Raw genomic sequence first — 40,735 nt, 5'->3', positions numbered from 1 at the left:
GAAGATGACGAGATTGACATTGATGACTTGCTTGATGCAGAGCAACCCGCTGCTGCAGAGAGTGAAGACGCGGATATTGACAGCTTAGTTGAAGTTAATATTGACGATTTACTTGATGCAGAACAATCGGCTACTGAGGCTCAAAGTGAAGAGCCAGACATCGACAGCCTAGTTGATGAAGACGAAGTAGATATTGACGATGTACTGGATGCGGAGCAACCTGAAAGTGATGTTCATGATTCTGAAATAGATCATGCATTAGCGGACTCAATTGAAGATTTAGCTGACGCGCAAGAAGAGTTAAATAGTGAAGATGTAGAATCTATCGCTTCATCTTTTGCTGAGCCAGAAGTAGAGCCAGAGCCAGGCGTTGAAGCTGAGCCAGGCGTTGAAGCTGAGCCGGAGCTTGAAGTAGAACCAGAGCTTGAAGCTGAACCTGAACCTGAACTTGAAGTAGAGCCTGAGCTTGAAGCAGCAGAGCCAGAACTTGAAGCTGAACCTGAACTTGAAGTAGAGCCTGAACTTGAAGTAGAACCTGAACTTGAAGTAGAACCAGAGCTTGAAGCAGAGCCAGAACTTGAAGTAGAGCCTGAGCTTGAAGCAGAGCCTGAACTTGAAGTAGAACCAGAGCTTGAAGCAGAGCCTGAACTTGAAGTAGAACCAGAGCTTGAAGTAAAGCCTGAGCTTGAAGTAGAACCAGAACTTGAAGCTGAGCCAGAAGTTGCAGCTGAGCCAGAAGTTGCAGCTGAGCCGGAGCTTGAAGAAGAACCTGAACTTGAAGTAGAACCAGAGCTTGAAGCTGAGCCGGAGCTTCAAGCAGAACTTGAACCTGAGCCTGAGTTTGACGTTGGATCTGAAGGTGATTTCACCGATACATCTTCTACATTACTCGATCAAGAGGATGCCTTAGATGAATTTAACGATGAAAACCTTGAAAGTATTGATGATCTGTTAAGTGAGTTAGAACAACCTACCGACGACTATGTAGAAACACCAGATTGGTCAGTTGATGGTGTAGATGATGAACTTAAAGCAGAATCTGAACTTGAAGTAGAAGCTGAGCCAGAAATTGAACTTGAAGCAGAGCCTGAACTTGAAGCAGAGCCTGAGCTTGAAGCAGAGCCTGAACTTGAAGCAGAGCCTGAGCTTGAAGCAGAGCCTGAGCTTGAAGCAGAGCCTGAACTTGAAGCAGAGCCTGAGCTTGAAGTAGAACCTGAGCTTAAAGTAGAGCCAGAACTTGAAACTGACCCTGAGCTTGAAGCAGAGCCTGAGCTTGAAGCAGAGCCTGAACTTGAAGCAGAGCCTGAGCTTGAAGTAGAACCTGAGCTTAAAGTAGAGCCAGAACTTGAAACTGACCCTGAGCTTGAAGCAGAGCCTGAGCTTGAAGCAGAGCCTGAACTTGAAGCAGAGCCTGAGCTTGAAGTAGAAACTGTGGTTGAAGTAGAGCCAGAACTTGAAACTGACCCTGAGCTTGAAGTTGAGCCTGAACTTGAAGCAGAACCAGAGCTTGAAGTTGAGCCTGAGCTTGAAGCAGAGCCTGAACTTGAAGTTGAGCCTGAACTTGAAGTAGAACCAGAGCTTGAAGTAGAACCAGAGCTTGAAGCAGAGCCTGAGCTTGAAGTAGAGCCTGAACTTGAAGTAGAACCAGAGCTTGAAGCAGAACCAGAGCCTGAGCTTGAAGCAGAGCCTGAGCTTGAAGTAGAACCAGAGCTTGAACAAGATCCTGAGTTTGACGTTGAATCAGAAGATGACTTTACCGATACGTCTTCAACCTTACTCGACCCAGAAGATGCGCTTGACGAGTACGACGGTGAAAACTTTAAAAGCGTTGATGATCTTTTAAGTGAACTTGAGCAAACAAGCGATGCAGATGAACACGTTCCTGATTGGTCACTCGACGATTTAAACGATGAGCTTGATGAAGATGAAATTGATTTAGGTGATGATCCGCTTGCTGGTGATATCCAAAACAATGATTTATCGACAGATGACGATGAGCTATACGAGCCAGAAATAGTTACACCGAGTGAAGAGCTTGAAGAATATCCTGAGTTAGAGCTTGATGATGAGTTGCCTTTATCTGATGAAGAGCATCAATCACTAACACCAGAAGAGCTACAAGGTGATAATTTAGACGGTGATGCAACGGGTATGTCACCAAGTCAAGCAGAGCAAGATCTCGCTAATGCACTATCCGCAGGTAATGATCTCGATAGCTTAGAAGACGATTTTGATGATGAATTATTACTAGACAATGAGTTTTCAGAGTCAAACACTGCGCAAGGTCTAGATAATGAAGTTTCAGAGCCTGAAAAGCTGACTGAACAAATTATAGATGAGCAAAGCGTTAGCACAGACGATGAGTTTGATGATGAACAACTTGATGCTTTAGGTGAATCATCAGAGTTTACTGACGAGCAAACGAACGCTGACCGTGAAGCTGATTTAACGCAAAGCCCAGTATCGCCAGAATCAGACATGATTTCAGATGATGAGCTTGACGATGAGTTCATGGCTGATTTAACACAAACTGATTTTGATGCCTTGCTTAATGAACTGGCAGAACCTGAAAATGTTGATTTAAGTGACAGCAGTGAGTTTGATGTTGATTTTAATAGCTTACTAAGTGAAGACTTAGCTGACGAAAGCGCATCCTCGTTGCAAGAGCCTATTGAGCAGCCTGAGGTTACTGAGCCATTAGCGCAGGATGACTTTGTTGATATTGATGCATTGTTAGAGCAAAGCGATGAAGCTGATTTAGATCACGAACCTTACACAGACGTCGATATGGATGTTGGTCTAGGTGAGTATGATTCATTACTGGCTGGTGATAACCCTATGGATGTTGATACCCAAAGCGGAGGTTACTCAGCTAAGCTTGATCTTGCACATGCCTATATTGAGATAGATGATGCAGACTCAGCAGTTAAAATCCTGGATGAGATCATTAATAATGGCCCTGATGATGTGCAAGAAGAAGCGCAAAGTTTAAAGGCTAAACTTAAAAATTAATAACCAAGCTCCCGTAAGGTATGGTTGATACGAAAACCCCGTTATTAGTGATGCTAATAGCGGGTTTTTTGTATTGCATAGTTAGGAACCTTAGTTCGCTGCTTTTATTGGGACGCCATATAGCATAAAATGCAGCGTCGATTAGCACAGTAGGTAAAGCAGTAATTATGCGAGTAGCACTTGGAGTAGAATACAATGGCGCACGTTACAGTGGTTGGCAGCGTCAATCACACGTAAATAGTGTACAACAAGAAGTAGAAAAAGCGTTGTCGCGCATTTGTAATCATCCAGTTGAAATTGTATGTGCAGGGCGTACCGATGCCGGTGTACATGGCACTGGACAAGTAGTGCATTTTGATACACATGCTGAGCGTGAAATGGTGGCCTTTACATTAGGCATGAACACCTTATTACCCAAAGATATTGCTATTCGTTTTGCACAACCTGTGGCGGAAGACTTTCATGCCCGCTTTAGTGCAACTGCTCGTCGTTATCGTTATGTTATTTACAATTATGCGTTTCGTGGTGCGGTATTAAATGAAGGTGTTACACATTTTCATCACCCATTAGATGAAGTGAAAATGCAGCAGGCGTGTCAATATTTACTAGGTGAGCATGACTTTACCTCGTTTAGAGCGCTGCACTGCCAAGCTAATACGGCAACGCGAACGATTCATCATTTATCGGTACAGCGCCAAGGTGCTTATGTCATTATTGATATTAAAGCCAATGCGTTTTTACACCATATGGTACGTAATATTACGGGTTGTTTAATGGATATTGGCTTACACAAACATGAACCAATTTGGTTAAAAGAGCTGCTAGATGTTAAAGAGCGAGCTAAAGCGAGCGCTACAGCAAAAGCAGCAGGTTTATATTTAGTGGATGTTGATTATCCAGATCATTTTAATATCCCTAGAACGCCGCTAGGACCATTGTTTTTAGCCGACAGTGATATTTGATAAGTAACGAGATGTGTATATTTTGAGGCTAAATTTATACGCTGTTATTCGTATTGCTAACTACTAAGACCAGTTTTTTATACCGTGACAGCGTAATTCATGTTTTAATTGGAAAAATTTGTTTGCATGGTTAACATGTAGACTCGCGACACAGAACAGCATTAAGAGAGTTGCAAATGAGTTGGCTAGAAAAAATCTTACCAAAAACGACTAAATCTTCAGGTCGTAAAGAAATTCCAGAAGGTGTATGGGCTAAATGTACGTCATGTGATTCAATTTTATATAAAGCAGAATTAGAAAAATCACTGAACGTATGCCCTAAATGCGATCATCATATGCGTGTTAGTGGTCGTAAACGTCTTGAACAGTTTTTAGATGAAGGCGATCGTCACGAGTTAGGTGCCCAACACGAACCTAAAGATGTGCTTAAATTTAGAGACTCAAAAAAATACTCAGATCGTATCAATGCAGCTCAAAAGTCAAGCGGTGAAAAAGATGCGCTTGTCGCAATGAAAGGGAACCTAAAAGGCATTCCGGTTGCTGCTGTTGCATTTGAATTCTCATTTATGGGTGGCTCAATGGCATCGGTAGTGGGTGCTCGTTTTGTTGACGCGGTTGACCAATGTTTAGAGCATAATATGCCGCTGATTTGTTTTTCTGCATCGGGCGGTGCTCGTATGCAAGAAGCCCTTATGTCACTTATGCAAATGGCTAAAACCAGTGCGGCACTGGCTAAAATGACTGAAAAAGGCCTACCGTTTATTTCTGTAATGACAGATCCAACAATGGGTGGTGTATCAGCATCATTGGCAATGCTTGGTGATATTAATGTTGCAGAGCCTAAAGCTTTGATTGGTTTTGCCGGTCCGCGTGTTATTGAACAAACTGTTCGCGAAACGCTACCAGAGGGTTTCCAACGCAGTGAATTCTTGTTAGAACATGGCGCAATCGACATGATTATAGACCGTCGAGAAATGCGCGATACGCTAGCACGTATCTTAGCAAAATTTATGAACTTGCCTTCTACGGAACAAGAGCATAGAGTAGCGTAAATTTCAGCTTTACTGATTACATGCTATGACAAAAACAATTCCTAGCCAATCATCAAGCCTTGATGATTGGCTTTGTTATTTAGAGAGTGTTCACCCTGCTAATATAGAAATGGGTTTAGAACGCGTTGCTTGTGTTGCTAACAACATTGGGCTTTTAACCTCCTCAAGTAAAATCATTCTTATTGCAGGCACCAATGGCAAAGGCACAACAGCACGTTGTTTAGAGTCACTGTTATTAGCCCAAGGTTATCGTGTTGGTACGTATGCTTCTCCGCATTTAATTCGTTACAATGAGCGCGTACGCGTTGATGGCGCAGAGCTTGACGATCAATACCATGTCGATGCGTTTAATTTATTAGAACAAGGTCGTGGTGACACCCCACTGACATATTTTGAATATGGCACCTTAGGCGCGTTAGCAATATTCAAGCGTTTAGAGGTTGATTACGTGCTGTTAGAGGTAGGTTTAGGCGGGCGTTTTGACGCGACCAATATTGTTACCCCCTATGCCAGCATCATCACCACCATCGACTTAGATCATAAAGAATACTTAGGTGACACGCGTGAATTAGTTGCTTATGACAAAGCGGGTATTTTTCGAGAGAGTACTCCTGCAATTATTGGGGACTTAAATATTCCGCATACAATGACCGATTATGGTAAAGAAATTAACGCTAATATGGTGTTATCTGGCAGCGACTTTATTTTTAAAGAGCACGCGCAGAGTTTTAGTTGGCAATTTAAAGAGCATAATCTTGAGTTACCTAAACCAGCAATTCCTTGTCAAAATGTAGCCACGGCATTAACCGCTCTATCGGTATTAAACTTATTACCGAGCGATGAGGTGATTACTCAGTGTTTAGCGAGCTTAGTCGTTGAGGGACGTTTTCAACAACTAAGTGCAGAGCCATTAGTGTATACCGATGTAGCACATAACCCTGAATCAGCTCGCTATTTAGCGACTAAATTAGCAAGCTATAAAGATAAAGGCTTTAAAATTCATGCATTAGCCGCTATGCTTGCTGATAAAGATAAGGTCGGAGTGCTTAAAGAAGTTAGTGATGTAGTAGATGAATGGTCGTTTGCGAGCTTAGAGGGCCCCCGCGGCGATAGCGCTGCTAATTTACATCAGGCACTTCTAAGCATTCCTAATAGTTATTTTAAACAGGGTTATAATAGCGTAGAGGCAGCATTGGATGCTATCTTGCCAAACCAGCCAAGTAACACACTATTAATTGTATTTGGTTCATTTTTTACCGTGGCTGGCGCTATTCATTACTTTAAAAAATAGAGAGGATGTCGGTGAACTCAGGTTTTATTAATCGCTTAGTCGGAACAAGTATTGTGGTGATCGCAGCAATTGTGTTTATTCCCAATATACTCGATGGTGAAAAAGTGCACTATAAAGAAGGCTTTAAAGCGATTCCAGAACGCTCTGAGTTCAAGACCATTGATTTACAAGAATCAATCGATCAAAAAGTGGCAAATACACAGCCTTTAAAAGAGGATGAAGTTGAAGATATTCAGCCTGATGATGCCGCATTTGAACAGCAAAACAGTGCTGCTCAAACAGACATTACCGACCAGCCTGCAATGGTTGAAGCGGTAATACCTGATACAAACCAAAGCAGTACGGCTGCAACTCAAGAACCTACGCGCCCAGCTAACGAAAACTTAACTAGCATGGCGTATGTTATTCAGTTAGGTAGTTTTTCACATGCAGCCAATGTAAAAGCGTTGCAAGCTAAGCTCAAGGCTAAAGGGTTTAAAACTTTTACTAAACCAGTTAAAACGCCAAATGGGACGTTAACGAAAGTTTTTGTCGGACCATCACTGAATAAACAAGAACTGCAATCTCAACTTCCTGCACTTAAAGAGTTAACCAAACTCAACGGTAAAGTCACCCAATTTGAAGTGACCAAATAAATTCAATAAAAGGAAGTGTGTTTATCGCGAGATATTACACACTTACCTCGTCTTATTTTATACGTTTAAATAGACCTTTATCGCATTTTTAGCTCGCTACCTTTACTTATCAATGCCCACACAAAAATAGCAAAATAGATGCGCTATAAACAAAATGTTTGTTGTTTTTATAACGGTGAGTCTACGCTATTTTTAATCTAAAAATGGTGCGTGTTTACTCACCTGTAATCTCACGCTTAAACTTGCATCACAAGGAGGTTTAGGTATAGAATGCGCCCAAAATTAGCGACTAATTGGTTCTTATGATCTGGGTTGATTACGCCATTCTTGGCATTATTGCACTCTCTACCATCATCGGTTTAATACGCGGCTTTGTTAAAGAAGCTATGTCATTAGCGGTATGGGCAGGGGCTTTCATCATCTCCAGCTTATTTTATCAATATTTAGCTTCCTTCCTAACATCCATTTCTGAACCCCTTTTAAGAAATGCGGCGGCCATTGCCATATTATTCTTTGCGACGCTATTGTTAGGCGGTTTACTAAACTATATTTTAGGTGAGCTTGTACAGCGAACCGGATTATCCGGCACAGACCGTGTTTTTGGTTTGGTGTTTGGTGCTCTTCGAGGCGTGTTGGTCGTGAGCGCGTTACTCTTCTTTCTTGATGCTTTTACTGGTGCGCCAAGTACGCATTGGTGGGGCAACTCTATTTTGATTCCAGAATTTGGCTTTGTAGTTGAATGGTTCTTTTCGTACCTAGAAAACAACTCGAGCTTTTTAAATTCAGTAAACCGTTAATCGGCGAGGATAAATTACATGTGTGGTATCGTTGGAATAGTCGGAACATCGCCAGTTAATCAGGCGATTTATGATGGCTTAACCGTTTTGCAACACCGTGGCCAAGATGCTGCGGGTATCATAACTATTGAGAACAATACATTTAGCTTGCGCAAAGCAAATGGCCTAGTGAAAGATGTATTTCACACTCGTCATATGAAACGTTTGCAAGGCAATATTGGCATTGGCCATGTGCGTTACCCAACAGCGGGTTCTTCAAGTTCGTCAGAGGCTCAGCCGTTTTATGTAAACTCTCCATTTGGTATAGCGCTTGCGCATAATGGTAACTTAACCAATGCCGAGTCGTTAAAAGAGCAGTTATTTTCAGAGGCACGTCGCCATGTTAATACGACCTCTGATTCTGAAATTTTACTTAACATCATGGCGCATGAGCTAAGTAAATCAGACAAACTAAAATTAGACCCTGAAGATATTTTCACCGCGGTTACTGAAGTTAACAATAAAGTAAGTGGCGGTTATGCCACTATCGCCATGATTATCGGTCATGGTATTGTGGCGTTTCGCGATCCAAACGGTATTCGTCCATTGGTGTTTGGTAAACGTGAATCAGCAAACGGCACTGAATACATGTTTGCCTCAGAAAGCGTAGCATTAAAGCCTGACGGTTTTGAATTTGTTCGTGACGTTGCCCCAGGCGAAGCTATTTATGTCACTGAAAATGGAGAGTTTCACTCTTTAAGCTGTGCAGATAAAGTGTCTTACTCACCGTGTATTTTTGAATTTGTTTATTTTGCGCGACCGGATTCAACCATTGACCGTATGTCAGTGTATGCAGCGCGTGTAAATATGGGGACTAAGTTAGGTGAAAAAGTAGCGCGTGAATGGGCAGACAAAGACATTGATGTGGTTATTCCTATTCCAGAAACCTCGTGTGATATTGCATTAGAAATGGCACGCGTGCTTGACTTACCGTATCGCCAAGGCTTTGTTAAAAATCGTTATATTGGTCGTACGTTTATTATGCCTGGCCAAGAGCTTCGTAAAAAATCAGTTCGCCAAAAACTCAATGCGATTGACCGTGAGTTTAAAGGTAAAAATGTCCTACTTGTTGATGACTCAATTGTACGTGGTACCACCTCAGCACAAATTGTAGAGATGGCACGCGAGTCAGGCGCTAAAAATGTTTACTTTGCATCAGCAGCACCTGAAATACGCTTTCCAAATGTATACGGTATAGATATGCCATCTGCGGCAGAACTTATTGCACACGGCCGTGAAGTAGAAGATATTAACCAAAGCATTAGCTCTGATGGTTTAATCTTTCAATCGTTAAGCGATTTAATTGCTGCCGTTAGCCAAGAAAACCCAGAGATCACTAAGTTTGAAACATCAGTGTTTGACGGACAATACATTACTGGCGACATTGATCAAGATTACTTAAACCGTATAGATAAGCTGCGCAACGATTCAGCTAAAAGCATCCGTGAAAACGCAATGTCATCTGGTTTAGAAATACATAATCAAGATGAAAACGAATCTGATTAATAATGTAATGTTAGCCTGATAGTATTTTAAGGCTAATAAAAAAAGGAGCTTAACAGCTCCTTTTTTGCGTCTATAGAAAAGGAATATTTAAGTAAACATGGGGCTGATAATACCGTTGGTCCATAGCATAGCGGTAAGTGCTAATATAATAACCAGTAAAATTAATCCACAGGTAACAACAGAGCTTGCATAAATAAAGCCGCGCTCTTGCGGAATGTGCATCAAAATTGGCACGCCGGTGTACAGTAAATAAACTGAGTAGGCGAGTGCAACTAATCCAACACACACCACAAACCACAGCTCAGGCCAAAAAGCTGCCAATGCCGACATAAACACCGGTGTAGCGGTATAAGCTGCCAGCTCAATTGTTTGGGTAAAAGTTGGTTTAGCACCAAAAGTAACCGCCATCCAATGGGCTAAATAGGCCAGTGCAAATACACCGCCAATTAAAGCGACATACATGGCTGCGCCAATCATCAGTGCGCTTTCATGGGTTAAAAATACTGGATTACCTGTACCTATACTCCAGCCTAAGTAAACCGATGAGTAGTACCCCATTGCAGAGGGAAATAAAGCGATAAGCAAAATGTGCGATAAGCTATAGGTTAAGCTTTCGTGACGGTTATCAATTGTTTGCCATTCTTCGAGTGGGTGGGCGTATAAGCCCCATAGGTGATTTAGTATCATTGCGTGCTCTCCATAAAAGGATATATTACTGTTTGGTTATAATTGGTTTGTTTTTTATACAGTCCATTTAGTTATGGTTCAGTAAGTATACAAAGTCAAGTTATCCACATGCTTGCAATAAGGGCGAGTGTTTATTTTATTCAGAGTAATATTTCATGTTAAAATGCCATAATCGCAATTTTTAGCAATGAGTAGTCAGCGTGCCACATAGCCAGCTTTTAGAGCCAATTAACAATTTTTTATTATGCAGTACTCCCGATGAGTGGGTTGAACAAGCAATCAAAAAAGAAAACTTACCCATCATATTAATTGATCACTTAATATGTGAATTAAAAGCGGCGCAAAGTGCCATGTTTTTAATTCGTAAGTATGCGGTAGATAAAGAGAGCAGTGATGCACTGCTTGAATGGCTTAAACCGTTTGAAACGCTTATTTATAAACGTGAGGGAAATTGGCGTGATTTAGCGGCTAAAAATAAACTTACTAAATCCATTATCCCTAAATCTGACTCGCCTTATGGCCAAGATTTAATTGATAAAATGGTAATGCTGATAAAAGAAGAGCTGCATCATTTTTATCAAGTGTTGGAAATTATGGATGAATATGGCGTTGAGTATAAAAGCATTACGCCGTGTCGTTACGCCAAAGGTATGCTGCGTAATGTTAAAACGTTTGAACCCAACGCCTTAGTTGATAAGCTTATTGTAGGTGCGTACATAGAGGCACGCTCGTGTGAGCGTTTTGCCAAGCTTGCACCCCATGTAGATAAACGCTTAGGGGATTTTTATATTTCATTGCTGCGCTCTGAGGCACGTCATTACCAAGATTATTTAACCCTTGCTCAAGACATTGCTGATTTTGATATTACCGAGCGGGTAAAAGAATTTGCTGAAATAGAAGCACAGTTAATTTTATCTGATGACGAAGACTTTAAGTTTCACAGTGGAACACCGTTAAGTAAAAGTGCTTAGTATACTTGAGTGCTACAAATGGGTTATGTTGTTGTAGCACATACTTTAGTATCAAAATTATTTTTAAATTAGACACTTCCAAAACTCTCTCCTAATATTTAAGCAAGTCGAATTTTGAGTTATCAACGGTCTATATTGCTTTGTAATTCATTTTAATAAAAGGGCCATACCTTATTTATTATTGGGTGAGAATGTATGCAAGATAAAGAGGGATTATTTGTATTTGCAGCTGAAGAAGAACCAGCAGATACAGATCTGAAAACTTGGAAAATATTAACCGTTGAGGATGATCTTGATTATCAAAACGCGTTAGTTAACAGCTTAAAAGAGCTAAAAGCCAAAGATGGTTATAAATACGAGTTGTTAACAGCAAATTCGGTACCAGAGGCGGCTTTGGCGTTGAGCATGCACCCTGATATTGCACTTATTTTTATAGATGTGGTGATGGAGGAGGATGACTCAGGTCTGCGTTTAGTGAATACTATTCGAGAGGTCATCGGTAACGCAGAAATGCGTATTGTGCTCTTAACAGGGCAACCTGGTTTTGCACCAGAGAGCGATATCATGAAAATGCTTGATATCGATGAATACTGGAATAAATCAGACCTATCTGCCGAGAAGCTGCAATCCATTGTTAATAGTAACATGCGCACTTGGGAATATATTTCACAAATCAGATCAGCGAAGCAAGGTTTACAGTTGGTGCTTGATGCATCTAGAAGTATTAACGGTAAGCACGATATGGCCTCTTTCTCTTATGCTGTGCTTAAAGAAATTAGCAACATTTTAAAAATAACCGAAGGCGGCGGTATTTTTTGTTCGAGTAATACAGGATCCAAGTCTGAATGCTTAATACTCTCTACTCATGGTTGTTTTAGTGGCACTAAAGGGCAGCCAGTAGAAACTAGCCTGCCCGCAGAAATGCTACAAGACTTTAAACAAGCGATTAGAGAGCGTCGTCATATATTTTCAAAAAACCACAGTGTGTTTTTTTTCGAAACGCCAGAGCAGCAGGGTGCTGATTACATCACCATTGTAAAATCAGATAATCCGATTAGTGAGCAAAACGAATATTTACTTAAAGTATTTAGTGAAAATGTGAGCACAGGGTTTGCTAATATTTCGTTATTAAATCGCTTAACCGAGCTTGCCTATACTGATACGTCACTTAATTTACAAAACCGTAACTGGCTAACCCGTGAAATAAAAAATATGAATGCGCAGGAGCGGCTAAAAACGCGATTGGTCATTTTTGATATTTATCAGTTTGACGAAAAAGCATTTACCTTTGGTCATGAATTTTGTAATAAATTAATGAAGTTAGTTTACCAGAGTATTGTTGATAGCTTTACTGGGTATGACCCCCGCATAGCATTAGTTAGTAGCAAAACATTTGGCATGTTAGTCAGTGTTGACTTTGATATCTCAGGGGCTATTAGTTACTTTCAAAATAAACAAAAATTCGAAATTGAACAAGTTAAGCAATACATTGATGTTCGTATTTTAGAATTAAAATTAAATGCAGCTTTAAACTTAACACCTGAAAGAGTAATCAGCCTTGCAGAGTCGAGCCTGAACTCTTCGCAGCTAAACCAAACTAAGTATATTCAGCATACCGAGGAAAAAACAGATCAAATTACTCGTCGTTATGAGCTGATGGCTGAGCTCAGAACGGCTATAGGTAATAAAAGTTTACAGGTGGCGTTACAACCCAAAATCAGCTTATCAACCTTGAAACCAGCAGGTTTTGAAGCGCTCGCTAGGTGGCAAAGAGCTGATGGCAGCTTTGTACGCCCTGATGAATTTATAGAGTTAGCTGAAACAGCCGGATTAATTAATGAACTAGACCATGTGATTTTCGAAAAAATACTAGAGACTATTAATCAACTTAAAGAGCAAGGCTGCAACTTACCCGTTGCATTTAATGCATCCTCTTATGATTTAGTTGAACCTAGTTACTTTGAGCAAATAAAAACTAAAATTGAAGAGTACAACATTCTGCCTTCTATGCTTGAGCTAGAGGTGACAGAAACGCAAGCCATAAGTAACTATGACTTAATTAAAGAAGCACTTGAACGGTTTATCACCTTAGGTATGAAAGTCAGCATTGATGACTTTGGCACTGGTTACTCGTCGTTAGCTCACATCAATGAAATACCGTCTACGTCGATAAAAATAGATCGCTACTTTGTTAGTGATCTTGAATTTAATGACAACAATCAGTACATGATTAAGATGATATTATCTTTAGCGAATCAGTTTAACTTTTCGGTAATTGCTGAAGGTGTTGAGAATGAATTTGAGGCTCAGTGGTTACATCAGCAGGGGTGCGAAACTGCTCAAGGATACTACTTTTCTAAACCATTATTTTTAAAAGATTTAATTGTGTGGCTAAAACAGTCTGAAGTGAGTAAGAATGAATAGCTTCAGTAGCTTTCCGAACGGCTCAAAAAAAAGTGTGTTATTAAAGTCTTCGTTCAGTTTATTTATCACTTTATTTATTGGCTGGCTTATATACGAACAAACATATCAAGAAAAAATAAACACCCTAAAAGCTAAGCAAGATGAAAAGTTAGTCCTTATCAGTGGAGATTTTTCTAAAGAGCTCAGTAGTATTAAAAAGCTTACGCGTATCCTGGCCCAAGGGCCGATTTTAAAAAGCGACACACCAAATAAGCCTTTACAATCAAAGCAAAGAAGAGATGAAATAAATAACTATTTTTTAAATTTTGCTACTATCTCTACTAATATCGCGCAAATTCGCTGGCTAGATACACAAGGCCAAGAGCAATACCGCATTAACGCAGCCAATGGTATTGGCGAAATTGTATCGCCTGATGAGTTGCAAAATAAGCAAACCCGTTACTACTTTCAAAAAGGGATGCAGGTCAGTGCGCCTGACATTTTTGCCACAGAAATAGATTTAAATATCGAACGCAACCAAATTGTAATGCCTCATCAACCAACAATCCGTGTAACCTACCGTACGGATAAAGAAAATTACCTATTAGATGGTTTGCTAGTGGTAAACTTTAACTTAGATTATTTGTTTGATCAGATTAAAAGTTACAACCAAGAGAGCACTTTAATTAGCATTTTAAACCACGATGGCTTTTGGTTATTAAATACTGATGCTGAATTAGAGTGGGGGTTTATGTATGGTAAAAATGAGCAAACACTCGCTTTAAAAAAACCAGAGCTTTGGCAGCAAATTATTGATGGCAATGTAGAATATGGTTCGCACTTTTTTAACCATAGTCTTTATACCTACCGCCGTTTTTCTATTTTTTCGTTGCGCGAGAACAAAGGTAGAATTAGCAATGCTGACAAAGAATTAATTATTCTTATAAGTAGCCCCAATGAATTGTTAATAACTGTACGAAATGCGGCCTTACGGTTAGCGTTAATTTGCAGTGGATTACTATGTTTAATTAGCTTTGGTTTTATTTATCGTGAGTATAAGTTTCAAAATCAGCTATTAGCCCTGTCACATAAATTACATATTGAAAAGATAGAACTAGATATCGTTAACCGTGAGCTTGATGCCACAATTAAGCAGCAGCAGCAACTGCAAGAAGGGTTAATTGAAGCGCAAAAACTATCCTCATTAGGGTTGCTCGTGGCAGGTGTTGCTCATGAAATGAATACGCCTATCGGTGGAGCCGTTATTTCTGTTTCAAATGCAGATATGGCATTGAATAAATTAAATGAAGCGATGAAACAGGGGCTGACTAAATCAACGTTAGAAAGTACTACAACAAGTATTGGAGAGAACCTAGCGCTGGCTAAAATTAATTTAAATAAAACCGCCGTATTAGTAAAAAGTTTTAAAAAAATGGCGATTGATCGCCATAATGATGAATTTATAGCATGTGATATTGAAAAAATTATTGAAGAGCTATTATTGTCATTAAACTCCAGGTTAAAAAACTCGCCAATAAAAGTGAAAACTGTTTTTTTACTTAATAAACAGGTAATTAGCTTGCCAGGTATTATTTCTCAGGTGGTCGAAAACTTAGTGGTTAATGCGCTAAACCATGCTTTTGATGAAAAGCAGGAGGGGGTAATAGAAATAAAAGTCGAACAAGCGACTAATAATAGGGTGAGGCTGAGCGTGTCAGATAATGGCAAAGGTGTTGATGGTGAGATAAAGGCAGATATATTTGAACCCTTTTATACTACAGCTAGAGGTAAAGGTAACACGGGATTAGGTTTATATATGGTTTATCAATGGGTAACCCAGATTTTAAAAGGGGACATCAAACTTCATTCAGAACCACAAAGCGATACCTATTTTAAAACGCAATTTATTATTACTTTACCTGACTTAAAAGCAAAGTCTCATTACGATTAGTCAATAAAGGCTAAAAACCCTACAAGGGGGTCGAAACTAACTCTTGAGAATCAGGAGTAACCACTAAATACGAACCTTGAGTATACCAATCGCCCAATACTGTGCGAGTAAGCGTTTGGTTATTAACTTCATAGGTATGTACATCAGGGCGGTGAGTATGGCCGTGGATCATATTAGCCACGTTATGTTTGGCGAAGGTTTCGAGTACTGCGCTTTGCACCACATCCAGTATTTCTATAGGTTTGTCTGCTTGGCTAAGTTTACTTTTTTCACGTGCATCACGCGCTATTTTTTTACGATACCACAATGGCATAGCAAGCATAAGTTTAGGCCACCACCAACCACGGCTCTTTCGACGAAACTTTTGGTACTCAACATCCTGGGTACACATTTCATCACCGTGCAAAATGACAGTAGGAGTGCCGTAGAGGTCGATCACTGTTTGCTCATTCAGTAAGGTCATTCCTGCCATATCGGCGTACTGTTCTCGCATGATAAAGTCGCGATTACCGTGTACAAAATAAATAGGAATACCTAAGTTATTAACCGCTTTTAGCTGTTCTGCCACTGCCGCTGAGAGTTCGCTAACATAATCGTCACCAACCCACACTTCAAAAAAATCACCTAAAATATATAGGGCGTCTACTTTTTGAGGAGTAATATGGGCGTGTAAAAATTTAAAAAATGCCGCTGTAATATCAGGGCGATTTTCACTCAAATGTAAATCGGCGATAAAGTAGGTTTGGCGAGTCATGGTGATTCCATTTAGATAAAAGCGGGTGAATACCCGCTTTATGTATTCTTTGAAGAATAATGCGGTCTTAGCTGACAGTTACACTTTCAATTACCACATCTTCAAGTGGTACATCTTGGTGGAAGCCATTGCTGCCTGTAGCAACACCTTTGATTTTATTTACTACGTCCATGCCTTCTACTACTTCAGCAAACACACAGTAACCCCAGCCCTGTGATGTTTCACTGCTGTGGTTTAAAAAGTCGTTGTTATTCACGTTAATGAAAAATTGCGCTGTAGCCGAGTGTGGATCAGGCGTGCGTGCCATTGCTAATGTACCTACTTTGTTAGATAGGCCGTTGTTCGCTTCATTTTCAATTGGGTCGTTTACTTCTTTTTGTTCCATACCCGGTGCAAAACCACCGCCTTGAACCATAAAACCATCAATTACACGATGAAAAATAGTGCCATTATAAAAACCTGAGTTTGCATACTCTAAAAAGTTTTTTACTGTATTTGGAGCTTCGCTTTCGTGCATTTTAATGGTGATATCACCAAAATTTGTGTGTAGAACAACCATGAGATTTCCTATAGCTGGTTTGAATATTGACGCTATTTTATCGTAGTTGACCCAGATTAACAAAGAGCTTTGATAAACCGCTAGAGCCCATGCTTAGCAAGTGGTAACATAGCTTTTCTGTTAATCGTGAAGGAAAGCAACTAAATGGTACAAATATACAACACACTGACACGCCAAAAAGAAGAGTTTAAACCTATGGTCGATGGAAAAATCGACATGTATGTGTGTGGTATCACCATTTATGATTACTGTCACATTGGCCATGCACGCACATTTGTGGGTTTTGATGTAATTGTTCGCTACCTTCGCCACTTAGGTTACGATTTAAAGTATGTACGTAATATTACCGATGTTGATGATAAAATTATCAAGCGCGCAAATGAAAACGGTGAGGCGATTAACGACTTAACCGTGCGTATGACTAAAGCCATGCATGAAGACTTTGACAGTTTAAATATGCTACGTCCTGATATAGAGCCAACCGTAACCGGCCACATGGATGAAATTATTGCTATGGTTGAGCGTTTGATTGCCAAAGGCCACGCTTATGTTGCAGCCGATGGCGACGTTTTATTTGATGTTTCTACCTTTGAGCAATACGGAGCGCTTTCGCAACAAGATTTAACCATGTTGCAATCAGGTTCGCGTGTTGAAGTAGCTCAAGATAAAGACGATCCTCTTGATTTTGTTTTATGGAAAAAAGCCAAAGCAGGGGAGCCGTCGTGGTCATCACCTTGGGGTGAGGGTCGCCCTGGTTGGCACATAGAATGTTCAGCAATGAGCTCTAAGCATTTAGGTGAGCATTTTGATATTCATGGTGGTGGTTCAGACCTACAGTTCCCGCACCACGAAAACGAAATCGCGCAATCATGTTGTGCAAATAATGGCCAGTATGTAAATACTTGGATCCACACCGGTATGGTACAAGTGAACAAAGAGAAGATGTCTAAATCGTTAGATAACTTTTTTACCGTTCGTGAGGTATTAAAACAATATGACGCAGAGTCGGTTCGTTACTTTTTAATATCAGGTCATTACCGCAGTCAGCTCAATTACTCGCAAGAAAACTTAGACCAAGCACGTTCGTCTCTTGAGCGTATTTACACCGCATTACGTGGCGTTGAGCCAGTTGAATGTGAGCTTGAGGGTAATGAGTATGTGGCTAAGTTTAGAAAAGCCATGAATGATGACTTTAATTCGCCAGAAGCATTACCGGTTGTGTTTGAAGTTGCTAAAGAGCTAAATCGTGTAAAAGACAGTGATAGCGAAAAAGCAGGACATTTAGCCTTTATTCTACGTAGCTTAGGTGAAATACTTGGTATTGCTCAACAAGCACCAGAGGCATTTTTACAAGGCGGTCAAAACGACGATGAAGTGGCTGAAATTGAGGCACTGATTGTAAAACGTAATGACGCACGTGCCAGTAAAAATTGGGCTGCAGCAGATGAAGCTCGCGATGCTCTAAATGCGTTAGGTGTAGTACTTGAAGATTCAGCGGGAAAAACAACGTGGCGTAAAGCTTAGGGTTTGTTGAGCTTTGCGGATTTAGCCATAACGCGCTGAACACAAAAAAAGGGTTGCCATAGGGTAACCCTTTTTTGGTTATATCAATTGCATTAGATTGATTATGCTTTTAATAAAATTGATATTGTTGACCTCAATTATAGTTGAGGTTTTAAACTCGCATTCATCAATTTAAAAATGGAAAATTAATGAATATTTTACTTGCCATGATCCCAGCTTTTTTATGGGGAACGACTTATGCGGTAACTAAATACGCAACCCCAGAGTGGCCGCCAATCTTGCTAGGAGCCATACGTGCACTCCCTGCTGGTTTATTATTGTTGTTATTTAAACCTTCTTGGCCAACTGCTAAACAGTGGCCAGGCATTTTTCTAATAGGCGCAATCAATATTGCGTTGTTTTTTAGTTTTATTTTTGTAATGGCGATTAATTTACCTGCTGCGATTGCAGGTGTCGGTATGGTGTCTGTACCGGTAGTGGCATTATTGTATGCCTGGCTTGTTAAACGGCAACAGCCAGCGTTAGTGCAAGGATTTTGTGCCCTTGCTTTAGTGGTTTTAGCATGGCGCTTATTTGACCCACAACATGTTACACTTAATTTATTGGGAGTAGTGGCACTGATAGGGGCGCTATTGACTATTGTTATAGGCAGTACGCTGGTAAAAAAAGTGACCGCTAAAGTACACTGGTGGACAGTATTAACGTGGCAATTAATCATTGGTGGCAGTTTGCTAGCGATTGCTGCTGCAATACAGGCTTTTTATTTTGCTCCCCAGCAGTATCAATTTTTAACTGCATCAATAAATACAACCCAATGGCTGGCGCTATTTTGGCTGGTGGTACCTAACACTGCTTTAGCCTATATTTTGTATGTTTGGTTATTAGGGCGAATGACAGTGGTTGAATTTACTTTTGGCACTATAGCTAACCCAATTGCCGGCATTTTATGTGCAGGGTTATTAATTAACGAACAATATGAAAGTTGGCAGTACGCGATTATGTTATTAATGATCGTGTTTTCGGTATTGCCACAAGGCTTGGCATTAATAAAACGAAGAATGATGATACAAAAAGCCCGCAATTAAGCGGGCTCTTCATTACTTTATTTTTTGTTTATTAGCTGTGATATTTTTCACACGCTTCTAGCGTATTTTCAATTAAGCTGGCAACCGTCATTGGGCCCACACCGCCTGGTACAGGGGTAATAAAGTCAGCTTTTTGCTCTGCAACTGCGTACTCTACATCACCCACTAATTTACCGTTGTCTAAACGGTTAATACCTACATCAATAACAATGGCGCCGTCTTTTATCCAATCGCCAGGAATAAATTCAGGTTTACCCACTGCTACAACCAGTAAGTCAGCACGGCGTACATGCGTTTCTAAATCTTGGGTAAACTTATGGCAAACAGTGGTGGTACATCCGGCGAGTAACAGCTCAAGTGACATAGGTCGACCCACAATATTAGAGGCACCAACAACCACAGCATGCATGCCTTTGTAACGTACGCCGGTTGAATCTAGTAAAGTAATAATACCCTTAGGTGTACATGGACGAAGAGCAGGCATACGCTGTGCTAATCGGCCAATATTATAAGGGTGAAAACCATCAACGTCTTTGTGTGGAGTAATACGCTCAAGAATTTTTTCTGCATCTAAGCCCTCTGGTAAAGGGAGCTGCACTAAAATACCATCAATTTCACCATCAACATTCAACTCATCAATTAATGCTAATAGCGCTTGCTCTGTGGTGTCTGCTGGTAAGTCGAATGACTTAGAAATAAAACCAACCTCTTCACAGGCTTTACGTTTTGAACCAACGTAAACTTGGCTTGCTGGATCTTGTCCAACAAGTACCACAGCTAATCCTGGGGCTCTAAGGTTTTGTGCAACACGTTCTGAAACTCGTTCAGCCACTGCGCTACGTACTTGTTTTGCTACTGCTTTACCATCAATGATGTTTGCCGTCATGGGTGACCTTTAATTAGGTTAATTAACTTGATACCGATACATTTAAAAAACGAATGCATATATAGGGGTTAAAATGCCGATAAAGAAAACACCTTTATCTTACTCATTTTTTAATATGGCGACTATTTTCGCAGAAAAGCGGTTAAGCGCCAAGTTGCTTTTAAAGTATAAGCGCTCGAATTATAAAAAAGAGTTTAAATTTTATCCCTGTATCGTAATATTTGACCATTATGAACTAAAAATGAGCAATTGATTTGTTTTCTTAAAAAAACGTTTGACCTAACCCAGTCAAATCACTATTATGCACCCCGTTGTCAACGAGGTCACTCGCAGACAATAGTAAGTATCGGCGATTAGCGCAGTTTGGTAGCGCACTTGGTTTGGGTCCAAGGGGTCGCAGGTTCAAATCCTGCATCGCCGACCATTTTTTATGTTTATTCATAACAATTTAACTTACTAGTGAACTATGAAGTTTTCGATGCGCCCATAGCTCAGCTGGATAGAGCAACGCCCTTCTAAGGCGTCGGTCGAAGGTTCGAATCCTTCTGGGTGCGCCATTTTGAAAACACTGTAATGCCGTGGTGATTGTAGCTCAGTTGGTAGAGCCCCGGATTGTGATTCCGGTTGTCGTGGGTTCGAGCCCCATCAGTCACCCCAATTTACAAAAAGAATATCGGCGATTAGCGCAGTTTGGTAGCGCACTTGGTTTGGGTCCAAGGGGTCGCAGGTTCAAATCCTGCATCGCCGACCACTTTCTTATAAGTGGTCTTAAATCCAACATTTAAGTATTCAAGAAAAGTTATATCGGCGATTAGCGCAGTTTGGTAGCGCACTTGGTTTGGGTCCAAGGGGTCGCAGGTTCAAATCCTGCATCGCCGACCATTTTCCCCTAAGTAAAACACATCTAAATTCTACTTTTATTACACAACACTCTTAATTTTTTCTTTATTAATCGTATTTTCACTTAATTAGTCTGTTTTTTATTCGCTTAGTCGTTATCTAGCCTGATCTACCCCAAATAATTGCCCCCCTACACTCGACTATCATAAATATTAGGTTATAATGCCGCGTCTATTTGTTTAATAATATAGTGCCCTAAGGGCAGAGCAGCAATGGTATCTCCTGGTAGCGACGGATTTTTTTAAGCCCCAAAGCTTGAATTTTATCAAGACGCCTATAGATTACTTTGTTTGTAAGGAAGGCGAACAGTCGCCAAAATTGAATATTGAGGTAAATCATGCAAGTTTCTGTTGAGACGACTCAAGGCCTTGAGCGCCGTCTGACCATCACCGTTCCTGCAGAGAACGTTGAGACCGAAGTAAAAAAACGCTTACAACAACTGTCAAAAACGCAGCGTATCGACGGTTTCCGTGCTGGTAAAGTTCCAGTATCAGTAATCAACAAGCGTTTCGGACCAGCTGTTCGTCAAGAAGTTGCTGGCGAAGTAATGCAACGTAATTACATTGAAGCAATTGTTGCTGAAAAAATTAACCCTGCAGGCGCACCGACATTTGCTCCTAAAGCACTTGAAGCAGGTAAAGATTTAGAATTCTCAGCAACATTTGAAGTTTACCCTGAAGTTGAAGTTCAAGGTTTAGAGAAAATTGCCGTTGAAAAACCAGCGGTAGAAGTTACTGACGAAGATTTAGCAAACATGCTAGAAACACTTCGTAAGCAACACGCTTCTTGGGCTGATGTTGATGCAGCGGCTGGCGCAAACGACCGTGTAACGGTTGATTTCGTTGGTACTATCGACGGCGAAGAATTTGAAGGCGGCAAAGCTGAAGACTTCCCATTAGAACTTGGTCAAGGTCGTATGATCCCAGGTTTTGAAGATAACATCGTTGGTAAAAAAGCAGGCGAAGAAGTGGTTGCTGATGTAAACTTCCCTGAAGATTACCATGCTGAAAACTTAAAAGGTAAAGCGGCTCAATTCACTATCACAGTGAAAAAAGTTGAAGCGCAAGAATTACCTGAATTAAGCGATGAGTTTGCAACTAAATTCGGTGTTACCGAAGGCGGCGTAGACGCGCTTAAAGAAGAAGTTAAAAAGAACATGACGCGTGAGCTAGACCAAGCGGTTAAAGCTAACGTTAAAGACCAAGCAATCAAAGGTCTTTTAGAGCAAAACGAAGTTGAAGTGCCTAAAGCATTAATCGACCAAGAAGTTGACGCACTACGTCAGCAAGCTGCTCAACGTTTTGGTGGCAATGGTCAAAACATGCCAGAGCTTCCAGCTGAATTGTTCCACGAACAAGCTGTAACACGTGTTAAAACTGGCCTATTATTAGGTGAAGTGATTAAAGCGAATGACATCAAAGTTGATGACGCTAAAGTTGAAGCATTGATTGCTACTGTAGCTTCTGCATACGAAGATCCAACTGAAGTAGTAGAATACTACAAAGCAAATGATCAACTAATGCAGCAAATGCGTAATGTAGCAATGGAAGAGCAAGCTGTTGAAGCTATTTTAGCTAAAGCAACTGTGACTGATGTTGAAAAAGCATTTGATGACATCATGAATCCACAGCAAGGTGCATAATAAGTCATTGACTTAAGCGCTCGCTAACGATTAAATGGCTCGTGTTACTCTGTTTATGCAGTGTGCCCGGGCCATTTTAGTTTGTGGTTCTTAATTAGCTAAAAATGATCATTATGCTTTTCTTAGAATAAGTATAAGCGCATAAGGAATTAAATAAGTATGAACACTGGTATGACAGATCCCCTAAACGCATTAGTCCCTATGGTTGTTGAGCAAACAGCTAAAGGCGAGCGCTCGTTTGATATTTATTCGAGACTATTAAAAGAGCGTATTATCTTTTTAACGGGCCAAGTTGAAGACAACATGGCAAACCTGATCTTAGCGCAAATGCTATTTTTAGAATCAGAGAACCCAGAGAAAGATATTTTCTTATATATCAATTCACCGGGTGGCTCTGTCACTGCGGGAATGGCTATTTACGATACAATGAACTTCATTAAACCAGACGTAAGCACAATCTGTGTAGGCCAAGCGGCTAGCATGGGCGCATTTTTACTGTCTGGTGGCGCGAAGGGTAAACGTTTTTGTTTACCAAATTCACGCGTGATGATTCACCAACCGTTAGGTGGATTCCAAGGTCAAGCGTCTGACTTTGAAATACATGCAAAAGAAATCCTGTCTATTAAAGACAAGTTAAATCGCTTAATGGCTGAGCATACTGGCCAACCGCTTGACGTTGTTTCACGCGATACAGACCGTGACAATTTTATGAGTGCAAGCCAAGCTGTAGATTACGGTATTGTTGACTCAGTATTTACTAATCGCGGTAGCAAGTAAGTATGCCTGCAAGCAGTGATGCTTGCTAATGAGAGTTACTATGCGAAAAACACTAAATTTTGGTATAGTTAAAGCGTATTAAAATAGCCACCAAGACTTTGGTGGCCAACGTAATAAAATGAGGTAGCTGAATGTCTGACACTCCTACAGACGGCGACAAAAGTAATAAATTGTTATACTGCTCTTTTTGTGGCAAAAGCCAGCATGAAGTTCGAAAGTTAATTGCAGGACCTTCAGTATACGTTTGTGATGAATGTGTAGAGCTGTGTAATGATATTATCAGGGAAGAAATTAAAGACATCGCGCCTAAGCATGATGCCGCTGACAAATTACCTGTGCCAAAAGAAATTCGTAACCACTTAGACGACTACGTTATTGGTCAAGACCATGCGAAGAAAGTATTGTCTGTAGCGGTTTACAATCACTACAAGCGTTTACGCAATCAATCAACTAAACAAGACGTTGAACTAGGTAAAAGTAATATTTTATTAATTGGCCCAACCGGGAGTGGTAAAACATTATTAGCTGAAACGTTAGCTCGTTTACTTGATGTGCCGTTTACTATGGCCGATGCCACCACACTAACCGAAGCCGGTTATGTAGGTGAAGATGTTGAAAACATTATTCAAAAGCTTTTACAAAAATGTGACTACGACGTAGAAAAAGCACAACGTGGTATTGTTTACATTGATGAAATTGACAAAATTTCTCGTAAATCAGATAACCCATCAATCACACGTGATGTATCAGGTGAAGGTGTACAACAAGCCTTACTTAAACTGATTGAGGGTACAGTGGCTTCTGTTCCTCCACAAGGCGGGCGTAAACATCCACAACAAGAGTTTTTACAAGTAGATACTTCTAAGATCCTGTTTATTTGTGGTGGTGCATTTGCTGGTCTTGATAAAGTTATTGAACAGCGTAGTCATAAAAACACCGGTATTGGTTTTGGTGTTAACGTTAAAGAGTCGGCGGCGAGCCGTTCTTTGAGTGAAACATTTAAAGATGTCGAGCCAGAAGATTTAGTAAAATATGGTTTAATTCCAGAGTTTATTGGACGTTTACCTGTGGTTGCAACACTGACAGAACTTGATGAAGCTGCGCTGGTACAGATTTTAAGTGAGCCTAAAAATGCCATCACTAAGCAGTTTTCAGTATTGTTTGGTATGGAAGATGTTGAGCTTGAGTTTCGTGATGACGCACTGCGTGCTATTGCTCATAAAGCAATGGAACGTAAAACCGGTGCGCGTGGCTTACGTTCAATCGTAGAAGGTGTATTGCTTGATACCATGTATGAGCTGCCTTCAATTGATAACGTTAGCAAAGTGGTTGTTGATGAAACCGTTATTAAAGGTGAGTCTGATCCCATCTTAATTTATGATAGCAGTCATCAAGAACACGCTGCGGCAGATTAAATTCTGAGCGAATTATAAAAAAAGGGAGCCAATGGCTCCTTTTTTTATAATTAATTTAATCGAGTTAACAAAAATTGTTGAACTTTAATTAGGTTATCCCCATATACTTGAGTAATCTTTAAATAAATGAAGTGCAAAGAGAAAATACAATGACGCTTGAGAGAAACGATCGAGTCGAAATCCCTGTGCTAGCACTGCGCGATGTGGTGGTGTATCCACACATGGTGATCCCGCTTTTTGTAGGCCGTGAAAAATCAATAAAATGCCTTGAAGCGGCAATGGATAAAGACAAACAAATTTTCTTAGTTGCACAAAAAGATGCAACTGTAGATGAGCCTGAGAAAGACGATATTTATCGTGTTGGGACAATTGCGACTGTACTTCAATTATTAAAGCTACCCGATGGTACAGTAAAAGTATTAGTTGAAGGCACACAACGTGCGAATATCGAAGAGTTTGTTGATAACGAAGACTTTTTCGTTGCCAATGCACAGTTTATTGAATCGGATTCAGTGAACGAACAAGAACAAGATATCTTTATTCGCAGTGCATTAAGCCAGTTTGAAGGCTATGTAAAATTAAATAAAAAAATCCCACCTGAAGTCATGACCTCGGTCTCTGGTATTGATGAGCCAGCGCGTCTTGCTGATACCATGGCTGCGCATATGCCATTAAAAGTGCCTGAAAAACAAAAAGTACTCGAAATATCTAGCGTTACAGAACGTTTAGAGTACTTAATGGCGCTGATGGAAGGTGAAATAGACTTATTGCAAGTTGAGAAGAAAATTCGCACCCGCGTTAAAAAGCAAATGGAAAAATCGCAGCGTGAGTATTACCTCAATGAGCAAATGAAAGCGATTCAAAAAGAGTTGGGTGAAATTGATGACGTACCGGATGAATTTGAAGCGTTGAAAAAGCGCATTGAAGAGTCTGGCATGCCATCAGAAGCGAAAGAAAAAGCCACAGCTGAATTAAATAAGCTTAAAATGATGTCGCCAATGTCGGCAGAAGCCAGTGTTGTTCGCTCATACATAGATACGTTAATTAACGTACCGTGGAAAAAACGCTCCAAGGTGAAAAAAGACTTAGCCGGCGCGCAAAAAATATTAGATAGCGACCACCACGGCCTTGATAAAGTCAAAGAGCGCATTATTGAGTACCTCGCAGTACAGCAGCGCACAAATAAACTTAAAGGGCCAATCTTATGTTTAGTTGGACCGCCAGGTGTAGGTAAAACATCACTTGGACAGTCTATTGCGCGTTCAACGGGTCGTAAATACGTTCGTATGGCACTCGGTGGTGTACGCGATGAGGCTGAGATTCGTGGGCATCGTCGTACTTACATTGGCTCTATGCCTGGTAAGTTAATTCAAAACATGACTAAAGTGGGCGTTAAAAACCCATTATTCTTGTTAGATGAAATTGACAAAATGTCAGCAGATATGCGCGGTGACCCTGCATCAGCATTGTTAGAAGTATTGGATCCTGAGCAAAACAGTCACTTTGCGGACCATTACTTAGAAGTTGATTACGACTTATCTGATGTGATGTTTGTTGCAACCTCAAATAGCTTTAATATTCCAGGTCCTTTATTAGACCGCATGGAAGTGATTCGATTATCGGGTTACACCGAAGACGAAAAGCTAAATATTGCTAAAGAACATTTAATTCCTAAGCAAATTAAGCGTAATGGTTTAAAAGCTAAAGAAGTTGAAATTGCCGACAGTGCCATCATTGGTATTATCCGTTATTACACTCGTGAAGCGGGCGTGCGTAATTTAGAGCGTGAAGTATCTAAGCTATGTCGTAAAGCGGTTAAAAATATCTTAATCGAAAAAGACACTAAAACAGTGACAATTGATGCAGATAACCTTGAAGAATACTTAGGTGTGCAGCGCTTTGATTACGGTAAAGCAGAAGATGGCGACCGTATTGGCCAAGTTACAGGCCTTGCATGGACAGAAGTCGGTGGTGACTTACTCACGATTGAATGTGCTGCAGTACCAGGTAAAGGCAAATTGACTTACACCGGCTCGTTAGGCGATGTAATGCAAGAGTCGATTCAAGCGGCAATGACCGTTGTGCGTAATCGTGCTGATGAGCTGCGTATTAATAGCGACTTTTATGAAAAGCGCGATATTCACGTACACGTACCTGAGGGTGCAACACCTAAAGATGGCCCAAGTGCCGGTATTGCAATGGTAACGTGTTTGGTTTCAAGCTTAACCGGTAATGCGGTGCGCTCTGATGTAGCCATGACAGGTGAAATTACCTTACGTGGTGAAGTATTGCCTATTGGTGGTTTAAAAGAGAAATTATTAGCGGCTCACCGTGGTGGGATTAAAACGGTCATCATTCCAAAAATTAACGAACGTGACTTAAAAGAGATACCTGACAATGTATTGGCGGGTCTTGATATTCACCCAGTTACATGGATTGATGAGGTATTAAAGCTTGCTTTAGTGCATCCAGTTGATAGTTTTTCAGTCGAAACACCGAAAAAGCAGTAAAAAAGCCAAAAAAAGTGCTTTTAGGGGCTTTTCAAATCTAAACGGTATGATAAGTTAAGCACTGGTTTTCAAGCCTAGCCCTTGCAGGGCCTAGGCTTAAGAAAAATATAATCATATGAGCTTTAAATAAATGCTCAAAAATTTCAAAACAGTGATGTTAGTTTAAAAAAACAATCGCTCTTGATAACAACAATGAAAGAGGATGATATTGTGAATAAATCTCAATTAATCGATCAAATCGCAGCTGATGCTGACATTTCTAAAGCGGCTGCAGGTCGTGCACTAGATTCATTCATCGAATCTGTATCTGGCGCGCTAAAAGATGGCGACTCAGTTGCACTTGTTGGTTTTGGTACTTTCTCTGTACGTGAGCGTGCTGCTCGTGCAGGTCGTAACCCACAAACTGGTGAAACGATTCAAATTGCTGCTGCTAACATCCCAGCTTTTAAAGCCGGTAAAGCGCTTAAAGACGCAGTAAACTAATCACTGTGTAAACAAATTAGTTATGGCGAGTGAACAATACGCTTAATTATTCTAATCGATGAATTAAGTTACTTCACCGCCAGTTACTTCAAGTGAAAAAGCGTATCTGGTAAGATACGCTTTTTTTACATATGACAAGGTAGAAAAGACCTTGGTCAGAAAAGAGATAAACAAATGCTTGAGAAAATCAGAGAAGGTTCGCAAGGGCCGGTAGCCAAAGTCATTTTAGGCGCGGTGATTTTATCTTTTGCCTTAGCTGGGATCGGTAGTTACTTAGGTCAAACCACAGAACAACCCGTTGCTGAAGTAAATGGAATTAAAATTAGCCAAACAGAATTTAGCCGTGCGTTTCAAAATGAACGTAGCCGCTTAGAACAACAATTTGGTGAATATTTTACCCAAATAGCAGCCGATCCAACTTATATGGCTCAAATACGTCAAGGCGTGATTGACCGTTTAGTACAACAAGAATTACAAAGCCAGTTAGCGACTGAGCTGGGTCTGCGTGTGAGTGATGAAAGTATTCGTCAAACAATTTTAGAGCTTCCTTATTTTAAAATTGGCGATCAGTTTAATAACGACCGTTACTTACAAGTGATTCGTCAAATGAACTTCCAACCTGATTCATTTCGAGAGTACCTTCGTGATGATATGACACGTAGCCAGTTAGTGTCAGCGGTTGCAGGAACTGACTTTGCATTGCAAAACGAGCTTAAATCAGCCATTGCACTGCAACAACAAACTCGCAGCATTGATTATTTAGTCATTGATAAACAAGCAATGCAGGCTGATGTTGACGTTACTGATCAAGAAGTGGCTGATTATTACGAATTAAATGCAGGGCAATTTTTATCGCCAGAGCTTATTTCAGTTAATTACATTGAGTTAGATGCAGATGATATCGATGTTGCATCGGTAAGCGAAGACGACGTAAAAGCATATTATGAGCAGAGTAAAGCGCAATATGTTGAGCCTGAAAAACGTCGTGTATCACATATCTTAATTGATAACAGTGAAGATGACGATGCGGCAAAAGCGAAAGCTGAGTCTTTATTAGCACAGCTTAATGCGGGTGCTGATTTTGCACAATTAGCTGAATCGTCGTCAGATGATATTGTTAGCGCCGAAATGGGTGGTGACCTAGAGTGGATTGAACGTGATGTCATGGAGCCTGCATTTGAAGATGCTGCTTTTGCACTGCAAAACAAAGGTGATTACTCTGATGTAGTAGCCTCTGAATTTGGTTATCACATCATTAAACTTACAGACATTCAATCGCAGCAAGTTAAACCTTACGATGCCGTGAAAGCCGATTTACGTGCTGAACTTGAACAAGCTGAAAAAGTGGATGCGTTTTACGAGAAGCAAACAGAAATGGGTGCGTTAGCATTTGAGATTTCTGACCGCTTAGACGATGCTGCTGAAGTGGCGGGTGTTGAAGTGCAATCTACACCGCTATTAGCACTGAGTGCGCTTCCTGAGCCACTTAATAATCCTGCGGTTATAACCGCATTATCATCAGTTGAATTACTAGAAGATAAAGTAAACTCAGAAGTAATCGAACTAGGTAATGAGCACGTGATTGTGGTTCGTGTTAACGAGCATCAACCGGCTGCAACTAAAGCATTGAGCGAAGTAAGCGAGCAAATTAAAACACGCTTAGTAAACGAAAAAGCGTCGGATCTTGCTAAAGAAAAAGCACGTACCTTATTTGCACAAATCAAAGACGGTAAGAGCTTAAACGACGTTGCTATTGAGCAGTTACTAAGCGTTCGTCAAGAGTCGCAACTTACTCGTGAAAGCTTTGCTGTTTCGCCTGCTATTGTTACCCAAGTATTTAAAATGGCGCACCCACGTGATGGCGCAGTTTATGATGTAGTTAACTTAAACAATGGTGATGCTGCTATTGTTGCGCTTAACTCAGTCACGGATGCACCAGTGAGTGACAGCATTGAGCCACAAATGAAGCAAAATATCACGATGGCCCAAGCACAGAAAAACTATACGGTATTCATTGAGTCGCTTAAGCAACAAGCGGAACTAAATGTACCAAAAGCAGCGCAACCTGCGGAATAAATAATAGCTAAACTATAAAAGGCGCCAATTGGCGCCTTTTTTGTTTTTGTATTAACAGCTTAATAAGCGTTGAGTAACCTTTGACTGCGGGCTTTGAAAAATAGCTTCTGTGGGACCGTATTCAACAATTTCACCTTTATTGAGAACGACTAATTGGTCGCTAATATGACGCACTAAACTTAAGTGATGGGTGATCAAAATATAGGTTAAACCGGTTTCGAGCTGTAATTTAAGTAATAAGTTAACTATTTGCGCCCTCACAGAGGGGTCAAGCGACGAAAGTGCCTCATCGAGTACAACAACCTTGGGATCTAAAATAAGTGCGCGAGCGAGCGCTATACGCTGTAATTGCCCAATACTAAACATATGCGGATAGTATTGTTGATGATCAACCAGCAAACCGACCTTAAGTAAAGTACTGCCAATTTTTTCACTGCGCTGATCTTTATCAAAATCGGTATTAAATTTTAGGCAATCGTCGAGCATTTCTGCAATGGTTAGTGCTGGGTTTAACGAGGTGGCCGAATCTTGAAAAATCATTCGGATATAACGGCACTGAGCATCGCGCTGGCCGTTGTTTTCAATGGTGTTATTTTCTAATAATATTTGTCCGCTGTCTGCACTGTATGCGCCAACTAACAATTTAGCTAGGGTGCTTTTTCCTGAGCCGGTTTCACCAATAATGGCAATCGTTTCACCTTTACCAATACTAAATGAGATGTTTTTTAGTACATCAAATTTTTTACGGCTAAATAAGCCTGCACGCATGTTAAAGGCTTTTGATAAGGCTTGAACTTTTAACAAAGGTTGCATTATTTTACTTCCTTGATCAATGGAAAGTGACATGCGTAACTATGGCCGTGGTGTTTAGAGAGTTTAGGGGCAACCACACACTCTTTTTGTGCTTGCGGGCAACGCGGTCCTAAACGACAACCAATCGGTAAATGTTGTAGTGTAGGTATGGTGCCTTTTAATGCATAAAAAGGTTCTTTATGGGCTAAGCCGTGCTCATAATCAGGTAAGCTTTTTAATAAAGCCTGCGTATAAGGATGACGCGGTTGGCTAAAAATACGGTGCGTTGGACCCGCTTCAACCATTTGTCCGCAATACAAAACATGAATACCATGTGACCAATTTACTATTTCTTCTAGCTCATGGGAAATCATCAAAATAGACATATTCTTTAGCTGATTCAAACTTTTTAATAATCGAAATACCTGCGCACGAGTGGTACTTTCTAGTGCGGTTGTTGGCTCATCAGCAATGAGCAATTTAGGTGTACGCGCAATGGCCATGGCTATCATGACTTTTTGACAAACGCCTTCAGAGAGTTCATGAGGGTAGCTATCAAGCACGGCTTCATGATTTTTAATGCCCACTTTGTGTATCAGTGCTTTTACACGATCTTTACGCTCTCGGTTGCGTTTTAAGAAAAACCCTTTGGCGGCCACTTCAGGCAGTGTTTCAGCGATTTGGTTAAATATTTTTGCAGTAGGGTCAAGGCAGCGACTTGGATCTTGGTAAATCATTGCAATGTCTTGGCTGACGGTTTTACGGCGCTGCTCTGGTGTGAGGCGCATTAAATCGACACCGCGCCAATGCATTCTATCGGCGGTTATAACCCAGCGTTCGTTAAGTACGCCTACAATGGCTTTTGCAATTAAGCTTTTTCCTGAGCCGGATTCTCCCACTAAGGCGTGTACTTCACCTTCTTTTAAACTAAAACTTACCCGGTCAACAGCGCGAATAGCGGTTTCAGACGTTTGCAGCTCTATGGTTAAGTTTCGAATATCTAGTAAATGCATTTAATCGGCCTTACGCGCTTGTAAAACTTTGCGAAGTCCATCGCCCACCAAGTTTGTTGAAAGAACGGCTAAAAATAGCAGTACACCCGGAAGAGCCACTGTCCATGGCGCTAAATAAATAAGCCCTAAGTTTTCGGCCAAAATAGCACCCCATTCAGTGGTCGGCGGCTGTGCGCCAAGTTTTAAAAACCCTAGCGCAGCAATATCTAAAATAGCAGTAGAGAGGGCCATAGTAAAAATAACCACAATATATTCATACACATTAGGAAAAATACCGCGCGATAAAATATGCCACTTAGAGGCCCCATCGAGCCGGTACGCTGTGACATAATCTTTACCTAGCTCATCAACGATTAGGTTTCTAATGGAATGAATAAACTGTGGTAACAGCGCTAAAATAATTGCCCAAACGGTATTCATTAATCCAGGACCGAGTATGGCAATAATAATAATGGCCAATAATAATGAGGGGATAGACAAGGTTACATCAAGTAAATGGTTCAAAAAGCTAGAGCGTATGCCTTTGCTAATACCAGCAAATGTACCGACTAACACACCAATTATGGTGGTAATTAGTGCAGCCACGACCGACAAGCCAAATGTATAAGTCGCGCCATTCATTAAGCGTGAAAGCACATCTCGGCCTAAGTCATCGGTGCCTAAAATAAACCGCACATCGCCCATTTCATTCCATGAAGGTGGCAGCAGTAGTGCATTACTGTGCTGTTGGTTTACTCCATAGGGCGCAAGAAACGGCGCTGTTGCAGCTAATATACTAAAGGCAATAAACACCCATAAACCCACCAAAGCAGGATGGTTATTTTTAAATTTTCGCCATAGTCTCGCTAATGGCGATTTATTTGAATCTTCTGAAAATAAATTAAACTTTGCCATGCGCTTGGTTCCGAGACAGAGGATCGAGTAGGGTGTATGTTAGTTCAGCTATAATTGTGGCAATAATAATAAAAAAAGAAACGGCCATTAACCCCCCTTGTATGGCAGGGTAGTCACGTTGATAAATACTGTCTATTAACCAACGGCCAATCCCCGGCCATGAAAAAATAACCTCGGTGATCATAGCAAGGGTGATTAAGGTGCTAAATTGCAAACCTATTTGCTTTATGACTGGCAGTAATGCATTTCTCAGGGCGTGATGAATAATAAGCTGTCCACGGTTAAGGCCTTTGGCGCGAGCTGTTTTGATAAAGTTTTGATCCATTACTTTTAACATTGATTCGCGAGTAAAGCGCACCAATACAGTAGTCGGATACATAGCCAGTACAATGGTGGGTAACGTTAGGTGATGCAGTGCATCAAGCATTGCCATGCCATTGTAGGGAAAATCAGCTAGTAAAATATCCAGTAAGATAAACCCCGTACTGGCAGGTATTTCATACAATAAGCTCACTCGCCCCGACATAGGAAACCAACCAAGTTTGAGCGAAAAAACCATAATTAGTAATAACGCGAGCCAAAAAATAGGCATAGAATAGCCAACCATAGCTGTTGAGCTAATTAATTTATCAGGCCATTGTTTATGATAAGCCGATGCTAAAATCCCGACAGGCACGCCTACTACAACCGAGATGACTAACGCATAAATACTCAGCTCTAAGGTCGCTGGAATTAAATCAACCACGTGAGCAAAAACACTATCTCCTGAGGCAAACGACACGCCCCAATCGCCTTGTACTATTCGCCCAACAAAGGCAATGTACTGCATAAAGTAGTTACTGTTAAACAGGTACTTTTCTTCTAGCTGTGCATTTTGAGTAAAATTAGTGTCTGGTATGCCGCTTAAGTTACTCAGTGGATCGCCAGGGAATAAGTAGCTCAGCGAAAAAGTAAAAATACTCAGTAATAACACCATGAAAAATAACAATCCGAGGCGGCGTAAAATATAATCGAATAACATTACTTCTTCCTCGCGTTAGCCAATGAAATAGCGCCAAATGGCCCGAGTGTGATCCCCTCAACATCAGCACTACTTGCCTGAAAACGCATGCCGTGGGCTATTGGGTATAAGGGTAATTGTTCGATGATCATACTTTGTGCAGCGTCGTAATATTGTTTACGTAAATTTAAATCGGTCGTATCGAGAGCTTTAGTTAACAGTAAATCAAATTCAGGATTACACCAGTTCGCTGGGTTTTTGCCACTGAAGGTCGCGGTGCAGCTAAGTAACGGGCTAAAAAAGTTATCAGGATCAGGCGTATCTGCTGCCCAACCTAATAATACACTGTCGTGACGGTGCTCGCCTATGCGTTGAATAAAGGTGTTCCACTCATACTCGACAATATTAACGTTAACGCCAATTTTGCGTAAATCGCTTTGCATCAGCTCTGCCATTTTTCGTGCATTAGGGTTATAAATACGGCTGACAGGCATAGCCCAAATGCTCATATCAAACCCTTTTTCATAACCCGCTTCAGTTAATAGTTTTTTTGCCAGTTGTGGGTCAAAAATAGGCATGTTTTTTTGTGGTTCAAACGCCCACGACGTGGGTGGTAGTATTGACCGCGCACGAAGTCCATTACCGTAGTAAACTGCCTGCATTATTTTTTCTATATCAATGGCATGCACTAAGGCTTGGCGTACTTTTAAGTTATCAAACGGAGGGCGTTCGGTATTAAATGCCCAATAACCTATGTTTAAGTTGGTTTCCCTTTCAACGTTAATATCATCTCGCTGAGCTAAAATACTTAACTGTGCACTGCTAGGATGCGCAGTTACGTCACACTCTTTGGTAAGAATTTTAGCAATACGCGTTGTGCCATTAGGGGTAATGTCGTACACCAACTGCTCAAGTGCCACCTCGTGTTTCCAATAGTCAGCGTTTTTATAAAAGCGTACTAAATGGTCTCGTCGGTATTCTTTGTAAATATAAGGACCGGTGCCAACTGGATATTGATCAAATAGGTTTTCTTGGTTGTTGGCTTTGAGCGCCATGGCATATTCTTTAGAGAGCACCACTGCGAAATCGGTCGCCATATTCGCTAAAAAACTGCTTTCTGCGTTAAATAATTCAAACCGAACTTGGTGATCAGACACCCTGACAATTTTACGAATAAGTTGGTCAATACCCACACTTTGAAAGTAGGGGTAATTCGCATCACCGACAAAGTGATAGGGGTTGTATACATCAAATAAACGACTGAAAGTGAAAATGACATCATCAGCGTTAAATTCGCGTGTTGGAGTAAAATACGCGGTGGTATGAAATTTAACCCCTTTGCGCAGAGTAAAAGTGACAGACTTACCGTCTTTGCTAATTTTCCAGTCGGTGGCTAGTTCGCTTTTAAATTCAGCGGTCACAGGGTCAATACTAATTAACCGGTCGTACAACTGGTTAGCAATAATATCGATCGTTGATCCTGTGGTTGTGACTTGTGGATTGAACGACACAGGATTTGCCTCAGCGCAATAAACGAGGCCTTGGTTTTTTTCTTCTAAGATTTCTTCTTTACTATCAATGCAACCTACTAAACTCAATGATAATAAAGCAAGTAATAATTTATGCACCCGCACAACCTCTACTATTCCAGCAAATTGTATTTTTTCAAATAACCACGTAATTGATGATACGTTAAACCAAGTACTTCTGCAGTCTTCTTTTGATTAAATTGGCTATGTTCTAATGCTTTTTTTATTAATGTGATCTCAAATTCATTAGAGAGTGTTTTTAAGTCACAAGGAAACTCAGGTTCTGCGTTACTCAAACTCGGTGTTACAGGCGCTTCTGTGGGCTGGGTATTAACAACTTCATTTTGCACAGCAACAGGGGCTTGTGTATGTTTAATACGTGCTTTAGGTCTAAAGCGGCTTTCGAATGGGTCTAAAATAATTTTATGCACAGGGATGTGTTCATTGCCGTGGCGATAAAGGCTTCGCTCCACCACATTTTTAAGCTCACGCACATTACCCGGCCACTCATAACTAAGTAAACTTTCTTGTGCATTGCGAGTAAAGCCACTAAATAACTCCCACTCTAAGTCGCGTGCCATATTCATTGCAAATTGCTCAGCCAATAACATAATATCGTCTTGGCGTTCGCGCAGTGGCGGTAGAGTGATCACATCAAATGCGAGCCTATCGAGTAAATCGCTTCTGAATTCACCTTGCTGCGCTAAATGCGGTAAGTCTTCATTGGTCGCACAGACTAAGCGCGTATCTACTTTAACCGTTTGTTTGCCGCCAACACGCTCAAACTCACCATACTCGATTACCCTTAATAGCTTTTCTTGCACTAGGGCAGAAGTATTTGCCAACTCATCTAAAAATAAGGTGCCGCTATTAGCCCGCTCAAATCGGCCTTCATGGCGTTTACTTGCGCCGGTAAATGCACCACTTTCATGGCCAAATAATTCACTTTCGAGTAGATTTTCGTTTAATGCCGCACAGTTGAGTTTGACGTAACTTTGATCCCAGCGCTTGGATAAAAAGTGTAAACGTGCTGCTATAAGCTCTTTACCGGTACCACGTTCACCAATAATAAGTACGGGTTTATCTAGGTTTGCTAGCTGCGATACCTGATCAAGAACCGATAAAAAGCTGTCTGATTGGCCGAGCAAATTATCCTGTTGGCGATATTGACTCATATTTCCTAACTCTTAGTCATTTTTACTAACAGTTAGTGTATTTCATTATGATTGATAACAAAAGCAATTTGTAATTTGGATTTAACTGTTTGAAATTTATTGCTATTTTAAAATTAAAAAAGTTGGCAAGCATATTGATACTAATAAAAGCAGACACATTTAGATTAAATAATAGAGGTATATGTTATGGGAATTTTTTCACGTTTTGCAGACATTGTTAATTCTAATATCAATGCCATTTTAGATAAAGCAGAAGACCCTGAAAAAATGGTTCGTCTTATTATCCAAGAGATGGAAGATACACTGGTAGAGGTTCGCTCTACATCAGCAAAAACACTCGCTGAGAAAAAAGAATTAGTACGTCGCGTAGATACACTAAAAGCCCAAGTAAACGATTGGCAAGACAAAGCCGAACTGGCACTGAGCAAAGATCGTGACGATTTAGCACGCTCAGCATTACTTGAAAAGCAAAAATCAGCCGACGCAGTTGCTGCGGTAGAAAGTGAACTTGACCATGTAGAGTCTCATATTGAGAAGCTACAACAAGAGGTTACTACGCTACAAGAAAAGCTAGCAGATGCTAAGGCACGTCAAAAAGCGATTATTTTACGTCAACGCTCGGCTGAGTCGCGCCTTGAAGTTAAAAAAGCGCTTGATAGTTCTAAAGTAGAGGATGCACTTAATCGCTTTGAACGTTACGAAACCAAAATTGATGGGCTAGAATCTCAAATAGAGTCTTATGATTTAGGTAAACAAACGTTAGCTGATGAAATTGCAGACTTACAAAAGAATGAAAAGATTGATGACGAGTTAGCTGAACTTAAAAAGAAACTCGCAAATAAATAAAACGATAATATCAGGGGCCACGTGCCCCTGACATCAACATAGAATACGGATTGTCAGGAGAGGATTATGTTTGATCCAGAGATACTAGTTGCCCCCTTTATCTTATTTATGATTTTTGTTGCGCCACTGTGGTTAATTTTACACTACCGTAGCAAAAAGCAAGTAAGCCAAGGGTTGAGTGAGCATGAGCACCGCCAATTATTGGAGCTTGCACAAAAAGCTGAAAAAATGGCTGATAGAGTAGAAACATTAGAAGCGTTGCTTGATCAAGAGTCACCTCAGTGGAGACAAAAAGTATGAACACTAAACGCGAATTATTCAGAGACCCACAACGCGGCAAAATAGCTGGCGTATGTGCCGGTTTAAGTGACTACTTTAATATGGAGTTATGGTTAGTTCGCATTATATTTGTTAGTGCGGTACTACTAACCGGTGGCCCATTATTTGTGGTAGCGTACATTGCAGCATGGTTTATTTTAGATAAAAAGCCTGCTGCAACACATAAAACGCATTCAACTTATAGTGATGACCCACTAGAAGTTAAGTTTAAAGTATGGCAAAAGGGCGAGCCACCTCGTCGTGCATTACAAGACTTAAAAGAGCGTTTAACACGTGTTGATGTTCGCTTACAAGAGATGGAACGTTACGTTACCTCAAGCGAATTTACGGTCAGTCGTGAAATTAATAAACTTTAAAGGATTGATAAGCACCTTGTTTGTAACGTGAACAATTACGGCAGATAGGGTGCAAAACACTTTATGAGCCAATCATTTGCAAAAAAGACCTTTAAAACCTTTAAAGGCAAAGCACAAAAAGCCCTGCACCGTAGTTTAGACCAACATGTTAAGCTTGCCGTAACGGGGTTGAGCGGCAGTGGTAAAACCGCGTTTATCAGTGCGTTAGTTAAGCACTTAACCTCTCAGGCGAATGACAACAACTTACCTTTTTTTGATGTGATGCGCGAGCATCGTCATATTGCCACTAAAATTGTGCCGCAAGAGGCATTAAACGTGCCCACCTTTGACTATAACCGTGCAATAAATGCTTTACTGCCAATGGAAGGTGATCCTGCATGGCCGGCGTCTACAGAGCGAATAAATACCCTGCGCTTGGCGATTAAATACCAAAGTAATGCGGGTCTGCGAGGTCATTTTTCACCGCAATCAACGTTATACCTTGATATTATTGACTATCCAGGCGAATGGCTGCTCGATTTACCTATGCTTGAACAAAGCTATACTGCGTGGTGTGAACAGCAATACCCATTATTAAATCAGTCTCCTCGCAGCGCTACCTCAGGCGATTTTTTACACGCTGTAAAGCAACTTGATTTACATGCGCCTGTGGATGAAAGTGAGCTTGCTAACATTGCACAACTTTATCAACGCATGCTAGTAGGGCTAAAAAAAGACACTAAACTTGCGATGTTACAACCCGGGCGAATGTTAATGCCAGGCGACTTGCAAGGTGCGCCGTTATTGTTATTTTTTCCAATAAACCCTGAAATGATGAAAGACGATGTGGTGGCGGGTTCTAATTTAGCGCATTTAATTAAACGTTTTAATGCTTACGTGAAAGAAGTCGTTAAGCCATTTTATAATGAGCATTTTCGTCATTTTGACCGCCAAATTGTGTTGGTTGATGTACTCAGTGCATTAAATGAAGGCCATGAAACGTTGCATGAGCAAAGCCGTGTTATTAATCAATTGTTGGCACATTTTAGTTATGGGGAGTCTGGCTTTTTTAAACGTTTATTCAAACCGAATATTGATAAAATATTGTTTGCGGCTAATAAGTCAGATCACATCAGTGCTAAGCATCATAAAGCGTTAGCCTTGTTACTAGACTCGCTGGTTAAAGAGCAAAGTAATCATTTAAAGTTTGATGGTGTACAAATTGAAACTATGGCTATGTCATCAATTACCGCAACCCAACCTCGCCAAGTGGTTGATAAAGGTCAAACCCTTGATTGCGTTTACGGTAAACCTTTAAACGAGGATGAGTGGCTGACTTATTTACCACCAGAGCCGCCAAGTAGAATGCTTAATAAAAGTGAGTGGCCAGCGCAAGGGTTTGAATTTTTGTCATTTTCGCCGATGCCAAGCCCCGACAAGCAACTTAAACATATTCGATTAGATCATGTGATGCAGTACTTGCTAGGAGATAAATTAACATGAGTGAGTCAACGCAACAGTTTCAAGCAGGGCGTCGTATTAGTGCACAAAGTATTGAGCAAAACGAGCCTGCGTTAACACCTGCTAAAATTATTGAACACGGACAAAGTGATTACACCTCTGAGCTTGAGGATGATGCGCTTGAGCCTGAAGTTGATTTAGAGCCGGTGTATAAAAAGTCAAAATGGCAAACGCTCAAAGGCTTGTTTGCGCTCAGCTTTATTATTTTAGTACTGCTAGAGTTTGGGTTTTCTATTGTGCTTGCTTATCAGCAATCGCTTATTTTGGGCAGTGTTTATTTAACCGCCGTGGTAAGCGCTCTGCTATTAATAACAAGATTGTTATGGCGAGAGTATCGGATGTTGCGCAGTTTAAAGCGTAATCAGCTGCATCGCCATGAAGCCGATAGGCTATTAAACAGTGAGCAAGTGGGTGGTGCACTCCCTTGGCTTGAAAAATTGAACAAGCACCAGCAGTTAGATAATTTTGAAAACTTTAAAAACCAAGTTGCTACGCACCATAGTGATAAAGAAATAATGACACTTTACGCTAATAGCCTACTGGTAACGCAAGACACCCAAGCTAAAAAGCTTATAAACCGCTTTGCAACAGAGTCAGCCTTATTAGTCGCATTAAGCCCTCTTGCGCTGGTGGATATGATAGCTGTGCTATGGCGCGGTACAAAATTAATTGAACAAATAGGTAAAATTTATGGCATTGGTTTTGGTTACGCCAGTCGAATTAAACTCTATCGAATGCTGTTAAAACAAGTCATGTTTGTAGGCAGTGCAGAGCTTGTATCTGATTTAGCGGCCACGGCACTTAGTGCTGAGCTATTAGGCAAACTTTCAGGGCGAGCCGCGCAAGGCGTCAGTGCGGGTATATTTACAGCTCGTATAGGCTATAAAGCCATGGAATTAAGCCGACCCTTACCGCGTCTTGAAAATAAACGCAGCTTGTTAAAAGGCACTGTTCAAGGGATTGCGAGTAAAATTATGAGTCGCACTAAGAGAGCGGAGAGTAAATAGTTGGCAATATTTGTGTACAGCTTTTTGAGTAAAGTTTGCACAAATAGCCATCTGAGCATCCGGCATGCTTGTGATTTAAAGTGCGGTGCGTTTTATTTATGTAATTGACACACATAATAAAAACGAGAGCACACAATGAGCAAGCATCATCCACACACCCAATGTATCCATGGCCCACAAAAAGCCAACGATCCCCATGGCGCATTAACCTCGCCATTATACCAAACATCGACATTTCATTTTGAAAATGCCGCCCAAGGTGCTGCACGGTTTGCTGGCGATGAGCCAGGTTATATTTATACGCGTTTGGGTAACCCTACCACCACTGAACTTGAACAAAAAGTGGCGCAATTAGAGGGCTGTGAGG

Annotated in this window: 34 protein-coding genes and 5 tRNA genes (1 of these 39 cut by a window edge); 29 read left to right on the top strand and 10 right to left on the bottom strand. The window is 40.8% G+C overall.

What is annotated here, in order from left to right; genetic code table 11:
• The 7 genes from BM380_RS11095 to purF all read left to right on the top strand — a co-directional run.
• The coding region (locus BM380_RS11095; protein WP_302847037.1) for a FimV C-terminal domain-containing protein at positions 1-3,012 on the top strand (3,012 nt) is incomplete at its 5' end.
• Between the two features lie 167 nt (positions 3,013-3,179).
• Positions 3,180-3,974 carry a tRNA pseudouridine(38-40) synthase TruA gene (gene truA, locus BM380_RS11090; RefSeq protein ID WP_016899264.1) on the top strand — a complete coding sequence of 265 codons (795 nt, stop codon included), beginning with the start codon at positions 3,180-3,182 and terminating at the stop codon, positions 3,972-3,974.
• A 176-nt stretch (positions 3,975-4,150) separates the two neighbouring features.
• Positions 4,151-5,026 (top strand): acetyl-CoA carboxylase, carboxyltransferase subunit beta, encoded by an 876-nt coding sequence (gene accD, locus BM380_RS11085; protein WP_013465465.1) that lies wholly within the window; start codon positions 4,151-4,153, stop codon positions 5,024-5,026.
• 25 nt (positions 5,027-5,051) lie between these two features.
• On the top strand, positions 5,052-6,317 hold the full coding sequence (folC, locus tag BM380_RS11080; RefSeq protein WP_090494371.1) for a bifunctional tetrahydrofolate synthase/dihydrofolate synthase: 1,266 nt from the start codon (positions 5,052-5,054) through the stop codon (positions 6,315-6,317).
• A gap of 11 nt (positions 6,318-6,328) precedes the next feature.
• Positions 6,329-6,952 carry an SPOR domain-containing protein gene (locus BM380_RS11075; RefSeq protein ID WP_090494370.1) on the top strand — a complete coding sequence of 208 codons (624 nt, stop codon included), beginning with the start codon at positions 6,329-6,331 and terminating at the stop codon, positions 6,950-6,952.
• Between the two features lie 302 nt (positions 6,953-7,254).
• Complete coding sequence (locus BM380_RS11070) at positions 7,255-7,749, top strand: CvpA family protein (protein WP_090494368.1); 495 nt, start codon at positions 7,255-7,257, stop codon at positions 7,747-7,749.
• Positions 7,750-7,767: 18 nt separating this feature from the next.
• Positions 7,768-9,294 (top strand): amidophosphoribosyltransferase, encoded by a 1,527-nt coding sequence (purF, locus tag BM380_RS11065; protein ID WP_013465461.1) that lies wholly within the window; start codon positions 7,768-7,770, stop codon positions 9,292-9,294.
• 87 nt (positions 9,295-9,381) lie between these two features.
• On the opposite strand, the gene BM380_RS11060 is transcribed toward purF, so the two are convergent.
• A complete protein-coding gene (locus tag BM380_RS11060; RefSeq protein ID WP_008111059.1) occupies positions 9,382-9,981 on the bottom strand; it encodes a Yip1 family protein in 600 nt (199 codons plus the stop codon).
• A 200-nt stretch (positions 9,982-10,181) separates the two neighbouring features.
• On the opposite strand from BM380_RS11060, the gene miaE reads away from it, so the two are divergent.
• The 3 genes from miaE to BM380_RS11045 all read left to right on the top strand — a co-directional run bounded on the left by miaE (position 10,182) and on the right by BM380_RS11045 (position 15,306).
• The gene (gene miaE / locus BM380_RS11055; protein WP_013465460.1) at positions 10,182-10,952 is read left to right on the top strand and encodes a tRNA isopentenyl-2-thiomethyl-A-37 hydroxylase MiaE; all 771 of its coding nucleotides are present in this window, start codon (positions 10,182-10,184) and stop codon (positions 10,950-10,952) included.
• A gap of 195 nt (positions 10,953-11,147) precedes the next feature.
• Positions 11,148-13,376, top strand: a complete 2,229-nt coding sequence (locus BM380_RS11050; protein WP_090494366.1) for an EAL domain-containing response regulator — start codon at positions 11,148-11,150, stop codon at positions 13,374-13,376.
• Complete coding sequence (locus BM380_RS11045) at positions 13,369-15,306, top strand: sensor histidine kinase (RefSeq protein ID WP_090494365.1); 1,938 nt, start codon at positions 13,369-13,371, stop codon at positions 15,304-15,306. Before BM380_RS11050 ends, BM380_RS11045 begins: the two co-directional genes overlap by 8 nt.
• Positions 15,307-15,325: 19 nt before the next feature.
• Here the strand turns inward: BM380_RS11045 and BM380_RS11040 are convergent, their stop codons facing one another.
• Both BM380_RS11040 and BM380_RS11035 read right to left on the bottom strand, forming a co-directional pair.
• Positions 15,326-16,060, bottom strand: a complete 735-nt coding sequence (locus tag BM380_RS11040) for a UDP-2,3-diacylglucosamine diphosphatase (RefSeq protein ID WP_028834035.1) — start codon at positions 16,058-16,060, stop codon at positions 15,326-15,328.
• Positions 16,061-16,127: 67 nt separating this feature from the next.
• Positions 16,128-16,619 carry a peptidylprolyl isomerase gene (locus BM380_RS11035; RefSeq protein ID WP_013465455.1) on the bottom strand — a complete coding sequence of 164 codons (492 nt, stop codon included), beginning with the start codon at positions 16,617-16,619 and terminating at the stop codon, positions 16,128-16,130.
• A gap of 144 nt (positions 16,620-16,763) precedes the next feature.
• On the opposite strand from BM380_RS11035, the gene cysS reads away from it, so the two are divergent.
• Together cysS and BM380_RS11025 are read left to right on the top strand one after the other, a co-directional pair.
• Entirely contained in the window at positions 16,764-18,143 is a 1,380-nt protein-coding gene (gene cysS, locus BM380_RS11030) for a cysteine--tRNA ligase (RefSeq protein WP_013465454.1), read from the top strand.
• A gap of 188 nt (positions 18,144-18,331) precedes the next feature.
• The gene (locus BM380_RS11025; protein WP_090494364.1) at positions 18,332-19,228 is read left to right on the top strand and encodes a DMT family transporter; all 897 of its coding nucleotides are present in this window, start codon (positions 18,332-18,334) and stop codon (positions 19,226-19,228) included.
• A 31-nt stretch (positions 19,229-19,259) separates the two neighbouring features.
• On the opposite strand, the gene folD is transcribed toward BM380_RS11025, so the two are convergent.
• Positions 19,260-20,114, bottom strand: coding sequence for a bifunctional methylenetetrahydrofolate dehydrogenase/methenyltetrahydrofolate cyclohydrolase FolD (gene folD / locus BM380_RS11020; RefSeq protein ID WP_013465452.1), 855 nt, complete (start codon positions 20,112-20,114; stop codon positions 19,260-19,262).
• 347 nt (positions 20,115-20,461) lie between these two features.
• Between folD and BM380_RS11010 the strand changes: the two genes are divergently transcribed.
• The 11 genes from BM380_RS11010 (at position 20,462) to ppiD (ending at position 29,917) form a co-directional block, all read left to right on the top strand.
• Positions 20,462-20,538 (top strand) — tRNA-Pro (locus BM380_RS11010).
• 56 nt (positions 20,539-20,594) lie between these two features.
• Positions 20,595-20,671: transfer RNA gene (locus BM380_RS11005), tRNA-Arg, on the top strand.
• A gap of 24 nt (positions 20,672-20,695) precedes the next feature.
• A tRNA-His gene (locus tag BM380_RS11000) sits at positions 20,696-20,771 on the top strand.
• Positions 20,772-20,788: 17 nt separating this feature from the next.
• Positions 20,789-20,865 (top strand) — tRNA-Pro (locus tag BM380_RS10995).
• A 54-nt stretch (positions 20,866-20,919) separates the two neighbouring features.
• Positions 20,920-20,996: transfer RNA gene (locus BM380_RS10990), tRNA-Pro, on the top strand.
• A gap of 355 nt (positions 20,997-21,351) precedes the next feature.
• Positions 21,352-22,656, top strand: coding sequence for a trigger factor (gene tig, locus BM380_RS10985; RefSeq protein ID WP_024601794.1), 1,305 nt, complete (start codon positions 21,352-21,354; stop codon positions 22,654-22,656).
• Positions 22,657-22,815: 159 nt separating this feature from the next.
• The gene (gene clpP / locus BM380_RS10980) at positions 22,816-23,433 is read left to right on the top strand and encodes an ATP-dependent Clp endopeptidase proteolytic subunit ClpP (protein WP_013465450.1); all 618 of its coding nucleotides are present in this window, start codon (positions 22,816-22,818) and stop codon (positions 23,431-23,433) included.
• 131 nt (positions 23,434-23,564) lie between these two features.
• Positions 23,565-24,848: an ATP-dependent protease ATP-binding subunit ClpX gene (gene clpX / locus BM380_RS10975; RefSeq protein WP_090494362.1), complete on the top strand. Its 1,284-nt coding sequence runs from the start codon at positions 23,565-23,567 to the stop codon at positions 24,846-24,848.
• Between the two features lie 149 nt (positions 24,849-24,997).
• Positions 24,998-27,358 (top strand): endopeptidase La, encoded by a 2,361-nt coding sequence (gene lon, locus BM380_RS10970; RefSeq protein ID WP_013465448.1) that lies wholly within the window; start codon positions 24,998-25,000, stop codon positions 27,356-27,358.
• Positions 27,359-27,484: 126 nt separating this feature from the next.
• Positions 27,485-27,841: an HU family DNA-binding protein gene (locus BM380_RS10965; protein WP_255314649.1), complete on the top strand. Its 357-nt coding sequence runs from the start codon at positions 27,485-27,487 to the stop codon at positions 27,839-27,841.
• Between the two features lie 174 nt (positions 27,842-28,015).
• A complete protein-coding gene (gene ppiD, locus BM380_RS10960) occupies positions 28,016-29,917 on the top strand; it encodes a peptidylprolyl isomerase (RefSeq protein WP_090494360.1) in 1,902 nt (633 codons plus the stop codon).
• Between the two features lie 51 nt (positions 29,918-29,968).
• On the opposite strand, the gene BM380_RS10955 is transcribed toward ppiD, so the two are convergent.
• Genes BM380_RS10955 through pspF form a run of 6 tightly spaced genes read right to left on the bottom strand, consistent with a single transcriptional unit; the run spans position 29,969 to position 36,320 of the window.
• Entirely contained in the window at positions 29,969-30,730 is a 762-nt protein-coding gene (locus BM380_RS10955) for an ATP-binding cassette domain-containing protein (protein WP_013465446.1), read from the bottom strand.
• Positions 30,730-31,722 (bottom strand): peptide ABC transporter ATP-binding protein, encoded by a 993-nt coding sequence (locus BM380_RS10950; RefSeq protein ID WP_008111028.1) that lies wholly within the window; start codon positions 31,720-31,722, stop codon positions 30,730-30,732. Before BM380_RS10950 ends, BM380_RS10955 begins: the two co-directional genes overlap by 1 nt.
• Positions 31,723-32,616 carry an ABC transporter permease subunit gene (locus tag BM380_RS10945; protein ID WP_013465445.1) on the bottom strand — a complete coding sequence of 298 codons (894 nt, stop codon included), beginning with the start codon at positions 32,614-32,616 and terminating at the stop codon, positions 31,723-31,725.
• Positions 32,603-33,637 (bottom strand): ABC transporter permease subunit, encoded by a 1,035-nt coding sequence (locus BM380_RS10940; protein ID WP_008111022.1) that lies wholly within the window; start codon positions 33,635-33,637, stop codon positions 32,603-32,605. Before BM380_RS10940 ends, BM380_RS10945 begins: the two co-directional genes overlap by 14 nt.
• Positions 33,637-35,244 (bottom strand): ABC transporter substrate-binding protein, encoded by a 1,608-nt coding sequence (locus BM380_RS10935; protein WP_013465443.1) that lies wholly within the window; start codon positions 35,242-35,244, stop codon positions 33,637-33,639. The genes BM380_RS10940 and BM380_RS10935 overlap by 1 nt, the downstream gene beginning before the upstream one ends.
• A 14-nt stretch (positions 35,245-35,258) precedes the next feature.
• On the bottom strand, positions 35,259-36,320 hold the full coding sequence (pspF, locus tag BM380_RS10930; protein WP_033104002.1) for a phage shock protein operon transcriptional activator: 1,062 nt from the start codon (positions 36,318-36,320) through the stop codon (positions 35,259-35,261).
• A 186-nt stretch (positions 36,321-36,506) separates the two neighbouring features.
• On the opposite strand from pspF, the gene pspA reads away from it, so the two are divergent.
• From pspA to megL, 6 genes are all read left to right on the top strand, one after another.
• Positions 36,507-37,166, top strand: a complete 660-nt coding sequence (pspA, locus tag BM380_RS10925; protein ID WP_016899278.1) for a phage shock protein PspA — start codon at positions 36,507-36,509, stop codon at positions 37,164-37,166.
• A gap of 66 nt (positions 37,167-37,232) precedes the next feature.
• Positions 37,233-37,466 (top strand): envelope stress response membrane protein PspB, encoded by a 234-nt coding sequence (gene pspB, locus BM380_RS10920; RefSeq protein WP_008111014.1) that lies wholly within the window; start codon positions 37,233-37,235, stop codon positions 37,464-37,466.
• Positions 37,463-37,861 (top strand): envelope stress response membrane protein PspC, encoded by a 399-nt coding sequence (pspC, locus tag BM380_RS10915; protein WP_013465440.1) that lies wholly within the window; start codon positions 37,463-37,465, stop codon positions 37,859-37,861. The genes pspB and pspC overlap by 4 nt, the downstream gene beginning before the upstream one ends.
• A gap of 63 nt (positions 37,862-37,924) precedes the next feature.
• Complete coding sequence (locus tag BM380_RS10910; RefSeq protein ID WP_090494358.1) at positions 37,925-39,343, top strand: YcjX family GTP-binding protein; 1,419 nt, start codon at positions 37,925-37,927, stop codon at positions 39,341-39,343.
• Positions 39,340-40,368 (top strand): TIGR01620 family protein, encoded by a 1,029-nt coding sequence (locus BM380_RS10905; RefSeq protein ID WP_008467543.1) that lies wholly within the window; start codon positions 39,340-39,342, stop codon positions 40,366-40,368. Before BM380_RS10910 ends, BM380_RS10905 begins: the two co-directional genes overlap by 4 nt.
• Positions 40,369-40,503: 135 nt before the next feature.
• Positions 40,504-40,735 carry the start of a methionine gamma-lyase gene (megL, locus tag BM380_RS10900; RefSeq protein ID WP_090494355.1) on the top strand. It continues 950 nt past the right edge of the window, so 232 of the gene's 1,182 nt are visible here — the first part of the coding sequence; the start codon lies at positions 40,504-40,506; the stop codon falls past the right edge of the window.

Source organism: Pseudoalteromonas sp. DSM 26666 (genome assembly GCF_900116475.1).
In the GTDB taxonomy this organism is placed as follows: Bacteria; Pseudomonadota; Gammaproteobacteria; order Enterobacterales; family Alteromonadaceae; genus Pseudoalteromonas; species Pseudoalteromonas tetraodonis.
Note: the sequence above shows the minus strand (reverse complement) of the source record. Positions and strands in the feature narration are given on the sequence as shown.

Excerpts from the sequence above, each read along its gene's own strand:
- truA (WP_016899264.1), top strand. The coding sequence starts at position 3,180 with ATGCGAGTAGCACTTGGAGTAGAATACAATGGCGCACGTTACAGTGGT.
- accD (WP_013465465.1), top strand. The coding sequence starts at position 4,151 with ATGAGTTGGCTAGAAAAAATCTTACCAAAAACGACTAAATCTTCAGGT.
- folC (WP_090494371.1), top strand. The coding sequence starts at position 5,052 with ATGACAAAAACAATTCCTAGCCAATCATCAAGCCTTGATGATTGGCTT.
- BM380_RS11070 (WP_090494368.1), top strand. The coding sequence starts at position 7,255 with ATGATCTGGGTTGATTACGCCATTCTTGGCATTATTGCACTCTCTACC.
- purF (WP_013465461.1), top strand. The coding sequence starts at position 7,768 with ATGTGTGGTATCGTTGGAATAGTCGGAACATCGCCAGTTAATCAGGCG.
- BM380_RS11060 (WP_008111059.1), bottom strand. The coding sequence starts at position 9,981 with ATGATACTAAATCACCTATGGGGCTTATACGCCCACCCACTCGAAGAA.
- BM380_RS11050 (WP_090494366.1), top strand. The coding sequence starts at position 11,148 with ATGCAAGATAAAGAGGGATTATTTGTATTTGCAGCTGAAGAAGAACCA.
- BM380_RS11045 (WP_090494365.1), top strand. The coding sequence starts at position 13,369 with ATGAATAGCTTCAGTAGCTTTCCGAACGGCTCAAAAAAAAGTGTGTTA.
- BM380_RS11040 (WP_028834035.1), bottom strand. The coding sequence starts at position 16,060 with ATGACTCGCCAAACCTACTTTATCGCCGATTTACATTTGAGTGAAAAT.
- BM380_RS11035 (WP_013465455.1), bottom strand. The coding sequence starts at position 16,619 with ATGGTTGTTCTACACACAAATTTTGGTGATATCACCATTAAAATGCAC.
- cysS (WP_013465454.1), top strand. The coding sequence starts at position 16,764 with ATGGTACAAATATACAACACACTGACACGCCAAAAAGAAGAGTTTAAA.
- BM380_RS11025 (WP_090494364.1), top strand. The coding sequence starts at position 18,332 with ATGAATATTTTACTTGCCATGATCCCAGCTTTTTTATGGGGAACGACT.
- folD (WP_013465452.1), bottom strand. The coding sequence starts at position 20,114 with ATGACGGCAAACATCATTGATGGTAAAGCAGTAGCAAAACAAGTACGT.
- tig (WP_024601794.1), top strand. The coding sequence starts at position 21,352 with ATGCAAGTTTCTGTTGAGACGACTCAAGGCCTTGAGCGCCGTCTGACC.
- clpP (WP_013465450.1), top strand. The coding sequence starts at position 22,816 with ATGAACACTGGTATGACAGATCCCCTAAACGCATTAGTCCCTATGGTT.
- clpX (WP_090494362.1), top strand. The coding sequence starts at position 23,565 with ATGTCTGACACTCCTACAGACGGCGACAAAAGTAATAAATTGTTATAC.
- lon (WP_013465448.1), top strand. The coding sequence starts at position 24,998 with ATGACGCTTGAGAGAAACGATCGAGTCGAAATCCCTGTGCTAGCACTG.
- ppiD (WP_090494360.1), top strand. The coding sequence starts at position 28,016 with ATGCTTGAGAAAATCAGAGAAGGTTCGCAAGGGCCGGTAGCCAAAGTC.
- BM380_RS10955 (WP_013465446.1), bottom strand. The coding sequence starts at position 30,730 with ATGCAACCTTTGTTAAAAGTTCAAGCCTTATCAAAAGCCTTTAACATG.
- BM380_RS10950 (WP_008111028.1), bottom strand. The coding sequence starts at position 31,722 with ATGCATTTACTAGATATTCGAAACTTAACCATAGAGCTGCAAACGTCT.
- BM380_RS10945 (WP_013465445.1), bottom strand. The coding sequence starts at position 32,616 with ATGGCAAAGTTTAATTTATTTTCAGAAGATTCAAATAAATCGCCATTA.
- BM380_RS10940 (WP_008111022.1), bottom strand. The coding sequence starts at position 33,637 with ATGTTATTCGATTATATTTTACGCCGCCTCGGATTGTTATTTTTCATG.
- pspF (WP_033104002.1), bottom strand. The coding sequence starts at position 36,320 with ATGAGTCAATATCGCCAACAGGATAATTTGCTCGGCCAATCAGACAGC.
- pspA (WP_016899278.1), top strand. The coding sequence starts at position 36,507 with ATGGGAATTTTTTCACGTTTTGCAGACATTGTTAATTCTAATATCAAT.
- pspB (WP_008111014.1), top strand. The coding sequence starts at position 37,233 with ATGTTTGATCCAGAGATACTAGTTGCCCCCTTTATCTTATTTATGATT.
- pspC (WP_013465440.1), top strand. The coding sequence starts at position 37,463 with ATGAACACTAAACGCGAATTATTCAGAGACCCACAACGCGGCAAAATA.
- BM380_RS10910 (WP_090494358.1), top strand. The coding sequence starts at position 37,925 with ATGAGCCAATCATTTGCAAAAAAGACCTTTAAAACCTTTAAAGGCAAA.
- BM380_RS10905 (WP_008467543.1), top strand. The coding sequence starts at position 39,340 with ATGAGTGAGTCAACGCAACAGTTTCAAGCAGGGCGTCGTATTAGTGCA.